Annotated in this window: 18 protein-coding genes (1 of these 18 running past the window's edge); 12 read left to right on the top strand and 6 right to left on the bottom strand. The window is 72.5% G+C overall.

From position 1 onward, the window contains the following. Positions 1-26,252, bottom strand: the 5' portion of a protein-coding gene (locus K8612_RS08720) for a non-ribosomal peptide synthase/polyketide synthase (protein WP_223761947.1). Its footprint begins 5,848 nt before the window's first position; 26,252 of the gene's 32,100 nt are visible here — the first part of the coding sequence; it begins with the start codon at positions 26,250-26,252; the stop codon falls past the left edge of the window. Between the two features lie 282 nt (positions 26,253-26,534). Between K8612_RS08720 and K8612_RS08715 the strand changes: the two genes are divergently transcribed. Beyond that, positions 26,535-27,008: a GNAT family N-acetyltransferase gene (locus K8612_RS08715; RefSeq protein WP_223761946.1), complete on the top strand. Its 474-nt coding sequence runs from the start codon at positions 26,535-26,537 to the stop codon at positions 27,006-27,008. 4 nt (positions 27,009-27,012) lie between these two features. Here K8612_RS08715 and K8612_RS08710 read toward each other — a convergent pair whose 3' ends face one another. Continuing rightward, positions 27,013-28,065, bottom strand: a complete 1,053-nt coding sequence (locus K8612_RS08710; protein ID WP_223761945.1) for an oxidoreductase — start codon at positions 28,063-28,065, stop codon at positions 27,013-27,015. Positions 28,066-29,677: 1,612 nt separating this feature from the next. On the opposite strand from K8612_RS08710, the gene K8612_RS08705 reads away from it, so the two are divergent. Beyond that, positions 29,678-30,934 (top strand): FadR/GntR family transcriptional regulator, encoded by a 1,257-nt coding sequence (locus K8612_RS08705; RefSeq protein ID WP_223761944.1) that lies wholly within the window; start codon positions 29,678-29,680, stop codon positions 30,932-30,934. 10 nt (positions 30,935-30,944) lie between these two features. Further along, a complete protein-coding gene (locus K8612_RS08700) occupies positions 30,945-31,967 on the top strand; it encodes an isopenicillin N synthase family oxygenase (protein WP_223761943.1) in 1,023 nt (340 codons plus the stop codon). Positions 31,968-31,974: 7 nt separating this feature from the next. Here K8612_RS08700 and K8612_RS08695 read toward each other — a convergent pair whose 3' ends face one another. The 3 genes from K8612_RS08695 to K8612_RS08685 form a co-directional block, all read right to left on the bottom strand. Continuing rightward, positions 31,975-32,616: an RNA polymerase sigma factor gene (locus K8612_RS08695; protein ID WP_223761942.1), complete on the bottom strand. Its 642-nt coding sequence runs from the start codon at positions 32,614-32,616 to the stop codon at positions 31,975-31,977. Positions 32,617-32,705: 89 nt separating this feature from the next. Next, positions 32,706-33,182: a redoxin domain-containing protein gene (locus K8612_RS08690; RefSeq protein WP_223740505.1), complete on the bottom strand. Its 477-nt coding sequence runs from the start codon at positions 33,180-33,182 to the stop codon at positions 32,706-32,708. Next, complete coding sequence (locus K8612_RS08685) at positions 33,179-33,730, bottom strand: carboxymuconolactone decarboxylase family protein (protein WP_206795307.1); 552 nt, start codon at positions 33,728-33,730, stop codon at positions 33,179-33,181. The genes K8612_RS08690 and K8612_RS08685 overlap by 4 nt, the downstream gene beginning before the upstream one ends. Before the next feature lie 278 nt (positions 33,731-34,008). On the opposite strand from K8612_RS08685, the gene K8612_RS08680 reads away from it, so the two are divergent. The 8 genes from K8612_RS08680 to K8612_RS08645 all read left to right on the top strand — a co-directional run bounded on the left by K8612_RS08680 (position 34,009) and on the right by K8612_RS08645 (position 55,755). Continuing rightward, positions 34,009-34,581 carry a carboxymuconolactone decarboxylase family protein gene (locus K8612_RS08680; RefSeq protein WP_223761941.1) on the top strand — a complete coding sequence of 191 codons (573 nt, stop codon included), beginning with the start codon at positions 34,009-34,011 and terminating at the stop codon, positions 34,579-34,581. Between the two features lie 248 nt (positions 34,582-34,829). Further along, positions 34,830-40,337: a type I polyketide synthase gene (locus tag K8612_RS08675; RefSeq protein WP_223761940.1), complete on the top strand. Its 5,508-nt coding sequence runs from the start codon at positions 34,830-34,832 to the stop codon at positions 40,335-40,337. A gap of 2 nt (positions 40,338-40,339) precedes the next feature. Beyond that, the gene (locus K8612_RS08670; RefSeq protein WP_223761939.1) at positions 40,340-43,363 is read left to right on the top strand and encodes a type I polyketide synthase; all 3,024 of its coding nucleotides are present in this window, start codon (positions 40,340-40,342) and stop codon (positions 43,361-43,363) included. After that, positions 43,360-51,417, top strand: a complete 8,058-nt coding sequence (locus tag K8612_RS08665) for a non-ribosomal peptide synthetase/type I polyketide synthase (protein WP_223761938.1) — start codon at positions 43,360-43,362, stop codon at positions 51,415-51,417. Before K8612_RS08670 ends, K8612_RS08665 begins: the two co-directional genes overlap by 4 nt. A 98-nt stretch (positions 51,418-51,515) precedes the next feature. Then, positions 51,516-52,418 (top strand): hypothetical protein, encoded by a 903-nt coding sequence (locus K8612_RS08660; RefSeq protein ID WP_223740500.1) that lies wholly within the window; start codon positions 51,516-51,518, stop codon positions 52,416-52,418. Between the two features lie 87 nt (positions 52,419-52,505). Then, positions 52,506-53,801 carry a hypothetical protein gene (locus K8612_RS08655; protein WP_223761937.1) on the top strand — a complete coding sequence of 432 codons (1,296 nt, stop codon included), beginning with the start codon at positions 52,506-52,508 and terminating at the stop codon, positions 53,799-53,801. Further along, on the top strand, positions 53,798-55,063 hold the full coding sequence (locus tag K8612_RS08650; protein WP_223761936.1) for a YncE family protein: 1,266 nt from the start codon (positions 53,798-53,800) through the stop codon (positions 55,061-55,063). The genes K8612_RS08655 and K8612_RS08650 overlap by 4 nt, the downstream gene beginning before the upstream one ends. Continuing rightward, positions 55,060-55,755 (top strand): c-type cytochrome, encoded by a 696-nt coding sequence (locus K8612_RS08645; RefSeq protein WP_223761935.1) that lies wholly within the window; start codon positions 55,060-55,062, stop codon positions 55,753-55,755. Before K8612_RS08650 ends, K8612_RS08645 begins: the two co-directional genes overlap by 4 nt. A 1-nt stretch (position 55,756) precedes the next feature. Here the strand turns inward: K8612_RS08645 and K8612_RS08640 are convergent, their stop codons facing one another. Next, entirely contained in the window at positions 55,757-57,115 is a 1,359-nt protein-coding gene (locus K8612_RS08640; RefSeq protein WP_223761934.1) for a ferritin-like domain-containing protein, read from the bottom strand. A gap of 141 nt (positions 57,116-57,256) precedes the next feature. On the opposite strand from K8612_RS08640, the gene K8612_RS08635 reads away from it, so the two are divergent. After that, positions 57,257-57,571: a hypothetical protein gene (locus K8612_RS08635; protein ID WP_223761933.1), complete on the top strand. Its 315-nt coding sequence runs from the start codon at positions 57,257-57,259 to the stop codon at positions 57,569-57,571. Positions 57,572-57,671: the final 100 nt, after the last annotated feature.

Here is a 57,671-nt window from a genome sequence, read left to right as displayed (position 1 = left end):
GACAGCGGCAGCGACGGCAGCGCCACCCAGGCGGACGGCACCATGTAGTCCGGGAGCCGCCGCTGCGCGTGCGCCTTCACGCGGTCGGTGACAGCGCTGTCCTCGGACAGGACCACGTAGGCCACGAGCCGCTTCTCACCGGAGGCGTCCTCGCGCGCGAGCACCACTGCCTCGCGCACGTCCGGGGCCTGGCGCAGCACGGCCTCCACCTCTCCGGGCTCGATGCGGAAGCCGCGCAGCTTGAGCTGGAAGTCGGTGCGGCCCAGGAACTCCAGCGTGCCGTCGTCGCGCCAGCGGGCCCGGTCGCCCGTGCGGTACAGGCGGGCGCCCGGCGTGGCGGAGTGGGGATGGGGGATGAACCGCTCGGCGGTGAGGTCCGGCCGCTGGAGGTAGCCCCAGGCGAGGCCGTCACCGCCAACGTACAGCTCGCCGGGGAGCCCCGGCGGCAGCGGCTGGAGGTGCGCGTCCAGCACCCACGCGGTGGAGTTCGCCAGCGGCCGGCCAATGGGCACCGAGCGCTCCACGGTGTCCCCCGCGCGCAGCGTGTGCGTGGTGGAGAACGTGGTGTTCTCCGTGGGGCCATACCCGTTGATGAGCACGGCGTCCGGCGCCATCCGCGACAGGTGTTCCCTCACGCGAGGCACGGGCAGCACGTCCCCGCCCGCCAGCACCTGCCGCACGCCCGCGACCGAGGCACCTTCGTGGAGGACCATCTGCTCGAAGAGGGCGGCGGTGAGCCACAGCGTGGTGACGCCCTCCACGGCGAGCAGCGTGCCCAGCTCCGACAAAGAGAGCGCCTGCGGCGGCGCGAGCACCAGCTTCGCGCCGTGCAGCAGCGCGCCCCAGAGCTCCAGCGTGGAGGCGTCGAACGCGACCGGCGCGGCCTGGAGGAACACCTGCTCCGGGCCGAACGCGATGAAGCCATTGCCCCGGACGAGGCGCACGATGCCCCGGTGGGGCACGCAGACGCCCTTGGGACGGCCGGTGCTGCCTGACGTGAACATCACGTAGGCCAGCGCCTCCGCGGGCACCCGCACGTCCGGCGGCGTGGCCGGTTGCTTCGCGATCGGATCCGCCTCCGCGTCCAGAAGCACGAGGAGCCTGGTCACCGCCGGCAGCTCATCCGCCAGCGCTTCCTGCGTGACGAGCACGCCGACACCCGCCTCCTGGAGCACCCAGGCCGTGCGGTCCGCCGGAGCCTTCGCCTCCACGGGCACGTAGGCCGCGCCCGCCTTGAGGATGCCGAGCATCGCGACGACGAGCTCCGGCGAACGCTCCACGCACAGCCCCACGCGGTCCCCGGGCCGCACGCCCACCTGGCGCAGGTGGTGCGCGAGCTGGTTCGAGCGGCGATCCAGTTCTCCGTACGTGAGCTCACGTGCCGTGTCCGGCGATGGGAAGGCCCCCGGACTCGCGGGCATCCTGACGGCGACGGCGTCCGGTGTGCGCGCGGCCCGCTCCTCGAACAGCGCGGGCACGGAGGCGTCACGCGGATACTCCGTCGCGGTGTCGTTCCAGGCGACGAGCACCTGGCGCCGCTCCTCCGCCGTCAGCAGGGGCAGGCGCGTGAGCGGCGTCACTGGCGAGGCCACCGCGGCTTCGAGCAGCACGTTCAGGTGCCGCGCCATCCCGGCCACCGTGCCGGGTGTGAACAGGGCGGTGTTGAAGTTGAGGCCTCCCGTGAAGCCCTCGGGTGCGCGGTGCAACTGCAGCTCCAGGTCGAAGCGGATGGCGCCCGGGTCGGCGTTCATCGGCTGGAGCGTCAGGCCGGGCAGGGCGAGCGGCGGCAGCGGCGCGTTCTGCAGCGTGAAGGTGACCTGGAAGAACGGCGTCCGGGATGCGTCGCGCGCGGGGTGCAGCGCTTCGACGAGCTTCTCGAATGGGAGGTCCTGGTGTTCGTAGGCGCCCAGGGTGGTGCCCCGCACGCGCGCCAGCAGCGAGGCGAAGGTGTCGTCCTCGCGCAGGCGGGTGCGCAGGACGACGGTGTTGGCGAAGTAGCCGATGAGCGGTTCGGACTCGGCGTGGCGGCGGCCCGCGATGGGGGAGCCCACCAGCACGTCGTCCTGGCCGGCGTACCGCGACAACAGCAATTGGAACGCGGCCAGCAGCACCATGTACGGCGTGGCGCCCTCGCGCTTCGCCAGGGCCTCCAGGGCTTCGCTCAAGGCTCGCGGGAGGGTGACGGGCATCAGGGCGCCCTGGAAGGTCTGCCGGGCCGGACGCGGATGGTCCGTGGGCAGCTCCAGGTGTGACGGCGCGCCTTCCAACTGCCGCCGCCAATAGCCGAGCTGCGCGTCCAGCACCGCGCCCTGCAACCAGCCCCGCTGCCACAGCGCGTGGTCGGCGTACTGCACCGGCAGCTCGGGAAGCGGGGAGGGGAGGTTGCGGGAGAGCGCGGCGTAGAGCGTGCCCATCTCGCGCACCAGGACGCCGGTGGACCAGCCGTCGGAGATGATGTGGTGCAGGTTCAGCACCAGCACGTGCTCCGTGGGCGACAGCTTCAGCAACAGGGCCCGGAGGAGCGGACCCTGCTCCAGGTCGAACGGGGTGCGCGCCTCCTCGCGGGCGAGCCGGGTGGCTTCGGCCCGGCGCGGCTCCAGGTCAGGGAGGCCGGTGAGGTCCACCTGTCGCAGGGGCAGCGGAGTGGGAGCGTGGATGACCTGCTCCGGGGCTCCTTCGTACTCGCGGAACGTGGTGCGCAGGACTTCATGCCGGCGCACCAGCCGGTCGAAGCTCCGCTGGAGCGCGCCCAGGTCCAGCGTGCCCTCCAGCCGGAGCGAGAACGGCATGTTGTAGGCCGTGTCCGCGGTGCCCAGTTGGTGGATGAACCACAGCCGCTGCTGCGCGAACGACAGCGGCAGCACCGCGGGCCGTACACCACGGGTCAACGGCGTGAGGCCGGTGGGCTCGGGCTTCTCCGGTTCGGCCGGTGCGGGCGCCGCGGCTTTGGCTGGGACGATGCGCCGGGCGAGCGCCTCCACGGTGGGGGCTTCGAACAGCGTGCGCAGCGGCACCTCCTGGCCCAGGCGCGTCCGCACGCGCGCGGCCACCTGGGTCGCGAGCAGCGAGTGTCCGCCCAGCTCGAAGAAGCTGTCCCGCACGCCGACCTGGGGGAGGCCGAGCACCTGCGCGAAGATCTCCGCCAGGGCGCGCTCGGTGTCGTCGCGCGGAGCGATGGGGTCCGCGCGTCCGGTGGTGGTCGCGTCCGGAGCGGGCAGGGCCCTGCGGTCCACCTTGCCGCTGGAGGTGAGGGGCAGGGCGTCCAGGCGGACGAGCGTGGAGGGCACCATGTACTCGGGCAGCCGCGAGTGCAGGAACGCGCGCAGGCCCGCGGTGTCCAGCGTCCCGCCGTCGATGCGGACGTAGGCGACGATGCGCGGTCCCGCCGTGCCTTCCTGTCGGACGACGGCCACGGTGTCGCGCACGCCGGGCCAGGACTGGATCGCGGCTTCGATGTCGCCCAGTTCGATGCGGAAGCCGCGCAGCTTCACCTGGAAGTCGGCGCGGCCCAGGTACTCCAGGGTGCCGTCGGTCCGCCACCGGGCGATGTCGCCCGTGCGGTACAGGCGCGCGCCGGGCGTGTCACTGAAGGCGTCGGGGATGAAGCGCTCGGCGGTGAGCGAGGGACGGCGCCAGTAGCCCCGGCCCACCTGCACACCGCCGATGAACAGCTCGCCCGGGATGCCTGGGGGCACGGGCTGACCGTGGGCATCCAGGACGTGCATGCGCGTGTTGGCCACGGGGCGGCCGATGGGGATGATTCGCAGTGCCTCGTCGCGCGGGCACTCCCAGGACGTCACGTCCACGGCGGCCTCGGTGGGGCCGTAGAGGTTGTGCAGCGTGCTGTGTGGCAGGCGTGCGTGGGCGCGGAGCACCAGGTCCGCGGGCAGGGCTTCGCCGCTGCACATCACCTGACGCAGCCGCGTCAGGGACTCCAGGCCGGGCTCCTCCACGAAGGCGCGCAGCATGGACGGCACGAAGTGCACCGTCGTCACGCCCTCGCGCGCCATCAGGGCCACCAGGTAGTCCGGCTCCTGGTGGCCGCCGGGCCTCGCGAGTACCAGCCGCGCGCCCGTCATCAGGGGCCAGAAGAACTCCCACACGGACACGTCGAAGCTGAACGGCGTCTTCTGAAGCACCGTGTCGGAAGGCGTCAGGCCGTAGCGCCCCTGCATCCAGCGCAGCCGGTTGACGACACCCGCGTGCGCGTTCATCGCGCCCTTGGGACGGCCCGTGCTGCCGGACGTGAAGATGACGTAGGCGAGCGAGTCCTCACCGGCCAGCGACACGGGACGGTCCGTGGACTCACGCGCGATGGCGTCCCACTGGCTGTCGAGCGCGATGACGTGCGCGGCCTGCGGAGTCAGCGTGGCGCGGAAGCGCTCCTGGATGAGGAGCACCGGCGCGGCGGTGTCCTCCAGCATCCCGGCGAGCCGCTCCGAGGGCGTGGCCGGATCCAGCGGGACGTAGGCCGCGCCGGACTTCAGGACGCCCAGGAGGGCGACCACCAGCTCCAGCGAGCGCTCCATGCAGACGCCCACCAGGGTCTCCGGACCGACGCCGCGCGCACGCAGGTGGTGCGCGAGCTGGTTGGCCCGGACTTCGAGCTGCGCGTACGTCAGGCGCTGGTCCTCGAACTGGAGCGCGATGGCCTCCGGCGTGCGTTCGGCCTGGGCTTCGAAGAGGTGATGGAGCGTGGCGCCTCGCGGGGAGTCCACGCGCGTGTCGTTCCAGCCGCGCAGCACCTGTTCGCGCGCGGCCGGCGTGAGCAGCGACAAGGTGGAGACCGGCGCGTCCGGCGTCGCGACGACCGCCTTTGCCAGCACGGTCAGGTGCTCCGCCATGCGCTCCAGCGTCGCGGCGTCGAAGAGGGCGGTGGCGTACTCCAGGCGGCAGCGCAGGCCGTCGCGCTGCTCCCAGACCTCCAGGGTCAGGTCGAACTTGGACGTCGTCACCGGCACGTCCACGCCGCCAATCTGGAGCCCGGCGCCTCCGGCCGTCTGGGCCTCGGGCACGTTGATGACGTTGAGGACGGTCTGGAACACCGGCGTGCGGCTCAGGTCGCGAGGCGCCTGGAGCACGTCCACCAACTGCTCGAAGGGCATGTCCTGGCGCGCGTAGCCGCCCAGGGCCTGCTGCTTCACGCGCGAGACGAGCTCCCGGAACCCCGGTGCCCCGCCGAGCCTCGCGCGGAAGGCGAGCGTGTTGACGAAGCAGCCGAGCAGGCCTTCCACCTCGGGACGTGAGCGCCCTGCGATGGGCGTGCCCACCGCGAAGTCGTCCTGTCCGGAGGTGCGGGAGAGCAGCACCTGGAACAGCGCCATCAGGACCATGAAGGACGTGGCGCCTCCACGGCGGCCCAGCGCGAGGAGCGGCTCGGACAGCTCGCGAGGCAGGTGGAAGGCGTGCGCGGCGCCCGCGTAGGACTGCGCGGCGGGGCGGGGATGGTCGGTGGGCAACTCCAGCGGCGGCGTGCCCTGGAGCAGGTCCTTCCACCAGCGGGCCTGCTCCTCCAGCACCGGCCCGGTCAGCCACGCGCGCTGCCACACGGCGTAGTCGGCGTACTGCACCGGCAAGGGCGGCAGGACGGAGGGCACACCGGCGCTGGCGCAGGCGTAGAGGACCGGCAGCTCGCGGCTGAGGACCAGGGCGCACCAGGCATCGGAGACGACGTGGTGCAGGAGCAGGTGCAGGACGTGCGTGTCCGGAGCCAGCCTCAGCAACAGCGCGCGCGCCACTGGACCCGTGCCCAGGTGGAAGGGCGTCGCGGTGTACGCCTGGCAGCGGCGGAGCATGGCGGCCTCCCGCGCCTCGGCCGTGTCGCCGGGGACGTCCTCCGTCTCCAGGGGCAGGGTGCCGGTCGCGTGGATGACCTGCACGGCCCCGGTGTCGCCCAGCGCGTAGGTGGTGCGCAGGACCTCATGGCGCTCCACGAGCGCGTGGAGCGCCGTCTGGAGCGCGGTGCCGTTCAGCGCGCCCGTGAGCCGGAAGATGATCGCGTTGTTGTAGGCGGTGCTCTCCGGCTCCAGTTCCTGGAGGTACCAGAGGCGCTGCTGCGCGAACGACAGCGGCAACGGCCGGTCGCGCGGCGCTCGCGGGATCGTCTGGATCGCACCGGCTGCGCTGAGGGACACCCCGTGCAAGGTCGCGTCCGGAGCGCTCGTGACGGCGGGCGACGCAGGGCGTGGCGAGGACGGCTTGGACGCAGGGGCGTTCACGGTCGCTTCCGGGGCGCTCGTGGCGTCAGGCGATGCGGGGCGCGGCGCGGGCGGCTTGGACGCAGGGGCGCTCAAGGTCGCGTCCGGAGCGCTCGTGACGGCGGGCGACGCGGGGCGTGCCGCGACCTTGGACGCAGGGGCGTGCAAGGTGGCGTCCGGACCAGACGTGGCGGCAGGTGGCGCGGGCAGCTTGAAGCCAGGGACGTTCACGGCTTCGACACGACCATCGGCGCGCAGGCGCACGGCGCGGCCCGTGCGGTAGAGGCTCGCGGAGCCACTCCTCGGATGCGGCGCCAACCGGTTCGGCGCTTCGCCCGTCACCTTCCAAAGCGCGGCGGGCAGCCCCGCGCCCGACAGGGCCAGCTCTCCGACGACGCCCGCGGGCACGGGCGCCCCGGCCGCGTCCAACACCCAGACCTCCAGGCCCGCCGGCAGCTTCTCCTCCGGCGTACGCGGCAGCAGGCCTCCCTCCCGGGCCTCCCCCGCGAGCAGCACGTCCCCACCCGAGGTCCGCTGGAGCGCCGACGCCAGCTCCGCGGATGCGTTCTCCAGGACCCATGCCCCCACCGGAGCCAGGGCCTCCCGCGCTCCCGGGAGGTCCGTCAACGCGCGGGCCAGCCGTGCCGTGGTGTTCACCAGTACCGCGCCTGACTGCTTCGCCAGGGACAGCACCTCCGCCGCATCCGTCTCCCGCTCGCCGCGCACGCGCCGCGAGTGCGACGCCGCGTCGGCGGCCACGGCCTCTCGCGCCCTGGCCAGGCGCTTGAGCCCTTCCAGGACGACCGGCGTCTCCAGGCCGAAGTCGATGAGGCACGTCACCTCGTCCACGTCCGAGGCCCGCACCTCGCGCAGCCGCTGGATGCCGCTCTCCACCGTGCCGATGAGGCCGGTGCCCTTCGCGTGGTGCTCGAAGGTGTGCTCCAGCAGCGCGTCGATGTCCTCGCGGGACACCTTGGCGATCTCCCCCTGGTATCCCTGCGCGGCGAGCAGCGACGTGGTGATGTCCGCCGAACTCCGGAAGTACGCGAGCAGCGGCTTGCGCACCCGCCTCAGGACCTCCGCCTCGTCGTCCCCCAGGTACGTGTGCAGCATGCAGGTGATGTGGCCCCGCCCCGGGTGGCCGTTGCGGCGCCACGCCTCGCGGTAGAGGGCCACCTTCGGCTTCAGCTCCTCCAGCGAGTGGGCGAAGAGGCCCGTGAGCACACCCGCGCCCAGCTCGCCCGCGAGCCGGAACGTCTCCGGGTTCGCGGTGGCGGTGAGCCACACGGGCAGCTCGCGCTGCACCGGCTTCGGGCGCAGGCCCACCTCCACGGTGACGCCGTTGCCGCCCGGACGCCGCAGCCGCTCTCCCCGCCACAGGCCTCGCAGCGTCTCCAGGTGGCGCAGCAGGATGTTGCGCCGGTCGGCGTAGTTCCCGGGCGCGAAGATGAAGTCCTGCACGTGCCAGCCCGTCGCCACCGACACGTCCACGCGGCCCTGCGACAGGTTGTCCACCACGGCCCACTGCTCCGCGACGAGCAGCGGATCATGCAGCGGCAGCACCACGCTGCCCGAGCGCAGGCGCAGGTGCTTCGTGACGGACGCGAGCGCCGCGGAGACCACCGCGGGCTGCGGGTAGATGCCCCCGAAGGAGTGGAAGTGCCGTTCGGGCGTCCAGATGGCGGAGAAGCCGTTCGCGTCCGCGAACTTCGCGCCCTCCATCAGCAGCTCGTACTTGGGCCCGGAGAGCGAGTCCTCGTCGTTGGCGAAGTACGACAGGCTGAGCTGAAGCGGACGCGCTGCCGCCTCGTCCGGCGAGCCCCGGCGCGACGTGGTGGCCTCGGAGGGGTACAGCACGCGCAGGCCGCGAGACAGGGCCCAGAGGGACTCCAGCTCGGGCTTCTCGGGGGCGGGTTCGGACGCGGCGAGCCAGGTGGTGCCCGGCGCCGGACGCAGCCGCGCATCCAGGCCCGCGAAGAAGCCCGTGAGCGACGCGTGACTCAACGCCCACGCGGGCTGGCCCGCACCCATGGGCAGGAGCCACGCGAGGGACTCCGGCGCCGGAAGCGGCAGCGCCTCCGTTGCCGGCGACACGTCTCCCAGCACCTCTTCGACGTGCAGGACGCGCGAGGACTCCAGGCGTGCCGAAGTGAAGAGCCCGCGCCAGGTGATGAGCCGGGGCACGGCGCTGCCTTCCACGGCATAGACGGCCAGCGAGTCCAGGTCCGTGGGGCCGAGCGCCACCGGCGCGCCGCCTGCCTCCAGCACACCCCACAGCGCGGCCAGCTTCTCCGGCGATGCCCGGAGGCAGAGCGCCACGGGCTCTCCCGGCCGCAGCCCCTGCTCCCGCAGGTTCGATGCGAGCCTCCTCGCGCGCGAGGCCAGCTCCCGCCAGGTCCAGGTCCGCCCGGCCTGCTCCACGGCGATGGCGTCCGGCCGCCGCAGCGCGTGTTCGCGCAGCCGCGCGGGCAGGACGGGGGCCTGCGTGACGGGCGTGGGGGCGGGCCATGCGCGGCGTTCGGCGTCGGTGGCCAGCGGCAGGCGGGAGAGGGGCTCCTCGGGCCGGGCCAGCGCCGCGCCGAGCAACACCTGGAGGTGCTCCAGCATCCGCCGCGCGGTGGAGGCGTCGAACAGCTCCGTCGCGTACTCCAGCGCGCCGTGGATGCGGCCGGGTTCCTCGGTGAGGATGAGCGTCAGGTCCGACAGGGTGGCGCCCCACTGCACGGGCGTGCCCGGGACCTCGATGAAGGTGCCTCGCGCCCCGACGGCCGCCAGCGCGTCGCCGCCCATCTCCAGGTTCGAGTGGTAGACGAACACCGTGTCCGTCATGCGCTCCCGGCCGATGTCGCGCCCGGGGACGAGCTGTTCGACGAGCAGCTCGAAGGGCACGTCCGGCCGCGACTGCACGTCGGTGACCTCGCGGCGCACGCGGTGCAGGAGCTCGCGGAAGCTCGGGTCATCCCCCACGTGGGTGCGGAACGCGGCCGAGTGCGCCACGTAGCCGATGAGCGGCAGCAGCTCCGGCCGCGTGCGGTTGCCGATGGGCGTGCCGACGATGAGGTCCGCCTGACCGGTGTAGCGGTGCAGGAGCGCGTTCCACGCGGCGAGCACCGTCATGTACGACGTGAAGCCCTCGCTGCGTCCGAAGGCGACGAGCGCCTCGGCGAGCTCCGGTGGGAAGTCCAGCACCATGCGCTCGGAGGTGAGCGGGCAGCTCGCGGGACGGGGCCGGTCCGTGGGGATGCCGAGCTGCCTCGGCATGCCGGCCAGGCGCTGGCGCCACCACTGTTCCTGTTCCGGGAAGCGCGACTCCGCGAGCGACTGCCGCTGCCACGCGCCGAAGTCCGCGTACTGCACGGGCAGGGGCGCCAGCGGGGACGGCTGGCCCTGGAGGAAGGCGGCGTAGAGCTGCCCCACCTCCTGGAGGAAGAGGGACGTGGACAGCGTGTCGCAGACGATGTGGTGGATGGCGCAGACCAGCAGGTGCAGGTCCGCGCGCAGGCGCACGAGCGTGGTGCGCAGCACGGGGCCTCGCACCAGGTCGAAGGGGCGCGCGGCGTCTTCGCGGGCGATGGAGAGGGCGGCCTCCTCGCGTTCCCTGGGCGTGCCTTCCACTTCCACGAGGGGGAGCGGGATGCGCACGTGGGGATGGAAGCGCTGCACGGGCTGTCCGTCCACGGCGTCGTAGGTGGTGCGCAGGGCCTCGTGGCGCTGGACGACCTCCTGGATGGCCCGCTCCAGGACGGCGGCGTCGGCGGGGCCCTCCAGGCGCAGGACGAAGGGGATGGTGTACGCGGACAGGCCGGGCAGGTGCTGCTCCAGGCGCCAGACGCGCTCCTGCACGAAGGACAGGGGCAGCGGCTCCGTCCGGGATCGGGGCACGAGCGGCAGCTCGCGCGTGGGCTCCTGGGCCGGGGCCTGTTGGAGCAGCGGTTCGATGCGGGAGGCGAGCCCCGCGACGGTGGGCGCTTCGAAGAGGGCCGCCAGCGGCACCTGGACGTGGAAGGTGTCGCGGAGCTGGTTGAGGAGCTGCGCGGCCATCAGCGAGTTGCCGCCCAGCTCCAGGAAGTTGTCATCACGCCCGACGAAGTCCACGCCCAGCCGCTGACGCCACAGCGTGGCGATGCGGACCTCCACGTCACCGCGAGGCGCGTCCTCACGGCCTCCCGGAGGCGGGAGGGCAGGGCGCTCCAAGGATGAAGACGTCACCGCATGGCTCCCGGGAACCGGGCGGGAAGGAGGCTCCACGGGCGGGGGGGGCACTGCCGCGCTTGTGAGCGCGGGCGAAGCGGAGGACATCCCAGGACTACCGCTGTGCACGCTCGAAGCCTGGGGCGACCCGCTTGCGTCGGTGACCACGGGCGCACCGTCCTGACCGCGAGGTTCCACCCAGCAGCGCTTGCGCTGAAACCGGTACGTCGGCAGGTGCACGCGGCGGCGCTGCTCGTGGGCGTAGAACGCGGTCCAGTCCACCTCCAGCCCCTGCATCCACAGCTCGCCCACGCACTGGAGCAACCCCGACTGCTCCGTCGTCGCACCGCCCCTGCGCAGTGACGCGAGCGCCTTCACGCGCTCCCGGTCCTCGCCCAGGCACGCGCGGATCAGCGGGGTGAGGTCCTGGCCGGGCCCCACCTCCAGCAACACGCCGCACCCTTCCTCCAGCAGCGCCCCCACCGCGTCCGTGAAGCGCACGGGCTGCCGCATCTGCGTGGCCCAGTACTCCGGCGCGGCCAGCTCACCCGGACGCGCCAGCGCCCCCGTGAGGCTGGAGACGTACCGCACGGAAGGCTCGTGCCGCTGGAGCGCCCCCACCGCGCGCGCCAGCTCCACCATCAACGGCTCCACGTCCGCCGAGTGGAACGCATGTCCCGACGGCATGCGCACCGCGCCCGCCTTGCGCTGCTGCAACTCCGCCTGGAGGCGCTCCACCTCGTCCACGGGCCCGGAGACGACACACCGGTCCGGCGCGTTCACGGCCGCGAGCGTCAGCCGTCCGGACAGCAGCGGCTGGACCTCCGCCGCCGGCAGCGCCACGCCGAGCATCGCGCCCGGTGGCAGCCGGTGCATCAGCTCCCCGCGAACCACGGCCAATCGCAGCGCATCCGGCAGCGAGAGCACGCCCGCGACACAGGCGGCGGCGTACTCACCGAAGCTGTGCCCCAGCACCGCGTGCGGAGCGATGCCCCACGCCTGCCACAGCCGGGCCAGCGCCACCTGCACCGTGAACAGGGCCGGCAGCGCGACGCGGGTGTCGGAGAGCATCGCGGACGCCTCCGCCTCCTGGCCGGGCCCCGGACGCAGCAGCGTCTCCACCCTCGAACGCAGCGGCGCATCCAGCAGCGTCAGGCACGCGTCCACCTGCGCGCGGAACGCGGGCACGGTCGCATCCAGCTCCCGCCCCATGCCCACCTGCTGCGAGCCCTGACCGGAGAAGACGAACGCCACCCGCTTGCGGCGCGCCGCCTCCACGTCCTTCAACCGCGCGGGCGTGGCCGGCTTGCGAAGCTGCTTCGCCAGCTCCTCCGCGTCCCGGGCGACCACCACACGCCGGTACTCGAAGGCCCGGCGCCCCACGGCCTGCGTGTACGCGGCGTCCGCGAACGCCCCCGCGTCCCCCACGACCTCCAGGGAGAACCGCGCCGACAACGCCTCCAGCGACTCCGGCGAGCGCGCCGACAGCACGCGCAACGCGAGCTGCTTCGCCGCCGCCTCCAGGGCCTCCGGCGAGCGCGCGGACAGGACCTGATCCGCCAGCTTCAACGACGCGGCCTCCAGCGCCTCCGGAGACCGGTCCGCCAGCACGTGCGACGCCAGCGCCAGCGCTCCCGCCTCCAGCGACTCCGGCGAGCGCGCCGACAGCACGAACAGTTGGTGCGAGCGCGTCGTGGGCCCGCTCCGGACGACGGGCGCCTCCTCCAGCACGGCGTGCGCGTTCGTCCCGCCCACGCCAAACGAGCTCACCGCCGCGCGCCGGGGCGTCCTCCCCCGAGGCCAGGGCCGCAGGCGCGTGTTGACGAAGAACGGCCCCGCGTCGAAGTCGATCCGCGGGTTCGGCGCCTCGAAGTGGAGGCTGGGGGGAATCTCCTCCTCGCGCAGCGACAGCGCGACCTTGATCAGCCCCGCGAGCCCCGCCACCGTGTCCAGGTGGCCCACGTTCGTCTTGAGCGACGCCAGCGGGATGGTGCCCCGGTGCTCGGCCCCCATGCCGTAGGCGCGCTGGAGCGCCGCGACCTCGATGGGGTCGCCCAGCGGCGTCGCCGTCCCGTGCGCCTCCACGTAGCCGATGTCCGTCGCCGCCACGCCGGAGCGGCGCAGCGCCTGGGTGATGACGGCCGCCTGACCCTGCACGCTCGGCGCCGTGAAGCCGGACTTGTCGCGCCCGTCGTTGTTGACGGCGGTGGCTCGGATGACGGCGTGGATGGGGTCGCCGTCGCGGACCGCGTCCTCCAGCCGCTTGAGCACCACGGCCGCCACGCCGCTGCCGGAGACGGTGCCCTTGCCCTGCGCGTCGAAGGCGCGGCAGTGCCCGTCCGGGGAGTAGATCATCCCCTCCTGGTGCACGTAGCCGGTGCGCTGCGGCACGGACAGCCGCGTCGCGCCCGCGAGCGCCACGTCCGACAGACCGGACAACAGGTTCTGACACGCGACGTGCACCGCCACGAGCCCCGTGGAGCACGCCGTGTACACGAGCAGGCTCTCACCGGTGAGCCCCAGCTTGTAGGACACCTTCGTCGGCAGGCTCTGGTAGGTCGCCGTGCCGTACAGCTCGAAGAACGCCGCCGAGTCCAACGGCAGGTGCCGCCGCACCTCGTTCGCGTACCCGGACTCGTTCGCGCCCGCGAAGAGGGAGATGACGCCCGGGAAGCGCGCCGGATCGAGTCCCGCGTCCTCCAGCGCCGCCCACGCGCACTGGAGGAACATCCGCTGTTGCGGGTCGGTCCACTGCGCCTCGCGCAGGGACATGTCGAAGAACGCGGGATCGAACTGGTCGATGTCCGCGAGCACCCCCTGCGCGGGCACGAACCCCGGATGCTGTGACAGCGCCACGCCCGGAGGCAGGCCGGGCATCGGCTCCAGCTCCTCGGGCGTGAAGCGGGAGATGGACTCCACGCCTTCACGAAGGTTGCGCCAGAACTCCTCCACCGACGCAGCGCCCGGGAAGCGCCCGGACATGCCGATGATGGCGATGGCGTTCGACGGCGGCGCGGCCGCCCGGTCCGTCGCGGCCGTGGAAGCGGAGCTGGAGGTCATGGGCGCGGGAACCGGTGCGGAAGCGGGCGTGGAGGGCACGGACGGGATGGGCTCCACCGGCGGCGTGGAGGCAGGGGCGGGGGGCGCCGCGAGGCGCTCGGGGTGCCCTTCGCGCACCAGCCGCCGGGCCAGTGCGTGGACCGTCGGATGTTCGAACAGCCAGACCACGGGCACGTCGCGCTGGAGCGCCTCGTGCAACCGGCTGGCGACGCGGACCACGGTGAGCGACGTGCCGCCCAGGTCCTCGAAGAAGTGGTCGTGGACGCCGACGCTCCGCGTGCCCAGCTCCCGGGCCCAGATGGCGGCGAGCTGCTCCTCCAGCGGATCCGCGGGCTCCACGAACCGCCCCTTGCGAGCACTCGCCGAGACGTCCGGCGCGGGCAGGGCCTGGCGGTCCAGCTTGCCGGTGGCGGTGAGCGGCAGCGCGGGCAGCGGGACGAACGCCGCCGGGACCATGTATTCGGGCAGCCGCTGCCGCAGGTGCTCGCGCAGCGCCTGGACATCCAGCGCGCCGGCCACCACGTAGGCCACGAGCCGCTTGTCGCCGGGCACGTCCTCGCGCACGAGCACGGCCGCGTCGCTGACGGCGGGCCAGTCCCGGAGGGCGGCCTCGACCTCGGACAGCTCGATGCGGTAGCCCCGCACCTTCACCTGGGTGTCGATGCGGCCCAGGAACTCAAGGCTTCCGTCCGCGCGCCAGCGCACCCGGTCCCCCGTGCGGTACACGCGCTCTCCGGGCGTGGTGGCGAAGGGGTGGGGGATGAAGCGCTCCGCGGTGAGGTCCGGGCGGGAGAGGTATCCCCGCGCGAGCCCGTCTCCGCCGATGAGCAGCTCCCCCGGAACGCCCACGGGCACCGGCCGCAGCGAGCCGTCCACCACGAACGTCCGCGTGTTCGGCAGCGGAGGCCCGATGGGGATCGCCTCGGACGGGACGTCCCCGGGCCGCTCCATGCGCAGGCAGCAGGTGAAGACGGTGGCCTCGGTGGGGCCGTAGCCGTTGACCACCGGCAGGCCCAGCGTCTCCACCACGCGGCGCGTGTGCGTGGGGGACAGGACGTCCCCGCCGACGAAGAGCTGCCGCAGTCCGCGCAGCACCTCCAGCTTCACGTCCACCACCTGCGCGAACAAGCCCGCGGACAGGTAGAGCGACGTGACGCCGTGACGGCGGAGGATCTGCCCCAGCAGCTCCAGGTCCGTGGGCGGCCGGGGCGGGAAGACCACCAGCCTGCCGCCGGACAGCAGCGGGCCCCACAGCTCCAACGTCGACGCGTCGAAGGACAGCGGCGCGATCAGCAGGAAGGTCTCGTCCGGAGTGAAGCGGGCCCAGGGGGCGCCGTGCAGCAGCCGCAGCACGCCCCGGTGCTCCACGGCGACGCCCTTGGGGCGGCCGGTGCTGCCGGAGGTGAAGTCCACGTACGCGAGGTTCCGCGAGGAGAGCGCCACGTCCGGCGCCGCGGAGGGCTGGTCCTCCAGGGGCGTCTCCTCCACGAAGACGCACGGCACGGCCTCCGCGACCGGCAGCGACGCCCGCAGCGCGCGGGTGGTGACGAGCAGCCGGGGCGGCGCGTCCTCCAGCATGAGGGCCAGTCGCCGCGCGGGATACGCGGCATCCAGGGGCACATAGGCCCCGCCCGCCTTGAGGATGGCCAGGAGCGTGACGACGAGCTCCACGGAGCGCTCCAGGCACACCGCCACCAGCGCGTCCGGCCCCACGCCATGCGAGCGCAGCACCCAGGCCAGCGCGTTCGCCCGCGCATCGAGCATCGAATACGTCAGCCGCGCGTCACCTGCTTCCAGCGCGATGGCCTCCGGACGCTGCGCGACCTGGAGCGCGAAGCGCACCACGAGGTTCGACTCACGCGGGTAGTCCACGCCAGTCGCGTTCCACACCGTGAGCACCTGCTGGCGTTCCTCGGGAGTGAGCCACTCCACCTGGGCCAGGGGGACGTCCGGAGCGGCGACGACGGCATCCAGCAGCGTGCGCAGGTGGCCGGCCAGCCGCTCCACGGTGGGACGCTCGAAGAGGTCCGTGCTGTACTCGATGACGCCGCGCAGGCCGTCCGGCGCCTCGTGCAGCAACAGGCCCAGGTCGAAGCGGGCCGTGGCGTTGTCCACCGGCACGGGCCGCAGCGTGAGCCCCGGCGCCTTCAGCTCGCCAGCGGGCGCGTTCTGGAGCGCGAACACCGTCTGCACCAGCGGGTTTCGGCTCAGGTCGCGAGCCACCTGGAGCTCCTCCACCAGCTTCTCGAACGGCAGGTCCTGGTGCTCGAAGGAGGCGAGCGCCGTGGCCCGGACCTGGGAGAGCAGCGTCCGGAACGAGTCCCCCGGCCGCACGCGCCCGCGCAGCACCAGCGTGTTCACGAAGAAGCCGACCAGCCCCTCCAGCTCCGCCCGGTCGCGGCCCGCGATGGGCGAGCCCACCAGCAGCTCCTCCTGCCGCGAGTACCGCGACAGCAGCACCTGCCACACCGCGAGCAGCGCCATGTACGGCGTCGCGCCCTCCGAGCGGCCCAACGCCATCAAGCGCTCCACGCCCGCGGACGGAAGGTGCACGGGGAGCAGCGCCCCCTTCGTGGACTGGAGCGGTGGACGCGCCTTGTCCGTGGGCAGCTCCAGCACCTGGGGTGCCCCGGCGAGGTGCTGCTTCCACCACGACACCTCCCGGGCCAGCACCTCCCCCTGGAGCCAGGAGCGCTGCCACACGGCGAAGTCCGCGGGCTGCACCGGCAGCGACGGCAACACGGGCGTCCGGCCCGAAGCGAAGGCCTCGTAGGCGCCAGCCACCTCGCGGACGAGCACGCCCAGCGACCAGCCGTCGGAGACGATGTGGTGCATGCACAGGAGCAGCAGGTGCTCCCGCGCGTCCAGGCGGAGCAGCCGTGTGCGCAGGAGCGGTCCCCGGCCCAGGTCGAAGGGGAGCGCGGCCTCCTCCACGGAGCGCCGCTGGGCCTCGGCCTCGCGGGTCTCTTGAGGCAGGGTCCCCAGGTCGGTGACCGGCAGCTCCCAAGTGCCCGCCGGGTGCACGTGCTGCACGGGCTGGCCCTCCTTCATCGCGAACGTGGTGCGCAGGGCCTCATGCCGGGAGACCACGAGCTCCAGGGCGCGGCGCAGCGCCTCCACATCCAACGCGCCGTCCAGCCGCAGCGCGGTGGCGATCGTGTAATGGCTGCCGCCCGGGCGGAGCTGCTCCACCACCCACAGCCGCTGCTGCGCGTAGGACACCGGCAGGTCCCGGTCCCGCGACGTCGCGACGAGGGCCGGGATGCGCGACCCCTCCACGCGCGAGAGGAGGCTGGCCTCCACCCGCTCCGTGAGGCGCGCGACGGTGGGCGCATCGAAGAGGGCGCGCAGCGGCAGCTCCACGCCGAAGGTCGAACGCAGCCGGGAGACGAGCTGCGTGGCGAGCAGTGAGTGCCCCCCGATGACGAAGAAGTCATCGTGCAGCCCCACCGACTCCAGGCGGAGCAGGTCCTGGAACAGCGCGGCGATGCGCTGCTGGAAGAGCGTCATCCGCTCCGGCCCCACGGGCCCGGCGGCGACCGAGCGCGCATCCGGAGCAGGCAGGGCCTTGCGGTCCACCTTGCCCACGGGCGTGAGCGGAAGCGCGTCCAGCGACACAAACGCGGAGGGCACCAGCGGCGCGGGCAGCCGTTCGGAGACGAAGGCGCGCAGCGCCGCTGCCTCCACCGGAGCGCCCGGAACGAACCACGCCACGAGGCGCTCCTCGACCACCCCCGCCACCGCGGCCCTCACCGAGGCATGCTGCCGGAGGACGGCCTCCACCTCGCTCAGCTCGATGCGGAAGCCGCGCAGCTTCACCTGCGTGTCCATGCGGCCCAGGAAGTCCAGCGTCCCATCCGCGAGCCAGCGCACCCGGTCGCCCGTGCGGTACAGCCGCGCACCGGGCACGTCGCCGAACGGTGAAGGCACGAAGCGCTCCGCCGTCAGCGCGGGGCGCCCCAGGTAGCCCCGGGCCAGACCGTCACCGCCCAGGTACAGCTCGCCCGGGACGCCCACGGGCACGGGCTGCCCGTGCGCATCCAGCACGTACGTCTGGACGCGCGTCATCGGCCGGCCGATGGGCACCGACGCCGCGTGCTCCGGCAGGCCCACGATGTCATGCGTGGTGACGCCCACGGTCGTCTCCGTGGGGCCGTACAGGTTCACCAGCCGGCCCGGAGGCCCCGCGCGCAGCACCGCGCGAGCCGCGTCCGCGTTCGCGGCCTCACCGGCGTAGAGGACCGTGCGCATCGTGGCGAAGGCATCAGGGACTTCACGCGCCACGGTGTGGAACAGGGCCGTGGCGAACAGGGCCGTGGTGGCGCCGGCCTCGCGCAGCGTGCGAGCCAGCTCCGCCGGAGCCAGCGTCACCTCACGCGGCAGGATGACGAGCCGCGCGCCGTTGAGCAGCGCGCCCCAGACCTCGAAGGTGGCCAGGTCGAACGAAGGCGTGCCCGCCTGCACCACGCGGTCATCCGGCCCGAGCTGGACGTAGTTCGTGTCCCGCACCAGGTGCACGATGGACTGGTGCGTGATGCCCACGCCCTTGGGCGTTCCCGTGGAGCCCGACGTGTAGAGCACGTAGGCCAGTTGCCCCGGGCGCACGGTGACGTCCACGGAGGCGGGCGCCGGCTCCTGGCCGGGTTCCTCCAGCTCCAGGCACACCGTGGGCAGGGAGTGTCCAGGCAGGGCGCCCAGCAGGTCCCGCTGGCCCACCACCGCGCGGATGCCCGCGTCCTCGAACATGAACGCGAGGCGCGAGCGTGGATACGCGGGGTCCATGGGCACGTAGCAGCCGCCCGCCTCCAGGATGCCGAGCATCCCCACCACCAGCTCCAGCCCCCGCTCCACGCACAGCGCGACCCGGGCCTCCGGAGGGAGCCCGAAGGCGCGCAGCCGCCGGGCCAGCCGCCGCGCCCGCTCCGCCAGCGCCGCGTAGGTGAGCACCTGGCCTTCATGCTGGACCGCGATGGCCTCCGGAGCGCGGAGCACCTGGGCCGCGAACAGCTCCGGCACGGTGTGGGGCGCGAGCGGGCGCTGCGTGGCGTTCCAGTCCACGAGCACGCGCTGGCGCTCCCCGGCGTCGAGCAGCGAATGCTCCCGCACGGGCGCGTCAGGCCGGGCCGTGAGCGCCGCGAGCAGCGCCTGGAAGTGCGCCATCATCCGCGCGACGGTGGCGGGGTCGAACAGGTCGGTGCTGAAGTTCAGGTTGCCGCTGAACGCGCCGTCCCGCTCGTGGAGGCTGAAGTCCAGGTCGAACTTCGCGGTGGTCGTCTCCCCGCCGCGCAGCTCCAGGCGGAGGCCGGGAAGGTCCAGCGCGTCCGCGGGAGCGTTCTGGAAGGTGAACGCCACCTGGAACAGCGGGGACCGGCTCAGGTCCCGGGCGCCCTGCATGCCCTCCACCAGCTTCTCGAAGGGAAGGTCCTGGTGCGCGTACGCCGCGAGCGTCGTCGTCTTCACCTGGGCGAGCAGCGTCCGGAACGAAGCGCGAGGGTCGATGCGTGCCCTCAGCACCAGCGTGTTCACGAAGAAGCCGATGAGCCCCTCCGTCTCCGCGCGGTTGCGGTTGGCGATGGCGGAGCCCACGAGCACGTCGTCCTGGCCCGAGTAGCGAGCCATCACCAACTGGAAGCCCGCGAGGAGCACCATGAACGGCGTGGCGCCCTCCCTGGCCGCCAGCGCCTTCACCGCGCCGGACACGTCCGGGGACAGCGCCACGGGGAGCGAAGCGCCCCGGAACGACTGCGCCGCGGGGCGTGGCCGGTCGGTGGGGAGCTCCAGCGCGGTGGGCGCGCCGTCGAGCTGCCCGCGCCACCACTCCAGCTCCGCCTGGAGCACGTCTCCCTGGAGCCACGAGCGCTGCCAGAGGGCGAAGTCCGCGTACTGGAGGGGCAGGGGAGGCAGCGCTGGAGCCTCACCGGAAGCGAAGGCCCGGTACAGCGCGCCCAGCTCGCGAGCGAAGACGCCAATGGACCAGCCGTCGGAGACGATGTGGTGCAGCGTGAGCAGCAGCCAGTGACGCCGTGACTCCAGCCGCAGCAGCACGGCGCGCACGAGCGGCCCGGTGCCCAGGTTGAACGGCCGCTCGGCCTCGGAGGCGGCGAGCCGGTGCGCCTCAGCGTCACGGCGGTCCTCGGGGAGGGACTCCAGCGAGACGACGGGCAGCGTGAGCGCCGCTTCGGCATGGAGACGCTGGACCGGCGAGTCCCCGTCGGACACGAACGTGGTGCGCAGGACCGCATGCCGGCGCACCAGGGCCTGGAGGGACTGCTCCAGCGCGGAGGCATCCAGCGCGCCGTCGAGCACCAGGATGCCGGGCACGTTGTAGAAGGCGCTGCCGGGCTGGAGTTGATCCAGGAACCACAGCCGCTGCTGCGCATAGGACAGCGGCACGGGGCCGGAGCGAGGCACGGCCACGAGCGGCGGCGTCCCCGGCCGGGAGTCCCCCCGCGAGCGAAGGGCCGCCACACGGACCGCGAGCGTCTCCACCGTGGGCGCGGCGAAGAGGTCGCCCAGGGGCAGCTCCACGCCCAGCGACGAGCGCAGGCGGGACACCACCTGCGTGGCCAGCAGGGAGTGGCCCCCCAGGTCGAAGAAGTCATCGTGGATGCCCACGCGAGGCACGTGCAGCACCTCCGCGAAGAGGGCGGCGAGCTGCTCCTCCACCGCGTCGCGAGGCGCGACGTACGTGTCCGCCGAAGCCGCGGGGGCTTCCGGAGCGGGGAGGGCGGAGCGGTCCAGCTTCCCGTTGGCGTTGAGCGGCAGGGCGTCCAGCACCACGATGGCGCTGGGGATCAGGTAGTCAGGAAGCCGCTGCTGAAGCTCCGAGCGCAAGGCCCTGCCGTCCAGCGCCGCACCGGCGACATAGGCCACCAGCCGCTTGTCTCCGGCGACGTCTTCGCGCACCAGGGCCACGGCTTCGTGCACGCCCGGCAGTCCGCGCAGGGCCGCTTCGACCTCACCCGGTTCGATGCGGAAGCCGCGCAGCTTCACCTGGAAGTCGGTGCGCCCCAGGAAGTCCAACGTGCCGTCCGCGCTCCAGCGTGCCCTGTCGCCGGTGCGGTAGAGCCGTGCTCCCGGTGCCGCGCTGAACGGGTGGGGCACGAAGCGTTCGGCGGTGAGGGCTGGCTGGTGGAGGTAGCCCCACGCCAGTCCCTCGCCGCCGACGTACAGCTCTCCTGGCATGCCAGGGGGCACGGGACGCATCGCCGGATCCAGCACGTACGCGGTGGAGTGGGGCAGGGGACGCCCGATGGGAACGGCGGTCTCCACGGCGTCGCCCGCATGCATCACGTGCGTGGCGGAGAAGGTGGTGTTCTCGGTGGGCCCATAGCCGTTGATCAACACCGTGCCCGGACGCATCCGCGCCAGGTGTTCACGCACGCGGGACGCCGGGAGCACGTCGCCTCCCGCCAGCACCTGCGCCACGGAGGCGAGGGCCTCCGGATGGTGCACGGCCATCTGCTCGAAGAGCGCGGCCGTGAGCCACAGCGTGGTGACACGGTGCCCTGTCACCCCCTCCGCGATGCGCGAGAGGGACAGCTCCCCCGGCGGCGCGAGCACGAGCCGGGCCCCATGCAGCAACGCCCCCCAGATCTCGAGCGTCGAGGCATCGAACGCGGCCGGCGCGAGCTGGAGGAAGACCTCCTCCGGGCCGAAGCGCATGAAGCCGGTGTCCACCACCAGCCGCGAGACGGCGCGGTGCGGAACGCAGACGCCCTTGGGCGTCCCGGTAGAGCCCGAGGTGAAGAGGACATAGGCCAGCCTGTCGCCAGCCGCACGCGGCTCCGGCGGCGCTGTCTCTGGACGCGAAGCCAGCCGGGGCGCGTCCGCGTCCAACAGCACCAGCGGCGTCATCAGCGACGGCAGTTCATCCGCGAGCGCCTCCAGCGTGATGACCATCCCCGCCCCGGACTGCTCCAGCAGGAGGGACCAGCGCTCGGGCGGAGCGTTCAGGTCGACGGGGACATAGGCCGCGCCGCTCTTGAGCACGGCCAGCAGTGAGACGATGAGTTCCACGGAGCGCGGCAACAGCACGGCCACGCGGCTGCCCTCGGAGATGCCAGAGGCGCGAAGGTGGTGGGCGAGCTGGTTCGCCCGAGCGTCGAGCCGTGCATAGGACAGGCTTCCGGACTCGGACACGAGCGCCACCGCGTCTGGCGCCCGAGCGACCTGCTCCGCGAAGCGGGCCGGGATGGACTCCGCGGAGAAGTCCCGGACGGAGGCGACGCCGCTCCAGTCCTCCAGCACCTGACGCCGTGCCTCGGTGGACATCAGCGGCAGTTGCGCCACCGGTGCCTCCAGGTGTCCGGGGAGCGCTTCCAGCAGCGTGGCGTAGCCCTGCATCAACCCCTGGAGGAAGACGGGGGCGAACAGGTCGGTGTTGTAGTGGAGGCTGCCGGTGAAGCCGTCCGGCGACTCCTCCAGGATGAGGCTGAAGTCGTACTTCGACGGGGTGAAGGGAGGGGGCAGTTCGCGCAGCGTGAGGTCGGGCAGCCGCCACTCCGCGGTGGGCGCGTTCTGGAGGGTGAGGGTGACCTGGAAGAACGGCGTGTGGCTCGGGTCGCGAGCGGGCTGGAGCTCCTCCACCAGCTTCTCGAAGGGGACGTCCTGGTGTTCGAAGGCGCCGAGCGTCGTGGCGCGAACCTGGGCGAGCAGCGTCCGGAACGAAGCGCGAGGGTCGATGCGAGCGCGCAGCACCAGCGTGTTGACGAAGAAGCCGATCAGCCCCTCCGTCTCCGAACGTGTGCGGCCCGCGACGGGAGCGCCCACGCTGACGTCGTCCTGTCCGGCGTACCGGGACAGCAGCAGTTGGTACGCGGCCAGCAGCACCATGAAGGGTGTGGCGCCCGTCTGCCTCGCCACGGCATGCACGCCGTCCGTCAGCGTCCGGGACAGCCGCACCGCGAGCTGGTCCCCCGAGAACGTCTGCGCCGCCGGGCGCGGCCGGTCCGTGGGGAGCATCAAGAGCGGAGGCGCGTCCGCGAGCTGCGCCCGCCAGAACGCAAGCTGCGAGGTGAGCACCTCTCCCTGGAGCCACGAGCGCTGCCACGCGGCGAAGTCCGCGTACTGGATGGGAAGTGGCGGAAGCGAAGGACGCTGGCCGGAAGCGAAGGCCCGATAGAGGGCAACGAGCTCACGCACGAGCACCCCCGTGGACCAGCCGTCCGATGCGATGTGGTGCGTGAGGACGAGCAGCACATGCCGCGTCTCCTCCAGCCGCACGAGCACCGCGCGGAAGAGCGGCCCCCGAGCCAGGTCGAAAGGCCGCCGCGCCTGCGCTGAGACGAAGTCCCGCAACAGCAGGTCAGCCAGGTCCACGAACTCAAAAGGGCACGGCGCTGGAGGCGCGATGCGCTGGACCGGCCCGTGGGCGCCAGAGGCGAACGTTGTGCGCAGCACCTCCTGGCGTTCGACCAGCGCATCCAGGGCCTGCCGCAGCGCGGGAACCTGGAGCACCCCTTCGAGCAGGACGGTCCCGGGCAGGTTGTACGCAACGCCCCCGGGCTGAAGCTGCTCCAGGAACCACATGCGCTGCTGCGCGAACGACAGCGCGAGCTCGCCCTCCCGGCTCACGGGCCGCAAGGGCGGAGCCCGAGGACCCTCGCTCTGGCTCCGCGCCTCCTCCAGCACCGAAGCCAGGGCCGCGAGCGTGGACGCCTTGAACACCGAGCGCAGCGGCAGCTCCACCTGCAACGCCGAGCGGATGCGCGAAAGGAGCTGCGTGGCGAGCAGCGAATGTCCTCCCAGCGCGAAGAAGTCATCGTGCACGCCCACGCGCTCCACGCGCAGCAGCTCCGCCCAGAGCGAAGCCAGCCGCTCCTCCAGAGGAGTGCGAGGCGCGACATACTCCGGCGCCACTCCCGAGGCGACGTCCGGCACGGGCAGCGCCCTGCGGTCGACCTTGCCGCTGGACGTGAGGGGCAGGGCCGCCAGCGCCACGAAGGCACCGGGAACCATGTACTCGGGGAGCTTCTCCGAGAGGAACGTCCGAAGGGCCTCCGTCCCTGGCACCTCCGTCCGGCCGACGAGATACGCCACCAGCCGCGTGTCGCTCGCCGTGACGCCCGCGAGCGCCACGACGACGGCCTGTCGCACGGCCGGGTGCTGCTCCAGCGCGGCCTCGATCTCCCCCAGCTCGATGCGCAGCCCGCGCACCTTCACCTGGAAGTCGGTGCGGCCCAGGTACTCGATGGCGCCATCGGGCAGCCACCGGGCGAGGTCCCCCGTGCGGTACAGCCGGGCACCCGGCACGTCGCTGTACGCGTCCGGGATGAAGCGCTCCGCGGTCAGGTCCGGGCGGCCCAGGTACCCTCGGCCCACCTGCACGCCCCCGATGAACAGCTCGCCGGGAACGCCCTGGGGCACCGGCCGCAGCGACGCGTCCAACAGCCGGATGTCCGTATTCGCCACCGGATGCCCGATGGGCACCGAGCGCCCCAGCGCGCCGCGGACGCATTCGTACGCGGTGACCTCCACCGCGGCCTCGGTGGGGCCATAGAGGTTGTGAAGCCGGACCTGGGGCAGCCGCGCAAGGCACCGTTCGGCCAGCTCCAGCGGCAGCGCTTCACCGCTGCACACCACCTGGCGCAGTGACTCGCACTGCGCCAGGCCGGGCGCCTCCAGGAACGCCTGGAGCATGGACGGCACGAAGTGCGTGACGGTGATGCGCTCCCGCGCGATGAGGTCCGCCAGGTACTCCGGCTCCTGGTGTCCTCCGGGCCGAGCCACCACCAGCCGCGCGCCCGTCATCAGCGGCCAGAAGAACTCCCACACGGACACGTCGAAGCTGAACGGCGTCTTCTGCAACACCGCGTCGCCCGGCGACAGCGGCAGCGCCCCCTGCATCCACAGGAGCCGGTTGACGATGCCCGCGTGCGCGTTCATCGCGCCCTTCGGCCGCCCCGTGCTGCCGGAGGTGAAGATGACGTACGCCAGCGCGTCCTCGGAGGCCACCGGATGCGGCGTCCCGGACGGCTGCCGGGCCACCTCTGCCCATTGGGAATCCAGGAGGAGCACCGGCACGGCGTCTCCGGCTGGAAGCCGCGCCACCAGCCGCTCCTGGATGAGCACCACTGCGGGCCGCGCGTCCTCGAACATCCACGCGAGCCGCCGTGCGGGCAGGGCTGGATCCAGCGGAACGTAGGCCCCTCCGGCCTTCAACGTCGCGAGCAGCGCCACCACCAGCTCCAGCGACCGCTCCAGCATCAACCCGACGCGGACCTCCGGCCCCACGCCCATGGAGCGCAGGTGCCACGCAAGCTGGTTGGCCCGGGCATCCAGCTCCGCATAGGTGAGCGCCGTCTCTCCGAACGTGACGGCCACCGCGTCCGGCGTGCGAGCCACCTGCGCTTCCACCCGCTGATGCAGCAGCACCCCGCGAGGAAACGCCTCCCGGGGCCCGCTCCACGCATGAAGCACGCGCTGCCGCTCGTCCGCGTCCAGGAGGGACAGCTCCGACACGCGCGCATCCGGCCGGGAGACGGCATCCTCCAGCAGGACGCGCAGGTGCCCCATCAGCCGCGTCATCGTGGCCTCATCGAAGAGGGCGGTGCGGTACTCGGCGGTGAGGCGCAGGCCGTCCGCCTGTTCGAAGGCGAAGAGGGTGAGGTCGAACTGCGCGAAGCCGCTGTCCACCCACTGCGCGTCCAGCGACAGCCCGGGCAGGCGCACGGCCGGAAGGGGCGTGTTCTGCAGGACGAACATCACCTGGAAGAACGGCGGCACGTCCAACTGGCGCGGAGGCTGGAGCACCTCCACCAGCTTCTCGAAGGGCACGTCCTGGTGCGCGAAGGCCTCCACCAACGTCGCCTGCACGCGGCCCACGAGCGAGCGGAATGACGGGTCCACCTCAAGCGAAGTGCGCAGCGCGAGCGTGTTGACGAACAGCCCGACCAGCGGCTCCAGCTCCGCGCGCGAGCGTCCTGCGACAGGCGTTCCGACCGTGAGGTCATCCTGCCCGGAGTAACGCAGGAGCAACACCTTGAAGCCCGCGAGCAACACCGTGAAGAGGGTGGTGCCCTCCTGCGCCGCCAGGGCCGCGAGCCGCTGGACCAGCGCGGAGGGCAGCATCGAGGACACGGTCGCGCCCCGGCTGTCCGCCTGTCCGGTGCGGGGCCGATCCGTGGGCAGCGACAGGACCGCCCGCGCATCCAGCCGCGAGCGCCACACCTCGAGCGCCGCCTCCAGCGCCTCCCCCTTCAACGCCTCCCGCTGCCACACGGAGAAGTCCGAGTACTGCAACGCCAGCGAGGGCAGCACCGGCGTCCCGCCCGAAGCCAGGGCCTCGTAGAGCACGCCCAGTTCATGCACCAGCAGGCCCATGGACCAGCCGTCGGACACGGTGTGGTGCAGCGCGAGCAGCAACAGGTGCTCGGTGGGGGAGACGGCGAAGAGCACGGCGCGCAGCAGCGGCCCCTGCTCCAGGTCGAACGGCGCGCGAGCCGCCTCGTGCAACCCGCGCCAGGCCTCCGCGGCATCCGCCACCGGAACCACGGGCAGGGGCACGTCCAGCTCGGGCGCGACGCGCTGCCATGGCCGTCCGTCCTGCTCCACGAAGGTGGTGCGCAGCACCGCGTGGCGGCGCACCACTTCGTTCAGGCTCCCCGCCAGCGAGGGCACATCGAGCAGGCCCTCCAGCCGCACCGAGTAGAGCAGGTTCAACCCGGTCTGCCCGGGCGCCAGCCGTTCCTGGAACCACATGCGCTCCTGACCGAACGACGCCGGGACCCGCGACGTGGGGCGGCGCTTCTCGCGCAGCAGTTCCGCCAGCCGCGCGCGCTTCTGCTCAGGGGTGGAAGCCATGGGCAAGGGACTCCTTGGGAGGGGGCCTCGCGGACGCTCGGGAAGGAGATGTGGCGGGTTCCCGGACTCGCGAGCGCGCGGGATAGTAGACAGGCCGTCCGACACGTCCGCAGCGATTTGGACCAGGGGGCCTGGCTGTCAGCCCGCTCGGGAGCGCGGCCGTGCGGAAGTGGCGACACTGGGGGAATTCCGCTCCACGCCCGGTCTCTGGTGACATGTTTCAGCGGTGTTTCACCGTGGTGGTGAAACGCCCGCGCCTGACGTTTCCACTAGACTTCGGGAATGCCCGAGTCCTTCCGGATCCGCGACGCCGAGCCCACCGACGCCGAGCGGATCGCCCAGGTGCTGGGCGACGCCTTCGAGGAATACCGGGGGCGCCTGGAGCCGCCGTCCAGCGCGCACGACAAGACGGAGGCCGTGGTGCGGCGCGAGCTGTCGGACGGCGGCGCCTTCGTCGCGGAGGCGGACGGCATCCTCATCGGTTGCGTGTTCTTCCACCCGAAGGCAAACCACCTGTACCTGGACCGGCTCGCGGTGCTGCCCGCGCACCGGGGGCAGGGCGTGTCGCTGCGCCTCATGGCGGCGGTGGAGTCCCGAGCGCGCGAGCTGGGCCAGACGCGAGTGCGGCTGTCGGTACGGCTCGCGCTCACGTCGCACCATGCGTGGTACGCGCGTCAGGGCTACGTCTTCCATGCTCATGGAACGCACGCGGGCTACGCGTCGCCCACGTTCCTGGTGTTGGAGAAGACGCTCTGACGCTTCAGCCGCGAGGAGGCAGCGGAATGCGGCGGCCTTCCAGGTCGCTCTGGAGCGCGGCCTGGATGACGCGCACCGTCTCGCTCGCGCTCAGCGCCGTCACGGGCACGGGAGCGCCGTGGAGGATGGCGGCGCCGAGCTGCCGGTAGAACTGGCCATACGCTCCGGGGACGGTGGCGACGGTTTCCCCCGAGGCGAGCAACCGGCCATGGCGCTCCACGGGTTCGCGGCCGAAGTCCGGATGGCCGGGACGCAGGCCCGCTTCGAGCTGTCCCTCCTGTGGATCCAGCGCATGCTTCACGTACGCATCCCGGTCGCCCTGCAACACGAAGCGGGGCCACGGCGCATGCACCACGGATCCGGAGTGCAGGACCACGCGCAGCGCGCCGTAGCGCAGCACCAGGTGGAACCAGTCCGTGCCCTGCGCGCCCGGCCGTTGCCGGCCTAGGTCCGCGGCCACCGACTCAGGGAGGCCGAAGAGTTGCACGGCCTGATCCACGAGGTGAGAGCCCAGGTCCCAAAGGGTCCCGCCGCCGGGCACGTCCTGCTCCTTCCAGCGATCCTTCACCTGGGGGCGGAAGCGATCGAAGTGGCTCTCCAGGCTGTAGAGCGTCCCCAGCCGTCCCTGCTCCAGCAACTGACGCACGGTGAGGAAGTCACCGTCCCAGCGGCGGTTGTGGAACACGGTGAGGCAGAGCCTGCGCTCCTTCGCGAGCGCGTCCAGCCGCAGCGCCTCGTCCGCGTCCAGGGCGAAGGGCTTCTCCACCACCACATGCTTGCCGGAGCGAAGCGCCTGTCTCGCGAGCGACGCATGCGACTCATTGGGTGTGCACACGACGAGCACGTCCAGGTCCGGATCCGCCAGCAGTGACTCCACGGTCCCGGTGCGGACACCGGGCCAGTCGCGGGCCACGGCATCCGTGCGGCTCGAAGCCACGGCGGCCAGCGTGAAGGCAGGTTCCGCGGCGATGAGCGGCCCATGGAAGCGCGAGCCGGACAAGCCATAGCCAAGGAGGCCCACCCGCAACGGGGAGCCAGGGACGCGAGCGGAGGTCATGGACCGAGAGGCTAGCGGGAAGTGCCCCCGATGCGGACAGCCACGAATGCCAGTCCCCGCCGCCTTCCCGACACCGGAGCATTGATGGCGACGCCAGCAGAGCGTCGCCCAGGCAGCGGCCCGAAGGGGTCCGCCACAGCAAGCGACGTTTTGGAGCAAAGCGGCAGGCCACGGACTGCACGAGCAAACACCCAAGCCGGGGTCACGGCCAGAGGTCGAGCGCGCATCCCCAAACCGGTCCAACAGAAGGGCGGGTTCGTTCCGCATGAAGTTGAAGACGAGTGCCTCGCCGCTCTCAGCAGCGGGCCAAGACATCGCGCCTGTTCGGATTCCAATATGAGAGCAGGGGGCGCCCGACCGAACCCGGTTGCCGCAAAACCTGTCCGACAGTTGGACCGATTTTCACCACCCGGGCCCGACGTCGAACTCGACCGGCAGGTGCGAGACATCGTGAACGCACGAACACCCAGGCCGGGCACGGACAGATGAGCCCGCCGTCCAAGCCCGGTCGCCTCGAAACCTGTCCAACACAGTCGGACCGATTTCCGCAAGGCATGCCCAAGTCCGCACGGGTCCGACAGGGACGCGACATCGTGCATGCGCGAACGCCAAGGTGGGCCACGGATCGAGGCACCCGAGCGGGACTGGTTGCCGCAGAACCTGTCCGACAGTCGGACCAGTTCTCGCGACCTTTCGCCCGAGACCGGGCTTGAGTGGCAGGGGCGAGACGTCGCGCATGCGCGAACGCCAAGGTGGGGCGCGGTCAGAGGCGCCCGTTTCGGGCCAGTTGCCGCAGAACCGGTCCAACTATCGGACAAGTTCTCGCAGCCTGGGCCCGAGGGTGCACTGGACCTACGAAGGCGCGACGTCGTGCGTGCGCGGATGCCAAGGTGGGGCACACGAGGCGCCCGCCCGGAACCGGTTGCCTCAAAACCCGTGACAGGTATCCGCCCCATGGACCCGAGGCCGCGCTGGACCGGCGAAGGCACGACGTCGTGTCTGCGCGGATACCAAGGTGGGGGCATACAGAGGCGCCCGCCCGGGACCCGTTGCCTCAAGACCTGTCCGACAGTCGGACCGGTATCCGCCGCATGGACCCGCGGCCGCGCTGAACCGCTAGGGGCGCGACGTCGTGCGTGCACGAACGCCAAGGTTGGGGCGAACAGACGCGCGCGTCCGGGCATCGTTGCATCAAAACTCGTCCGACAGTCGGACCGGCTTCCGCTTCATAGGGCCCGAGGCCGCACCGGTCGGGCAGGTGCGTGACGTCGTACGTGCGCGCATACCAAGGTGAGGCCATGGACCGAGGCGCCCGCCTGGAACCGGTTGCCGCAAAACCTACCCGACAGTCGGACCGGCTTCCGCTTTATAGGGCCCGAGGCCGCGCTGGTCGGGCAGATGCGCGGCGTCGTGCGTGCGCGACCGCCAAGGTGGGGCACGGACAGAGGCGCCCGCCCGGGGCCGGTTGCCTCAAAACCTGTCCGACAGTCGGACAGGTTTTTGCCGCCCGCCGCCCGGGGCGCGCTCACCCGGCAAGCGACGTGGAGGGTGGGCCCCGCACGTCCATGTCAGAGCCCTGTGGTGGGATGGCGATGCTGAAACGAGGAGGGGGATGGGGATGGAGCGGCGAGGACTCGTGGCGTACGTGGAAGCGCAAATCGAGCGCGATATCGCGCTGGGACGGCTGCACCCGAGCGGGCAGTTTGGCTCCGAAGCGAAGCTGGCGCGTCGCTATGAGGTGTGCCGGGGCACCATCCGCGAGGCGCTGCGTCGGCTGGCGGCGCGGGGGCTGGTGGTGCAGCGCCCCGGGCGAAAGACTCGCGCGGTGGCCCTGGATGAGTCGCTGACGCTGGAGAACCTGGGGCTGGCACTGCATGACGCGCGCTCCCCTCAGGCCCGATGGCTTCTGGAGGGCTACTTCAGCCTCAAGCGGCAGGTGCTGGTGGAGCTGCTGGTCGACTGCTGCGCGAGGGCTTCGGACCGTGACCTGAACAGGCTGGGGAGCGCGTGCTTCCGGCTCCAGGACGCGGCGCGCTGGGAGTCGGGGGCAACGTGCGCCCAGGCGGAGTTCGAGTTGCTTCGGGAGGCGGCACGCGTGGCGGAGCGGCCCGGGCATGTGCTCCTCGTCCAGTCCCTGCAACGGGCCTTCATGGGAGGCGCCGCCCCACTGCTGCCGCTCCTGGGCGGAGCCGCGCTGCGCGCGTGGGCCTCCCGCGCGATGGCAATCCTGCACGAGCGCGACGTACGGGCGCTTCAGCACGAGCTTCCGGCGCTGATGAAGGCTTGCGATGAGCTGGTGCTGAATGCCTTCGCCCCCACCGTCCCCGAGCCCCAGGAGCAGGACTCCTCCGAGACTCCATCCGCACAGGGAGGCCCTCTCAGCGCTACCGTGCCGGCCTCCCTCCTGGACGATTCACTGGAGGCAGGGGCTTGGGCGGAGGAGCGGAGCCTCGGCCCCATGGAGCCAGCCGTCGCGGAAACGGTGGTGCTCGGCGTTGCGCCCTGTCCCCGTGACGAGGCCGCCGACCTGGGCTCCGGCAATGGGACGCTGCTGACTTCTTCCGTCGCACGGGATGTGGTCGGTGGACACAATGGCGTGGGCGGGGACATGAGGGATGATGCTTCGGTCAGCGTGTCTGACGGTTGCGCCGATGCGGGCGCTTCGTCCGGTGAGGAGTGCATCCATCCCGCGGTTCCGCCCTCCGGCTCATTCAGACACTCGCTCGGCGCGGAGTGGGAGGCGGGTGGTCTGCTTCGCGGGACCCTGGGCCGCCTGGGGCGGTGGTGGGTGCTCCTGCTTCGATGGAGCTCGGACGCATTCGCTGGGGCCATGCTTCCGCGCAGGATGGGGCAACGCTCTTCTGGCTAGAGTTCGCGCCATGGATACCGTGCCCCTCGTCGACGTCCGGGCCCTCGTCGACCCCACGTCGAGCCCCCATGCCCGAAGGCAGGTCGCCGCTCGCATGGGCTCGGCCTGTAGGAACACCGGCTTCTTCTACGTCGTGGGCCACGGCGTGGACCTGGGACTCCAGACCCGGTTGGAGTCGCTGGCTCGGGACTTCTTCGCGCGGCCGGAGGAGGAGAAGCAGCGCGTGCGCATGGCGCTCGGGGGCAGGGCGTGGCGGGGCTTCTTTCCCGTGGGCGGGGAGCTCACCTCGGGCCGGCCGGACCGCAAGGAGGGGCTGTACTTCGGCACGGAGCTGCCGCCGGATGATCCTCGTGTGCGCGCTGGCACTCCGCTGCACGGACCGAACCTGTTCCCCCTCGAGCCGGTGGGGCTGGGTGGCGCGGTGCTGGCGTACATGGCGGCGCTGACGTCGCTGGGACACTCGCTGATGTCCGGCATCGCGCTCAGCCTGGACCTGGAGGCGGACTTCTTCGCCACCCGGTACATGACGGATCCCACGGTGCTGTTCCGCATCTTCAACTACCCGCCGGGCCCGGAGGTGGACGCACAGGGCCTGCCCGTGTGGGGCGTGGGCGAGCACACCGACTACGGCGTGCTCACCATCCTCAAGCAGGACGACGCGGGCGGGCTTCAGGTGAAGACCCGCCAGGATGGTCACACGCGCTGGGTGGACGCGCCTCCGGTGGAGAACGCGTTCGTGTGCAACATCGGCGACATGCTCGACCGGATGACGCGCGGCGTGTACCGCTCCACGCCGCACCGGGTGCTCAACCGCGCCGGCCGCGACCGGCTGTCGCTGCCGTTCTTCTTCGACCCCGACTGGACGGCGGAGATTTCCGCCATCGACTCACCCGCGCTCAGGGACGCGGGCGCGGATGACCAGGCGGAGCGGTGGGACCGCCAGAGCGTGCACACCTTCCAGGGCACGTATGGGGACTACCTGCTCGGCAAGGTGGGGAAGGTGTTCCCCGACCTGCGCGCGGAGGTGCTGTAGCGCCCGCTCAGGAGTGCCGGAGGCGCGGATCCCCGGCGGTGTCCTGCAGGGAGCGCGGCGCGGTCTCCGCGGCGGCCATGTCGGGCGGCCCCGGGTCCTTCATCGCCAGCACCAGGCACTCCCGCAGGCGCTGGCGCGCGCGGAACAACAGGATGCGGGCATTCTCCGGAGAGATCTCCAGCAGCGTGGAGACCTCTTCGCCTGGACGCTCGTCCAGGAGCCGGAGCCGGATGACCGCCTGCTGCATCTGCGAAAGCTGCTGGACACAGCGCACCAGGCTCACCCGCGCCTCCGCCTCCGCCACCAGCGTGTCCGCCGAGGGCAGGTCCGAGGCCACCTCGGACAGCTCGAACTCGGTCGGCAGCGCCCGGCGCGCCAGCTTGCGCCGCTGGTTCAGCGCGGCGTGGGCCACCAGCGTCGACAGCAGGCGCCCGACCTCGCTGGAGCGGGCCGGCAGGGTCGTGGCCTCCGGCATCCGCAGGAAGGTGACGAACGCGTCCTGGACGCAGTCGAGCGCGTCCTCGGGAGGCAGACCCCGGCGCCTCGCGCTCGTCACCAGGCGCGCTCGGTGCTGATGGACGAGCAGGGTGATCCAGGAGAGGAACTGGGCGCGCTCGGCGGCGGCATCCGGGGGACTGTCATCAGGCATGGCTCCGCCATCCTAACCCCCTTCGGCGGAAGCCGCCGAAAGGGGAAGGCCGGAAGACCCGGATGACGCATGAAGACGTGCGCCCTCGTCTAATCCGGGCGATGCGCTCCACGCGCGAGCGCGGCCATCAGCTCCTTCTCGTTGAAGCCCAGCGGCGGGAGGGCGGACTGCCTCCCGTAGACGACCTGCCGGGAGGGAGCCAGCAGCACGGTGCCGCTGGGCTGCAGCTTGCCCCAGAGGATCGGCTCCAGGCCCGCTTCCGCGTGCGTGCCCGTCCCGCTGGTCAGCACCGGGACCGGCAGCCCCAACCACGTGGCCAGCTCTCGCGCCTCCTCGGGCCCATCCGGGATGACCGAGATCACCTTCGCCCGGTTCGCCGCGATGTCACCCTGGCGCTTCGCCAGCGTCTTCAAGTGGTTGCGGCACACCGGACAGGCGGCGTTGCGGAGGAAGAACACCACCGCCGCCTCGCCGCCCATGGCCTCGCCCAGCCGCGTGGGCTTGCCCGTCCCGTCCCGCAGCTCCAGGTCGGGAAAGTGGGCCCCGGGCTCGAAGGTCGCTGTCACGCGTGGATTCCGTCGATGACCGCCGCGGGGACCAGGTCCACGGGCGGGATGTCGATCTCCGTCTGGGCCAGGTGGTTGAGGTAGTTGCCGAAGGTGGTGGCGACGACCTGCGCCAGGATCTCCACCACGTCACCGTCGGTCCAGCCCGCGGCACGCACCGCCGCCAGCTCCGCGTCCGTCACCGCGCCGCGACGCGCCGCGATCTGCCGGGAGAACTGGAGCGCCGCCTCCACCTTGGCGTCCGGCGCCTTGCCGGAGCGCGCCAGATCCAGCTCCTGATCGGAGAGGCCCGTCTTGCGGCCCAACTGGGTGTGGTGCGAGACGCAGTAGCGGCAGCCCTGCGCGTTGCCCACCGCGAGCGCGATCTGCTCACGGACGCGCGGCGTCAACTGCCCCTGGCCCAGCGTTCCGTGCAGCGCGAAGAAGGCGCTCATCGCCGCGGGCGAATTGGCCAGCACCCGGACCGGCGGAGGCAGGTTGGCGCCCAGCTTCTCCTTGATGGGTTTGAGCGTGGCGTGCGAAAGGTCGACAAGGTTCAGACGGGACATTGAGAACTCCTGAGGCCGCATGATTGCGGCTTGCCAGTGATTAAGGTCGCGACCCCAGGCCGGTGTTACGCCGAACCTGTCGATTCTTCCGAAATATTCATAAGCCGCTGAAATTGTTGGTGATTTCAAAGGCAATAATCATGCAAAAAATCCCCCATAAATCCGGCGCGAAATGCGCAAGAGAAAATTTGGATGCATGTGATTATTTGTTGAAACGCCTGTCTTGCGGTGGCATTGTCAAATGAATCCAGCATTCCAAGTTTTGGGGAGAATGAGTCTTGGGGCGACTGACGATTCATACGATTGAGAGCGCTCCGGAGCAGTCCCGTCCGGTGCTGGCCGCGGTGGAGAAGTCCGCCGGTTTCCGTTCGAACCTGCTGGGGCTCATCGCTGAGTCGCCGGGCGTCACGCAGGCCTTCGCGCAGATGGGGCCGCTGCTGGCCCAGTCCTCCCTGGGCGCCGTGGAGCGCGAGGTGGTCATCATGACCATCGGCTGGGAGAACGACTGTGCGTACTGCATGGCCTTCCACAGCTTCTTGTGTCGCAAGCTCAAGGTCCCGGATGCGCTCGTGGCCGCGGTCCGGTCGGGGACGACGCTGCCGGATCCGCGGCTGGAGGTGCTCGCGGAGTTCACCCGGACGGTGGTCCGTGAGAAGGGGTACGTGGGAGACGACCTCTGGAGCCGGTTCACGGCCCAGGGCTTCACGAGCGCCAACGCGCTCGACGTCATCCTCGCCCTCTCCCAGCAGGTGCTGGTGAACTACGCGAACCACCTGGGCGGCGTGGAGCTGGAGCCGGCGCTCAAGGAATTCGAGTGGACCCGCCCGTCCGGAGCGGCGCGCCAGGCGTAGTGCCCGGGGCCCTGGGGCCTCAAGTCTCAGGGCTTTCTCCCATACATCCGATGTTTCGCGCCCAGGCCCTTGCGTGCTGGCGCGCGAGTCCGCGTTCGCGGTGACGGTCTTGTCGTGTCTTGAGTTGCATCAGGCGCGGGCGGGGGTCTGCCCTGCGCTGACGTGGAAACCGGGCCCTTGGGGAAGGGCTGACAGGGGGAACTGCCTTGGGTGCGCCGACGATCTCTGCTCCTGTGACGGAAGCGTCCGTGCTGTCCGCGATCAGGTCCCACCTGCTGGAGGCATTGGCGCGCCGCAACGGCCTGTCGCCCGAGCAGGTGGATGCGCGACGGCCCTTCAGCCACTACGGGCTGGACTCGCTGGGCGCGGTGTCGCTCGGACGGGCGTTATCGGAGCTGGCGGGACGCGAAGTTTCCCCCACGGTCTTCTGGCGCCACGCCAGCGTGGACGCGCTGCTGCGGCACCTGGCCACGGGTGACGCGGACGCCGCGGCTCCGGTGGAGGCCTCAGGGCCTTCCGTGGCCCGCGACGAGCCGATCGCGGTGGTGGGCATGGCCTGCCGCCTTCCGGGCGCGCCGGACCTCACGGCGTTCTGGGAGCTGCTGCGCACCGGCCGCGACGCGGTGTCGGAGGTCCCCGCCGGGCGCTGGACGGACGGACGGCTGCAGCAGGCGGATCGCGGCGGAGGCAGCGCGCCGGTGCCGCGCCGCGCCGGGTTCCTGCCGGACATCGCGGGGTTCGATCCGCTGTTCTTCGGCATCTCCCCTCGCGAGGCGGCGGAGATGGATCCGCAGCAGCGCCTGTTCCTGGAGCTGGCGTGGGAGGCGCTCGAGGACGCGGGCATCGTCCCGAGGGAGCTGCACGCGACGGCGACGGGCGTGTTCGTCGGCGCCATCTGGCGGGACTACGCGGAGCTGGGCGGCGCGCAGCCGGAGCGCATCACGCCGCACACGGCCACCGGGCAGGCGCTCAACATGGTCGCCAACCGGCTGTCGTACGTGCTGGGCCTCCAGGGGCCCAGCCTCGTCATCGACACGGCGTGCTCGTCGTCGCTGGTGGCGGTGCACCTGGCCTGCCAGAGCCTGTGGGCCGGGGAGAGCACCACCGCCATCGTCGGCGGCGTCAGCGTGATGGCCTCGCCGCACACCATGGTGGCGCTGTCGCGCTTCGGCGGCCTGTCGCCGGACGGCGTGTGCAAGGCGTTCGACGCGAGCGCGGACGGCTTCGGACGCGGGGAGGGCGGGGGCGTGGTGGTCCTCAAGCCGCTCTCCGCCGCGCTCGCCGCGGGCGACACCGTCCGCTGTGTCATCCGTGCGACGGGCAGCAACAACGACGGGCCGAGCAACGGCCTCACGGCGCCCAACCCGGAGGCCCAGGAGAAGCTCGTGCGGCAGGTCCACGCGCGCTCGGGCGTGGCGCCCGGCGCGGTGGGCTACGTGGAGACGCACGGCACGGGGACGGCGCTGGGCGACCCCATCGAGGCGGGCGCGCTCGGGGCCGTGTTCGCGAAGGCGCGCGGGGAGGGTCCGCCGCTGCTCATCGGCTCGGTGAAGACCAACATCGGTCACCTGGAGGGGGCCGCGGGCATCGCCGGCTTCCTCAAGGCCTGCCTGTGCGTCGAGCGGCGCACGGTGGTGCCCAGCCTCCACTTCACGCGGCCCAACCCGCTCATCCCCTTCGAGGCGCTCCGGCTGGAGGTCTCGCGGGAGACGCGCGCGTGGCCCGTGCAGGACGGGCCGGCCGTGGCGGGCGTCAGCGCGTTCGGCTGGGGCGGCACCAACGCCCACGTCGTCATCCAAGAGGCCCCGCCGCCGCGGCTCGCCTGGGTGGGGCTGGCGGCGTCCGGAGCGGAGGGCCTGAAGGCCGAGGCCCGCCGCGCGCTGGAGGCACTGGGGACCGGGGGGCCGATCGACGCGCTCCAGGCCACGCTGGCGCCGGAGGCCTCCGGCCCGGACCGGCTCACCGTGTGCGTGCGCACCCCGGGCGAGCTGGAGTCGCGCCTGCGCGCGTTCCTGGACGGCGTGGCGGGGACGGTGACGCTGGGGACGGCGTCCGGCCGGCCTCCGAAGGTGGCCTTCGTCTGCGCCCCGCAGGGCGGCCAGTGGGTGGGCATGGGCCGCCGCATGCTGCTCACGGAGGGCGCCTTCCGCGCGGCCTTCGAGCGCGTGGACGCGGCCCTGGCGGTCCACTCCGGCCAGTCGCTCCGGGAGGAGCTGTTCAAGGCGGAGGGCGTCGCCCGCTACGACGACGTGGACGTGGTGCAGCCGCTGCTCTTCGCGTTCCAGGTGGCCCTGGTGGAGCAGTGGCGCGCCTGGGGCATCACCCCGGACGTCGTCGTGGGGCACAGCCTGGGGGAGATCGCCGCCGCGCACATCGCGGGCATCCTGGACCTGGAGGAGGCGGCGCTCGTCATCCACCACTACAGCCGCCTGCAGAAGCTGCTGGCGGACAAGGGCGGCATGGCCGTGGTCAACCTGCCGCCGGACGCGCTGAGCGGGCTCCTGGAGGCCACGGGCGGGGCGGTGGTGCTGGCCGGCCACAACGGCCCCCGGTCCACCGTGCTGTCGGGAGACCCGGCCGCGCTCGACGCGCTGCTCGCGGAGCTGAAGCGCCGCAAGGAGCTGTGCGCGCGGATCCGCGTGAACGTCGCCGCGCACAGCCCGCAGATCGACGACATCCTCCCGGAGCTGGAGGCGGTGCTCGCCGGGCTCCGTCCGAAGCCCGCGCGCCTGCCGATGATCTCCACCGCGCTGCGGCGGCGGATGGAGGGGCCGGAGGTGGACGGGCGCTACTTCGGCCAGAACCTGCGCACGCCGGTGTGGCTGGCCCCGGTGCTCGAGTCGCTGGTGGCCGACGGCGTGGACGCGCTGGTGGAGCTCAGCCCGCACCCGGTGCTGGTGGGCGCCCTGCAGCAGGCCGCCGAGACCCGGCAGCCACCGCCTGTCGTCCTTCCGTCCACCACGCGGGACGAGGACGAGCGGCTGGCCCTGTACGAAGCGCGCGCCACGCTGTTCCGGCTGGGATGCGCGGGGGCGGCCCCCTCCGCCGCCCGCGACGCGCTGGTGCCGCTGTCCGCCCACACCCCGCAGGCGCTCCGGGAGCTGGCGGCGCGCGTGGCCGGGGCGCTTCGCCAGGCGCCCTGGACGCAGGCGGAGGCCGTCGCCGCCACGGCCGCGCTGCGCCGGACGCACCACGCGGAGCGGCTGGCGGTGGTTGCGCGCGGCGGGGAGGACCTGGCCCAGGCGCTGGACGCGTACGCCCGGGGGGAACCCCATGAGCGGCTGGTGACCCCGGCGCTCGCGAAGGCGCCCTCGGTGGTGTTCGTCTTCCCGGGGCAGGGCTCGCAGTGGCACGGGATGGCGCGGCAGCTCCTGCGCGACGAGCCGGCCTTCCGCGCGGAGCTGGGGCGGTGCGACGCCGCCATCCACGCGCTCACCGGCTGGTCCGTGCTGGAGGAGCTGGAGGCGTCCGAGTCCGCGTCCCGGATGGCCCGGGTGGACGTGGTGCAGCCGGTGCTCTTCGCCGTGGAGGCGGCGCTGGCCGCGCTCTGGCGCTCCTGGGGCGTGCGGCCGAAGGCGGTCATCGGCCACAGCATGGGCGAGGTCGCGGCGGCGTATGTCGCGGGCGCGCTGGACCTGGCGGACGCGGCGCGGATCATCTGCCGCCGCAGCCAACTGCTGCGCCGGGTGAGCGGGCAGGGCGCCATGCTCGCCGCGGAGCTCACGCTGGACGAGGCCCGGGAGGTCCTGCGCGGCCACGAGGCGCAGGTCGCCGTGGCCGTGAGCAACAGCTCCCGCTCCACCGTGCTGTCGGGCCAGCCGCAGGCGCTGGAGGTCATCTCCCAGGCGCTCCAGGCCCGCGGCGTGTTCTGGCGCTGGGTCAAGGTGGATGTCGCCTCCCACAGCCCGCAGATGGACGCGCTGAAGGGCGAGCTGCTGGAGGTGCTGGCGGACGTCCGGCCCTCGCCGTCCGCGGTGCCCATCCACTCCACGGTCCTGGACGCGGTGACGGACGGCCGCGACTTCGACGCGGGCTACTGGGTGCGCAACCTGCGCGACCCCGTCCTCTTCGCCTCGGCGGTCCGGCGCGCGCGCGCGGCGGGGCACGACGTCTTCATCGAGATGAGCCCGCATCCCATCCTGCTGCCCGCCGTGGAGCAGGAGCTGGCCGACGTGGACCAGCCGGGCGAGGTGCTGCCGTCGCTCCGGCGCAACGAGTCCGAGCGCGAGACGCTGCTGCGCTCCCTGGCGGCGCTCTACACGCGAGGCCTGGAGCCTGCCTGGAGCGCCATCACCCGCGCGGGGCGCCCCGGTGTGCCGCTGCCCTCCTACCCCTGGCAGCGCGAGCGCTTCTGGCTGGAGCCCGCTCCCGCGGTGCGCGCCCCCGTCGCCGCCAGCCGTCCGAGCGGCGAGGGACTTTTGGGCAGCCACTTCCCGTCCGCCGTGGAGCCTCGGCTGAACCACTGGCAGGCGGAGTGGGGCGCGGACGTGTCCGGCTTCCTCGCCGACCACCGCGTCGCCGGTGACGCCGTGGTCCCCGGCGCCGTCTTCCTGTCCATGGCGCTGCGTGCCGCGAAGGAGGCGCTGGGGACCGCGCCCGTGGCGCTGCGGGACATCGCCTTCCCGCAGCCGCTGGTCCTGGGCCAGGGCTCCGAGTCCGCGCCGCGCGTGCAGACCGTGCTCTCCGTGCGCGACTCGCAGCGCGAGCTCCAGGTGTTCTCCCAGGGCGAGGGCCGCACGTGGGTGCCCCACGCGCGGGCGCTGGTGGACACGGGGCCGGCGCCGGCGGTGGGACGCGAGCGGGCGCAGGAGGCGCTGGCGCTCCGGGACTCGCTGCGCGGCTCCGCGGCGATGCTGCTGGACTCGGTGCGGTACTACGAGCTGCTGGCGGGCTGCGGGCTGGAGTACCGCGCCGCCTTCCGTGGCGTGGACTGCGTCTGGTCCCGCGAGGCGCAGGCGCTGGGGCGCGTCCTGCCGCCCCCGGCCTCCGTGGACCCGGAGCTGGCCCAGGTGGCCTGCATCGACTCCGCGCTCCAGCTCTCCATCGCCACGCTGCCGCCCAGCCTCGTGTTCCGGGGCCGGCAGCTCATCAGCGTCGGGGTGGACGGGTTCTCGCTCCACCGCCTCCCGGAGGGGCCCTTCCACGTCCACGCGCGGCGCCGCTCGGGCGATGAGGGCCCGGTGTTCCTCGTGGACGTGGTGGCGTTCACCGACGCGGGCGAGCCCCTGTTCCACGTCGACGGGCTGAAGGTCCGCGCGCTCGACGTGGCGCGGCCCGCCGCCGCCCGGAGTGACGAGTCCCGCCCGGTCGCCGCCGCGTCCCGGACGCTGCTCGACGAGCTGGGCGCGCTGGAGCCGTCTCGGCGGCGGGCGCGCGCCGAGGACGAGCTGCGGCAGGTGGTGGCCACGGTGCTCAAGCTGGCCCCGGCGCGGGTCCCCGTGGATCAGCCGCTGCGCACGCTGGGCATGGACTCCGTCATGTCGCTGGAGCTGCGCAACCGCATCGAGGCGCGCACCGGCATCCGGCTCTCCGCCACCGCGCTCTGGAACCACCCCACGGTGGAGGCGCTGACGGCCTTCGTCCTGAGCCAGGCCTCGTCCGCGCCAGCGGCCCGGTCCGCCCCGGCGCGCGCAGTCGCGCCAGCGCCCGTGCCCGTGCCCGTGCCCGCTGACGCGGCCCTGCCTTCCGACCTGGAGCTCGAGCGGCTGCTGGAGGCCGAACTCGCCCAGGTGCACCAGCTCATCAAGGAGTCCTGACCATGACGGCCCCACTGCCCACCGCGAATGATCCCACGCTGCTCAAGCGCAGCCTCGACGCGCTGAAGGACCTCCGGGCCCGGTTCGAGGCGCTGGAGTCCCGGGGCCGGGAGCCCATCGCCATCATCGGCCTGGGGTGCCGCATCCCGGGGGGCGGGGAGACCCCGGAGTCCCTCTGGAAGATGCTCCGCGGCAAGGTGGACACCGTCAGCGAGGTGCCCGCGGACCGCTGGGACCTGTCGCGCTACTACGACGCGGACGTGGCCACGCCGGGGCGGATGCACATGCGCTACGGCGCGTTCCTCGACGCGCCCGACCGCTTCGACCCGTACTTCTTCGGCATCTCTCCGCGTGAGGCAGAGCAGATGGATCCGCAGCAGCGCCTCTTCCTGGAGGTGGCGTGGCACGCGCTGGAGGACGCGGGCCTGAGCGCGAAGGCGCTCGCGGGCTCGGACACCGGCGTCTTCGTGGGCGCCAACGGGAACGACTACCTCCAGCTCCAGCTCGCGGAGCCGCAGGTGCTGGGCACGTACTCGCTGGTGGGCGGCACCAACTGCATCATCCCCAACCGGCTCTCGTACCTGCTGGACCTGCGCGGGCCGAGCATGGCCTTCGACACGGCCTGCTCCTCGTCGCTCGTCGCGGTCCACCAGGCCTGCCAGAGCCTGCGCAACGGGGAGAGCTCCGCCGCCATCGCGGGCGGGCTCAACCTGCTCTTGTCGCCCGTGGTGTCGATGGCGCACTCCAAGGGCCTGCCGCTGGCGCCGGACGGGCGCTGCAAGACGTTCGACGCGCGCGCGGATGGCTACGTGCGCGGCGAGGGCTGCGGCGTCGTGGTGCTCAAGCGCCTGTCGGACGCGCTCGCGGCCGGAGACCCGGTGTGGGCCGTCATCCACGGCTCGGCCGTCAACCAGGACGGGCTCAGCAACGGCCTCACGGCCCCCAACGGCGGGGCCCAGCGCGCCGTCATCCGCAAGGCGCTGGAGCGCGCGCGGCTCACCGGCGCGGAGGTGGGGCTCATCGAGGCGCACGGGACGGGCACCTCGCTGGGCGACCCCATCGAGGTGGAGGCCCTCTCCGAAATCTACGGCGCCGCGGAGGGCGAGCGACGGCCCTGCGCGCTCGGCTCCATCAAGACGAACATCGGTCACCTGGAGGCGGGCGCCGGCATCGTCGGCATCCTCAAGGTGGCGCTGTCGCTCAAGCACGGCCTCATCCCGGCGAACCTGCACTTCCAGGCGCTCAACCCGCACATCTCGCTGGAGGGCTCGCGCCTCTACGTGCCCACGGAGTCGACGCCGTGGACGGACCCGGCGGAGCGGCGGTACGGCGCGGTCAGCTCGTTCGGCGCGGGCGGCACCAACGCGCACGTCGTGCTGGGCACGCTGGAGTCCGCGCGGCCCGAGTCCTCCGCGCGCCCCTCCGTCCCCGGCGCGGAGCGCGCCCACCTGCTGGTGCTCTCCGCCCGCAGCCGCACGGCGTTGGCGAACGTGGCCCGGCGGCTGGCGGACCACCTGACGAGCGGCGCCGGCCAGCATGAGACGCTGGAGGACGTCTGCGCCACGGCCGCGCTGCGCAGGACGCACCACGACCACCGGGTGGGGCTCGTCGTCCGCACCCGCGAGGAGGCGCTCCAGCAACTGCGCGCGCTCCAGCAGGACGTCCGGCCCCCGGGCGCATGGACGGGCACCGCCGGAAGGCCGGGACGCCCGGTGTTCCTCTTCCCCGCGGAGCCCAGGCTGTCGGGGGCCCGGCTCGCGGCGCTGGGCCGCGACTGTCCGGTGTTCGCCCAGGCCCTGGAGCGGTGTCGCGGCGCGCTCCAGGTGCAGCCGGGCGCGGACGGGGTGGGGGAGCACTTCGCCGTGCAGGTGGCGCTCGCCGAGCTGTGGCGCTCGTGGGGCGTGGAGCCGGGCGCGGTGCTCGGGCAGGGCGTGGGGGAGATCGCCGCCGCCCACGTCGCGGGAGCGCTGTCGCTGGAGGACGCCGCGCGCGTCGCCCGCGAGTGCGGCGCCCTGCTGGCGAAGGGAGAGTCTGCGGCCGGAGCGCTGAGCGCGGCGCTGGCGGGACTGGCGCCCCGGCCCACGGCGGTGCCCCTGTACTCGGCGGACGGGACGGTGCTGGACGGCGAGTCCCTGGGCGCCAGCGCCTGGACGCGGTGCCTGCGCCGGACCGCGCCGGGCGTCGTCCCGGGCATCGAGGAGTCGCTGCGCGCGGGCCACGTGCTCTTCGTGGAGCTGGGGGCGGAGCCGGTGCTCACCGCGCCGGTGGCACAGGCCGCCGCGCGCCAGGGGCTGACCGACGTGCTGGCGGTGTCCTGCCTCCGTGGAAGCGAGGACGCGCTGGCGGCCCTGCTGACGTCCGCGGCGGCGCTCCACGCGGCGGGGCTGGGCCTGCGGCTGGAGCGGCTGCTCGCGCCCCACGGTCACTTCCTCCGCCTGCCCACCTATCCCTTCGAGCGCGAGTCCTTCTGGTTCAAGGAGCGGCCCGTCACGATGCTCACGTCGGTGCGCCCCACCCGCATGGAGCTGGCCCGCGAGGTGGTGCGTGACACGCCCCCCGAACCCGCCCGGCGCCCCGCGGAGGTCCGCGCCCCGGCCTCGCCGCAACCGACCGGCTGGGCGGAGCTGCCCGAGCGCGAGCGCGCCACGAAGCTGCGGAGCCTGGTGCACGCGGAGGTGGCGCGCATCCTGAAGTTCGACGCCGCGCGGCTCGACCCCAAGGGCGGCTTCTTCCAGATGGGCATGGACTCCGTGATGGCCGGCCAGTTGCGCAACCGGCTGGAGCAGCAGTTGGGACGCAAGTTCGCCGTCACCGTCATCTTCGAGAACCCCACCGTGGAGCGGCTGTCCCGGCAGTTGGGCACCTTCCTCACGCCGCCTCCTGCGCCGGGCACACCTCGGCGCGAGGCACCCCCACCGACCAGAGGCCCGAGCCCGGAGACCGGAGGCGGCAAGGACAGCATCGCCGACCTCCTGGCCCGGGAACTCGAAGAGACCTCCTCCCTCTCCAGCAAGGACCTGTCATGAGCACCCCGCCGGTTTCCAACGAAGCGTCCAACCGCGACGAACTGCTCCAGCGCGCCCTGGAGCGCATCCGTGAGTTCCGCGGGAAGCTCGACGCCGTCGAGTCCCAGCGCTCCGAGCCCATCGCCGTGGTGGGCATGTCCTGCCGCCTGCCGGGCGGCAACGACGATCCGTCCTCGCTGTGGCGCTTCCTGCGCTCCGGTGGCGACGGCATCCGCACGTTCCCCCAGGAGCGCGGCGCCGGGGTGACGCCGGAAGGCCAGCCCTTCAAGGGCGGGTTCCTGGATCAGGTCGACCGGTTCGACGCGGGCGTGTTCGGCATCTCCCCGCGCGAGGCCGCGACGTTGGACCCCCAGCAGCGCCTGTTCCTGGAGGTGAGCTGGGAGGCCCTGGAGAACGCCGCGCAGCCCTTCGACAAGCTCGAGGGGAGCATGGCCGGCGTGTTCGTGGGCATCACCAACTACGACTACTGCCAGAAGCTGATGCAGGAGACGCCGATTGATCAGTTGGACGCCTACTGCCTCACCAGCAACGCGTCCACGTTCGCGGCCGGGCGCCTGTCGTACTGGCTGGGGCTGCGCGGTCCCAGCCTGTCCGTGGACACCGCCTGTTCATCTTCCGCCGTCGCCCTGCACCAGGCATGTCAAAGCCTGCGCGCGGGGGAGTGTTCGCTAGCACTGGCGGGCGGCGTCAACGTGCTGCTGTCGCCGGAGTGGTTCGTGGTGCTGTCGCGCGCGGGCATGCTGTCGCCGGACGGCTACTGCAAGACGTTCGACCGCGACGCCAACGGCTACACGCGCGGCGAGGGCTGCGTCGTCTTCGTCCTCAAGCGCCTGTCGGACGCGGTGGCGGCGAAGGACCACATCCACGCGCTGATCCGCGGCTCGTGTGTCAACCAGGACGGACGCAGCGGCGGCCTCACGGTGCCCAACCCCGCGGCGCAGCAGGACGTCATCCGCGGCGCGCTCAAGGCGGCGCGCGTGGGGGCGGACCGCGTCAGCTACGTGGAGACGCACGGCACGGGGACGCCGCTCGGCGACCCGATAGAGGTCCGCGCGCTGGGCGCGGCGCTGGGCGAGGGGCGCGCGGAGGGCGACCGCATCCACATCGGGTCCATCAAGGCCAACATCGGGCACCTGGAGCCGGCGGCGGGGGCCGCGGGCCTCATGAAGGTCATCCTCGCGCTCCAGAACGAGGAGCTGCCGCCCCAGGTCCAGTTCCGGGAGCTGAACCCGGAGATCGACCTGGAGGCGCTGCCGGTGGCCATCTCCACCCGGCCCCAGGCGTGGCCGCGCGCGGAGCGCCCGCGCATCGCGGGGGTGAGCTCGTTCGGCGCGAGCGGCACCAACGCCCACCTGGTGGTGGAGGAGGCCCCAGCCGTGGTCCGCCCGGCGCGGACCTTCGAGCCCGGCACGCAGCTCTTCACCCTGTCCGCGCGCAGCCCCGCGGTGCTGGCGCGGCTGGCGGGGCGGCACGCGTCGCACCTGGCCTCCCACCGCGACCTGCTGCTGGAGGACGTGTGCTTCAGCGTGAACACCGGCCGGGCCCGCTTCGCGGAGCGCGTGGCGCTGCCCGTGGACGACCTGGAGTCGCTCCAGCACGCGCTGTCCGCCATCGCGGCGGGGGAGCTGCCGGCGGGCGCGTCCCTGGGCCGCGCGCAGGTGGGGCAGGGGCCGAAGGTGGCCTTCCTCTTCACCGGCCAGGGCAGCCAGTTCCCGGGCATGGCGGTGGAGCTGCACGCCTCGCAGCCGGTGTTCCGGCAGGCGCTGGACCGGTGCGCGGAGGCGCTGAAGTCCCACTGGGACGTGCCGCTGCTCACGCTGCTGCGCGGGGAGGGCTTCACGGCGGGGCTGTTGGATCAGACCCGCTACACCCAGGCCGCGCTCTTCTCCGTGGAGTACGCGCTCGCCATGCTCTGGAAGAGCTGGGGCGTCGTCCCCGCCGCGGTGCTGGGCCACAGCGTGGGTGAGTACGTCGCGGCCTGCGTCGCGGGCGTCTTCGAGCCCGAGGCGGCCGTGGCGCTGCTCGCCGTGCGCGGCGCGCTCATGCAGGCGCTCCCGGCGGCGGGCGCGATGGCGTCCGTCTTCGCCAGCGAGGCCCAGGTGCGCTCGGCGCTGGAGGGCATGGCGGACCGCGTGTCCGTGGCCGCGGTGAACGCGCCGGACAACATCGTCATCTCCGGCCAGGCGGACGCCGTGGAGCAGGTGCTCCAGGCGCTGACGGCGCAGGGGCACAAGCACAAGCGCATCAACGTCTCGCAGGCGTTCCACTCGCCGCTGTTGGACCCGATGCTGGACGCGCTGGAGCAGGCCGCGTCCGGGCTCACGTTCCAGGAGCCGTCCCTCCCGCTCATCTCCAACCTGACCGGCCGGCCCGTGGAGCCCGGCACGCTGGGGCCGCGCTACCTGCGCGACCACGCCCGCGAGGCCGTGCGCTTCCAGGCCAGCATGGAGTGGCTGTTCGAGAACGGCTTCGACACCTTCGTGGAGGTGGGTCCCGCGCCCCACCTCATCGGCATGGTGAAGCGCTACGCGCCCGCGGGCGACCGCGCCTTCCTGCCCTCCATGCGCAAGGGGCTGTCCGCCCAGCGCTCCATGCTGGAGAGCGCGGGCGCCCTCTACACGCGCGGCGCGGACCTGGAGTGGGACCACCTGCACGCGGGCCTGGAGCCGCGCCGCGTCCCCCTGCCGACGTACACCTTCGACCGGAAGCGGTACTGGTACGCCGCCCCCGCGCCCGGTGCCGCGGCCCGGTCCCCGGCCTCCGTGCAGGAGGTCGAGGCGGGCGCCACGACGCTGCTGGGCCACCGGCTGCCGTCGCCGCTGCCCGCGGCGCAGTTCCGCGTGCGGTACGACGCGGCCCAGCACCCGTGCCTGGCGGACTGCCGGATGGGCGGGATGCGGGTGGTGAACGTGGGCGTCTTCCTGGAGGCCGCGCTCCAGTCCTGGCACGCGCTGACGCCGGGCGCGGGCGCCTGCCGCGTGGACGGCCTGTCCGTGCGTCGCGGGCTCCTCATGGACGACGACGAGACGCGCGTCGCGCATCTGGTGGTGGAGCCCCCGGACGCGAAGGGTGAGCGGAGCTTCGCGCTCCACAGCCTGCCGCCGGGCGCCTCGGAGGACTCCGGCGCCTGGGCGGTGCACGTGGAGGGACGGCTCGCGGAGGCCCGTGAAGAGAAGGGCCTGGAGTCCGTGGACGCCATCCTCGCGCGCTGCGAGCGGACGCTGGACGGCGCGGAGTTCTACGCGCGCATGGAGAAGCGCCAGTTGGTGCTCGGGCACTCGGCGCGGTGGATCGAGCAGGTCCGCTTCCGCGAGGGCGAGGCGCTCGCGACGATGCGCGCGCCCGACGCGAAGGAGGCGGAGGGCTACCGCGTCCACCCGGGCCTGGTGGACGCGCTCTTCCAGGCGGTCTTCGCGTGCCTGCCGGGCGACGTGCCCGAGGACGCCATCTACATGATCGTCGAGGTCGCCCGCTTCGTCGTCGGTCCCGCCACCCCGGCGGCCGCGACCCGGGCCCATGTGCGGCTGCGCCCCTGGAAGGACGGGGACACGACGATCGTCGCGGACGTGGACGTGGCGGACGCGGAGGGCCGCGTCTTCCTGTGCGCGGAAGGGGCGCTGCTCAAGCGCACGACGGTCCAGGCGCTCCAGAAGGTGACGCGCGCGGAGGTCACCCCGGCGGCGAGCGCCGCCCGTCCCGCTTCGTCGGGCCTGCGGGACGTGCTCTCGCGCCTCCAGGTGGCGGAGCGCACGCCCCGGCTGGTGGAGTGGCTGCGCGCCCAGGTCGCCGTCATCCTCCGCGCGTCCGCTTCGGACGTGGACGTGGACGCGCCGCTGGCGCACGCGGGCTTCGACTCGCTGATGGCGCTGGAGCTCAAGAGCGCGGTCGCCAACGAGCTGAACGTGGCGCTGTCGCTCGGCGGACTGCTGGCGGGCGCGAGCCTCAAGGCGCTGTGCTCGGAGATCCTCGGGCAGCTCTCGCTGGAGGCCCCGCCCGCGAGCGGCGCGGTGGAGCCGGCGCGGACCGCGAGCGCGGAAGCAGCCCCGGTGGAGGTGCTGGTGCATGACGGGGAGGGGCGCCACCAGCCCTTCGGCATGACGGACCTCCAGCAGGCGTACCTGCTGGGCCGCACGCGCTCCTTCGAGCTGGGCGGCGTGTCCACCTACTTCTTCCTGGAGGTGGACCTGCTGGGCGTGGACCTGGAGCGGCTGGGCTCCAGCCTGGACGTCATCATCCAGCGCCACGACATGCTGCGGGCGGTGGTGACGCCGGACGGGCAGCAGCGGGTGCTGTCCACGGTGCCTTCGTTCGTCATCCGCACGGTGGACCTGCGGGGCCAGGACGCGGCCCAGGTCGAGCGCGCGCTCGCGGCCCTGCGCACGGAGATGGCCACCCAGGTCTTCCAGACGGACCGCTTCCCGCTGTTCGACGTCCGGGCCACGCGGCTGGACGGCGAGCGCACGCGGCTGCACCTGGGCTTCGACGCCCTGGTGGTGGACGCGTGGAGCACGTCGCTGCTCTTCAAGGAATGGTCCGCCGTGTACCGCGAGGGCGCCGGCGCGCTGCGGCCCATCGACATCACCTTCCGCGACTACGTCCTGGGCGTGCAGGCGCTGGAGTCCGGCCCCGCGTACGCCGCCGCGGAGAAGTACTGGCTCAAGCGCGTCCCCAAGCTGCCGCCCGCGCCGGAGCTCCCCATGGCCCGCCACCCGGGCACGCTGGAGCTGCCGCGCTTCACGCACCGCTCGTTCCGGCTGCCCAAGGCCCAGTGGGCGCGCTTCAAGGAGCTGGCGCGCGAGGCGGGCGTCACGCCCTCCATGGTGATGTGCGCGGCCTACTCGGAGGTCCTGGCCACCTGGGGCCGCAGCCGCGCCTTCACGCTCAACGTGCTGTTCTTCAACCGCGTGCCGCTGCACCCGCACGTGGACCGGGTGCTCGGCAACTTCAGCGCCACCACGCTGCTGGAGGTGCAGGTGGAGCGCGCGGAGTCGATCGCCTCGCGGGCGCAGCGGCTCCAGCAGCAACTGTGGAACGACCTGGACCACGCGTCGTTCAGCGGCGTGCGCGTGCTGCGTGAGCTCAACCGGCGCGACGGCGACATGCGGCGCGCCCGCATGCCCATCGTCTACGCGAGCACCATCAACTTCCACTCGCGCGAAGGCGACGCCGCGCCGGCGGGCCTCGCCCAGCACCTGCTCACCATGGGCACGGGCGGCGAGGAGATCCACAGCAGCATCCGCACGCCCCAGGTGTTCCTGGACCACCAGGTGGTGGAGGACGGCGGCGGGCTCGTCCTCAACTGGGACGTCGTGGAGGAGCTGTTCCCGGCGGGGATGATCGACGCCATGTTCCAGGCCTACTCGGGCCTGGTGACGCGGCTGGCGGCGGAGCCCGCGGCCTGGACGGAGCGCACGCGGCTGCTGGTGCCTCCGGAGCAACTGGACGTCCGCCGGCTGGCCAACGCGACCGCCGCGCCCGTGGCGCAGGGCCTGATGCACGAGCCGTTCGTGCGGGCCGCGGCGCTCCAGCCGGACCGGCCCGCGATCATCACCGCGCGCCGCACGCTCACCTACGGGGAGCTGGACGCCGCCTCCAACCGCGTCGCGCACTGGCTGCGCGAGCAGGGGGCCCGGCCCAACGCGCTCGTGGCCCTGGTGATGGAGAAGGGCTGGGAGCAGGTCGTCGCCGCGCTGGGCGTCCTCAAGGCCGGCGCCGCGTACGTGCCCATCGACGCGCACCTGCCTCCGGCGCGCCTGCGCTACCTCCTGGAGAACACGGACGCCCGGCAGGTGCTCACCCAGTCCTGGCTCACGCTGGACCTGTCGGGCGTGGACCCCGGCGCGGTGCTGGCCATCGACGGGCCGGAGGCGCAGCGGCCCCCGGCGGACGCGCTGCCGAGCGTGCAGCGTCCGGAGGACCTGGCGTACGTCATCTACACGTCCGGCTCCACGGGGCACCCCAAGGGCGTGATGATTGAGCACCGGGCGGCGCTCAACACGCTGCTGGACGTCAACACGCGCTACGGCGTCGACGCGGACAGCCGGGGCTTCGCGCTGTCCGCGATGAACTTCGACCTGTCGGTGTGGGACGTCTTCGGCCTGCTGGCCGCGGGCGGCGCGCTCGTCATCCCCCAGCCCGGCGACCTGCGCGAGCCCGGCCGCTGGCTCCACCTGGTGCGCGAGCACCGCGTGACGGTGTGGAACAGCGTCCCGGCGCTGATGGAGATGATGGCGGATCACCTGGCGGGCCTGGGCGAGACGTGGCCCCAGTTGAAGACGGTGATGATGAGCGGCGACTGGATCCCGGTGTCGCTGCCGGAGCGCATCCGCGCCGTGGCCCCGAACGCCGCCGTCTACAGCATGGGCGGCGCCACCGAGGCGGCCATCTGGTCCATCGTGTACCCCATCGGGGACGTGGACCCCGCGTGGCCCAGCATCCCCTACGGCAAGGCGATGCTGAACCAGCAGATGCTGGTGCTCGACGACGCGCTGATGCCGTGCCCCACCTGGGTGCCGGGGCAGATCTTCATCGGCGGCGTGGGCGTCGCGCGCGGCTACTGGCGGGACGAGGAGAAGACCCGCGCCAGCTTCATCCGCCACCCGCTGACGGGCGAGCGGCTGTACCGCACGGGAGACCTGGGCCGCTTCCTGCCGTCCGGCGACATCGAGTTCCTGGGCCGCGAGGACTTCCAGGTCAAGGTCCAGGGCTTCCGCATCGAGCTGGGCGAGATTGAGAACGCGCTGCTCCAGCACCCGGGCGTGCGCGCCGCCGTCGCGTCCGCCGTGGGTGAGAAGCGGGGCAACAAGCGGCTCGTGGCCTACGTGGTGCTGGACGCGGAGGCGCCCCCGGCGCTGGACGCGCTGCGCGAGGCGCTGCGCACGAAGCTGCCGGAGTACATGGTGCCGCAGACCTTCGTGACGCTGGACTCGCTGCCGCTCAGCGCCAACGGGAAGGTGGACCGCGGCGCGCTGCCGGCCCTGGAGGGCACGCAGCAGCCCAAGCAGACCGGCGTGCGGGTGCCGCCGCGCACCGAGCTGGAGAAGACGCTGGCCGGCCTCTGGGAAGGGCTCCTGCCGGGCCCCGTGGGCATCCACGACAACTTCTTCGAGGTGGGCGGCAACTCGCTGCTCGCGGTGCGGCTGATGGCGCGGCTGCGCCAGGAGCTGGGCCGGGAGCTGCCGCTGGCGACCCTCTTCGAGATGCCCACCGTGGCGCTGCTCGCCGCGTCCCTGGAGGGGCCGGAGGCGCCGAGGCGCGAGGGGCGGGGCGCGCTGGTGCCCATCCAGCCCTCGGGCACGCGTCCGCCGCTCTTCCTGGTGCACCCGGTGGGCGGCAGCGTCCTCTGCTACGCGGAGCTGGCGCGCAAGCTGGGGGCGGATCAGCCCGTCTTCGGGCTCCAGGTGCCGCCCGGCGCGCCGCCCCGGTCCATCGAGGCCATGGCCGCGGCGTACCTGGAGGCGCTGCGCGACGTGCAGCCGCGCGGCCCGTACCACCTGGGCGGCTGGTCCATGGGCGGCGTCGTCGCCTACGAGATGGCGCGCCAGCTCCAGGCGGCGGGGGACACCGTCTCCACGCTGGCGCTCATCGACGTGCTCGTCCCGCCGGCGGGGCAGGGCGGGGACGCCATGGATGAGGCGGCGCTGATGGCGCGCTTCGCCGAGGACCTGGGCGCGCTGTCCGCCCGCCGCGTCTCGGTGGATGCCGGCGCGCTGCGGGCCCTGCCCGCGGACGCGGTGCTGGAGCGCGTGGTGGAGGACCTGCGGGCGCAGGAGGCCATCGCTCCGGAGCTCGACCGCGCGACGCTGGGGGCGCACGCGGAGGTGTTCAAGGCGAACATGCGCGCCCTCACCGCGTACCAGGCCCGGCCCTACGCCGGCCGCGTCTGGTTCTGCCGGGGCGCGCAGCCCGGAGGCGCCTCGCGGCAGAACGCGGAGGCGTGGCTGGGGCTCACCTCGGGCGGCCAGCTCGTGGAGCTGGAAGGCAACCACTACACGCTGTTCAGCCACGGGCTCGACGCGCTCGTGGGCTCGCTGTCGTCCGCCCTGCGCGCCTGAGCCGGGGCTGTTGCTTCGTTCATCTCGTTTCGTTCACAAGGAGTGCAACCGTGTTTCATCGTCTGAGTCCGTGGATTGTGGGTGCCGCCCTGCTGGGCATGGCCGGCTGTTCCGATGAAGGGGAGACCGTCGAGGCCTGTGTCGACAACAAGGTCCAGAAGATCTCCGAGAAGGAGCTGTCCAAGAAGTTGAAGGACGGCGCGTACCGCGGCACGTGCGACCTGATGGAGAACCGCGTGTCGTTCGGCGACGGCTACGTGCAGTCCATCGTCCACAAGAACGCGGACGGCTCCGTGAAGGCCATTGGCGTCACCGTGGACCAGGCCGCCATGGACACGCTGCCCATGCTGCCCCACCTGCCGACGAACGACGGGCAGACGTGCTGGGACATGAACAACGACGGCGTGACGGACCCGGAGAAGGAGTGCAACGGCGGCCACGAGCGCGTGCTCTGGTTCCCCAAGATGAAGGACGTCCCTTTCCAGTGGATCATGTTCAACTGGCAGGGCCGGGGCCACGGCCCCATCGGCGCGTTCGACAAGGGGCACTTCGACCTGCACTTCTTCATGCAGGACTTCGTGACGCGGAACTTCATCCGCACCGGCCCGTGCGGCGTCTACACGGACTGCAACGACTACGCGAAGGCCATCAAGGATCCGCCAGCGCCCTTCTACCCGACGGGCTTCGAGAACCAGAAGGGCGTGTCCGCGCGCATGGGCAACCACCTGGCGGACATCGCCGAGTCGCCCTTCAACGGCGAGCCCTTCACGCAGGCGTTCGTCTACGGCGCCTATGACGGCCACATCACGTACTTCGAGACCGTCGTGGAGGGCGGCTTCGCCAAGAGCAAGCCCGCCGAGGACTGCCGCCCCATCAAGGCGCCTCCGGCGATGGAGGTCTCCGGCCTCTACCCGACGCGCTACTGCATCCGGTACCGCGAGGACAAGAAGGACTACCTGATGACGCTCGAGGACTTCGAGTACCGCAGCGCGCCCAACTAAGCCGTGCCCCCCAAGGCGAGCGGCCGCGCACCGGAGCGGCTCCGGTGCGCGGCCGCTCGTTGTTTCTCCCAGCGCAGGAGCCACACCGTGAAGAAGACATCCGTCCTCCTGTCCTGGAGGCTGCCGTTGCTCGTGTCGCTGTGGGCGGTTCCCGCCGGGGCGCACTGGGGCATGCCCGACGAGGCGAGCAGCCTCACCGTGCGCCGGGGGCACGCGTCCGACTGGATCATGGGGGACGCCTCCGGCGCGCTCATCTCCCGCGACGAGGGAGCGACCTGGCGGTGGATCTGCCCGGAGGGCATGGGCATCGCCATCTGGCGTCCGGAGCGCTACTTCTGGCTGTCCGGCGGGGCCATCCTGGCCGCCACGGGGAGCGCGCTGATCCGCTCCGACGACAGCGGCTGCACCTGGACGGCGCACGGCGCCTTCAAGGACACGTGGGTCACGAGCCTGGCGGTGCACCCGGTGGACGAGCGCTTCCTGTACGTCAGCACGGGGCGGCCGTCCCAGAACAACGGGCTGTACCGCTCCGAGGACGGCGGCGAGTCCTGGGTCCAGGCGCTGGCGCCGACGCCGGGCTCGCAGTTCTCCGCCATCCGCGTCGCCGCGTCGGATCCGCTGCGCCTCTACGCGTCGGGCCAGGACGCGGAGGGGCAGTTCCTCGCGCGCAGTGACGACGGCGGGCGCGTGTGGACGCGGCTGCCCCAGCCGCTCACCGCGTTGAAGCTCCCGTATGACCTGGTGCTGCTGCGCGTGAGCGACGCCTCCCCGGACGTGCTGTGGGCGAAGGTCTCCGCCCAGGGACACGACTGGCTGCTCAAGAGCACGGACGGCGGCGTCACGCTGACGGCGGTGATGGACACCTACGAGCGAATCGGCAGCGTGGAGGCGTCCCCCGACGGGCGCACGGTCTGGGTCTCCACGACGACGCACCTCTTCCGGGGACAGGATGACGGGCCCTTCACGGAGCTGGCGGAGCCGAACGGGAACGCCTGCGCGCTGAAGCGCGACGGGACGCTCTATGGCTGCGGCCCGGGCTGGACGGGCGGCTGGGCGCTGGCGAAGAGCGCGGACGACGGCACGACCTGGGACCCGATGTTCAAGCTGGGCGACGTGCAGGGCGCGCACCTGTGCCCCGCCTCGACGCCCGTGCAGCAGCGGTGCCCGGCCCTGTGGCCGCAGCTTGCGCAGCTCTACGGCGCGGGGCCGGACGGGGGCGTGGGGCCCACGCAGGACGCGGGCCCCTCCGAGCCCCTGGCGCCGGCGGCCTCGGATGGCTGCGCCGCGGCGCCGGGGCTGGTGCCGGGCGCGCTCCTGGTGCTCCTGGCGGGGTGGGGGCGCCGGTCCCGAAGGGGAGCGCCGGCTCGGAGCCGCCGGTCATGACGGGGTCCTGGCTCCGCCCGGGGCGCGTCGCCGGGTCGTGGTGCTGGCTGCTGCTGGGAGTGCTCGGGGCCTGTGGGGACACGGACCCGGGGACGCTCCAGGTGCCGGAGCTGGAGTACGGCGTCGAGTCCCCCTGGCCGGTGTCCGCGCCGCTGCCGCCCGTGGGGCCCGCGGGGCGGCTGATCATCACCAACAACATGGAGGACACCCTCAGCCTGCTGGACCTGGACGGGATGGCGTCCTCCACCTGGGGGGAGCTGGCGCGCGTCCCGGTGGGGCTCAACCCGGTGGAGCTGGAGGGGCCGCACCACACGGTCGTCTCGCCGGACAACGACTTCTATTACGTGGGCATCTCCAACTACGTGCCCGGCTCCGGCTCCGGACCGCACGGGACGCATGGTTCAGGCAAGGCGGATGGCTACTGCCTCAAGCTGGACGCGGCCACGCACGCCGTCGTGGGTTCGGTGCGCGTGGATCCCAACCCGGGCGACGTCTTCCTCAGCGCGGACGGGCGGACGCTCTTCCAGACGCACTTCGACCTGCTGAAGATCGCGGAGGTGGCCCGGCGGGGAGGCAAGGAGTCGGAGATGGACGCGCGGATGGCCATCCTCGACGCGCGGACGATGACGCGCACGGCGATGGTGCCCGTCTGCCCCGCGCCCCACGCGGTCCGGCTGTCATTGGACGGGCGCCGCGCCTACGTCGCCTGCTGGTCGGACGAGGTGGCCATCGTGGACCTGGAGCAGGCGGACCACCCGGTGCGCCGCGTGAAGGTGGCGGACACCGCTGGCACGGCCGTGCGGCCCCTTCACCAGCCCTACGCGCTCACGGTGTCGCCCACGACGGGCGCGGTGTGGGTCAGCTCGCTCGCGAGCCGCGCGGTGCAGTACCTGGATCCGGTGACGCTCACGATGGATCCCCAGCGCACGGTGTGGCTGCCGGGCGCGCCGATGTTCGGGGTCTTCACGTCGGATGGGCGCACGCTCTACATGCCGTACCAGTCGGTGGACTCCATCGCCGTCATCGACCCGGACCACCCGGAGGCGGTGCCCGGGGAGATTCCGCTGGCGCCCAGTGGCTGCCTCAACGTGCACCAGGTGATGCTGACGCCGGACGAGCGTTACGCGCTCGCGGTCTGTGAAGGGGACCACGTGGGGCCGGGCACGCTCCACGTCGTGTCGCTGGAGGAGCGCCGGGTGGTGAAGACGGTGCAGGTGGGCCTCTTCCCGGACTCGGTGGCGCTGCTGGGGAGCCGGCCATGAGGTGGCTCTGGGTGCTGGGCGCGCTGGTGGCGGGCTGTGGCGGCGCGACGCCCGCGGCGGAGTTCGGTGAGGCGCTCTTCCAGGATGCCCGCCTGTCCGGCAGTCAGTACAACAGCTTCTCCTGCGCGACCTGTCACGCCACGAGCGCCAGGCCGGAGCCGGATCGGATGCTCGCGGGCTACCCGCTGGAGAACGTGGCGTTCCGCCAGACCTGGTGGGGCGGCTACGAGACGGACCTGCTGGGCGCGGTGAACTTCTGCTACCTGAGCTTCATGCGCGGCGTGTCGCCCCTCACGCGCGAGGACCCGAAGGCGCGGGCCCTGTACGAATACCTGGTGCGGATCAGCCCGGACACGGATGCGCCCGCGCTGCCCTTCACGGTGGTGAAGGACATCCAGGACGTGCCGGCCGGTGATGCCGGACGGGGCGGCGCCGTGTACCGGGCCGCCTGCCAGACGTGCCATGGGGCCACGCACACCGGGGAGGGGCGCCTGACGTCGTTCGCGTCGGTGTTGCCGGAGGTGATGGACGACTACGACACGCTCTTCCCCGGCGTTCCCCGGCGGCTGGTGGTCATCGAGAAGCTGCGTCATGGCAGCTTCTTCGGCGTCGGCGGCACCATGCCGCTCTACAGCCGGGAGGCCCTGTCGGACGAGGACCTGTCGGCGGTGCTCGCCTTCCTGGGGTTGTGACTCAGGCCCAGAGCGCCTGCTCCAGCGAGTCGAGCAGCGCCGCCGCGACTTCGGGAGAGGGCAGGCCGGCGTCGGCGGTGAGCTCGGGGTCGAGCGGCGCGGCCACCTCCGCGCGCAGCACCGCGATGGCCTGCCGCCGGGCGTCGTGGAGGGCGGCCCGTGCTTCAGGGGACAGGCCGGGCGTGGCCCACGCGTCGATGTCCCAGGACAGGCCCGCGTGCCGGGTCTCGTCTTCGGCGATGCGCGCCATGGCCTCGCGGATCTCCGGGTCGCGCGCGTGCAGCGCCTGGTGGTGCGCCACCAGCGCGCCATAGGTCTCCCGCACGCAGCCCTCCACGGTGTTGTCGAGCAGCACCTCGCTCCAGGGCCGCAGCGGCAGGGCGGTGACGGCGGGCGGTACCGGCGTGGCGCCGAAGCGCTGGGCCAGGCGCAAGGTGACTTCGGTGTGCCGCACCTCGTCCGCCGCGCTGGCGAGCGCCGCGTCCTGCAGCTCGCTGCTCGCGCCGTGCAGGGCCAGCTCCTCGCGCAGGCGCAGGAAGGCGTGGATGGCGGCGGCCTCCAGCCGGGCGGCGTTGGCGAAGTAGCCGCCCCTGGCGTCCGCGCAGTCCCCAGCCCGGCCGCGCTGGAGTCCCACGGGCCTGCGGCCGACGACGCAGTCGGGCGTGCCCTCCTTGAGGGGGAACGTGCCTTCCTCCGTCACGACGCCGGACGCCGCGACCTTCAGGTCGTGCCGGGTCTCGTACACGTTCGTCTCACAGTCATAGTCCTGGATGCTGACGACGCTGAAGGTCCCGTCTGGAAGGGCGCGGACCTTGCCGCGCTCGTAGGCCGGCTGGCCGCACAGGGCATAGCCCGAGGCGTAGGCCAGGAGCGCGGCCTCCTGCGGAGTGTCGATGCGGCCCAGCAGTGCCCTGACGGCGTCCGCGGTCGTGTACGCCGTCACCTCGTCGCCGCGGGTCGTGACGAAGAAGCCCTCGGTGCACTCCATGCTGTAGCCACAGATGCGCGGGAAGCCGCGAGTCACCTCCAGCGCTTCGATGCGCGCCAGGCACGCCTGGGGATCCGACGCCGTCGCGCAAGGCTCGCCCTCCGACGTCACGAGCTGGACGTCATGGGGGAGGGTCCGGTGGTTCACGACGCGGAGCTGGAGCGTGTCTGGCGCCGGGTCGATGGCCAGCCCGGTGAGGGCGGGGAGGCCGTTCTCGCACGCGACGTCCGAGTGCTGGCTCAGGTCGACGGGCCCAGGCTCCGGTGGAGGCTCCCCGCCGGGTTCACCCTGGCACCCCGTGAGCAGCAGGGGGGTGGCCAGGGAGACCCGCAGGGCACGGGAGAAGAGAAGCCGCAGCCGATAGACGTTCATGGTCCCCTCAAGGGCAAGGCGCGGGCATCGGGCCCGCGCCCCTTGGACACACGACCCCGGCCGCGTGGGACATGGCCCGTTCCCGGGGGACAAGGAATCGGAGGTGTCGCGTTCTCTTGAACGCCAGACATTGGAGGAGAGATGCCCGTCATTACGTTCGGAATGAAGGCAGACAAGCCGTCCCTGAATGGCTACGGAAATATCTATCGCGCCCCGGTCACGCGAAATGCACCTGCACTCTACAAAGGCGTGAAGTTGCGGCCCACCTTGCGAAGCGCTCCTGTCACTCTTGACCCGGGGCTCTATGTGTACTGGGTCCAGCTCCAGGGTGGGGATGGGGCCTTCACGATCAAGGCGTACCGAGACGGAGAGGAACAGCCGTTCGCCGAGTACCCTTCGGACACCGCGAAGTCAGGATTCCATGGGATCAACTTCGCCTTCGCGGTGGCCCGATGAGGCGCTCCGTGTGCCGCGTACCCCATCCGCGTCCGTTTAACGCGGCGGCGAAAAGCAAAGCAGAATCAAAGACATAGGTGCAGCCGAGCAGGCAGGCCCG

Source organism: Corallococcus sp. AS-1-6, assembly GCF_020037015.1.
Taxonomy (GTDB): Bacteria; Myxococcota; Myxococcia; order Myxococcales; family Myxococcaceae; genus Corallococcus.
This window is presented reverse-complemented; position numbering and strand designations above follow the sequence as displayed.

Excerpts from the sequence above, each read along its gene's own strand:
- K8612_RS08695 (WP_223761942.1), bottom strand. The coding sequence starts at position 32,616 with ATGCCTGATGACAGTCCCCCGGATGCCGCCGCCGAGCGCGCCCAGTTC.
- K8612_RS08635 (WP_223761933.1), top strand. The coding sequence starts at position 57,257 with ATGCCCGTCATTACGTTCGGAATGAAGGCAGACAAGCCGTCCCTGAAT.
- K8612_RS08660 (WP_223740500.1), top strand. The coding sequence starts at position 51,516 with ATGGCCGGCTGTTCCGATGAAGGGGAGACCGTCGAGGCCTGTGTCGAC.
- K8612_RS08700 (WP_223761943.1), top strand. The coding sequence starts at position 30,945 with ATGGATACCGTGCCCCTCGTCGACGTCCGGGCCCTCGTCGACCCCACG.
- K8612_RS08645 (WP_223761935.1), top strand. The coding sequence starts at position 55,060 with ATGAGGTGGCTCTGGGTGCTGGGCGCGCTGGTGGCGGGCTGTGGCGGC.
- K8612_RS08715 (WP_223761946.1), top strand. The coding sequence starts at position 26,535 with ATGCCCGAGTCCTTCCGGATCCGCGACGCCGAGCCCACCGACGCCGAG.
- K8612_RS08705 (WP_223761944.1), top strand. The coding sequence starts at position 29,678 with ATGGGGATGGAGCGGCGAGGACTCGTGGCGTACGTGGAAGCGCAAATC.
- K8612_RS08665 (WP_223761938.1), top strand. The coding sequence starts at position 43,360 with ATGAGCACCCCGCCGGTTTCCAACGAAGCGTCCAACCGCGACGAACTG.
- K8612_RS08650 (WP_223761936.1), top strand. The coding sequence starts at position 53,798 with ATGACGGGGTCCTGGCTCCGCCCGGGGCGCGTCGCCGGGTCGTGGTGC.
- K8612_RS08710 (WP_223761945.1), bottom strand. The coding sequence starts at position 28,065 with ATGACCTCCGCTCGCGTCCCTGGCTCCCCGTTGCGGGTGGGCCTCCTT.
- K8612_RS08670 (WP_223761939.1), top strand. The coding sequence starts at position 40,340 with ATGACGGCCCCACTGCCCACCGCGAATGATCCCACGCTGCTCAAGCGC.
- K8612_RS08640 (WP_223761934.1), bottom strand. The coding sequence starts at position 57,115 with ATGAACGTCTATCGGCTGCGGCTTCTCTTCTCCCGTGCCCTGCGGGTC.
- K8612_RS08685 (WP_206795307.1), bottom strand. The coding sequence starts at position 33,730 with ATGTCCCGTCTGAACCTTGTCGACCTTTCGCACGCCACGCTCAAACCC.